This is a genomic window from Burkholderia sp. AU39826 (genome assembly GCF_020419965.1).
Taxonomy (GTDB): Bacteria; Pseudomonadota; Gammaproteobacteria; order Burkholderiales; family Burkholderiaceae; genus Burkholderia; species Burkholderia semiarida.
On sequence record NZ_JAIZQG010000031.1, the window covers coordinates 1 to 55,505 of the forward strand.

Genomic DNA, 55,505 nt, shown 5'->3' on the forward strand with positions numbered 1-55,505 from the left:
CCGCAGGGTGCGGCCCAGCCGGCGGCACGGCGCGCCGCGCCGGCGTCGCGCACGGCTGCGTCGGGCACCGAGCACGAACCGAAGCGCGCGGCCGACGCCGCGCCGCGCACGCAGAAGGACGCACCGGCTGCCCGTGGCGCCGCCGCGGCGGGCGGCTATGGCCCGCGTCTGGCGAAGACGGCCGCCCCGGCGGACAAGCCGGCCGCGAAGCCCGCGCTCGTGCGCCCGGCGCTGAGCGGCGAGAAGCCCGCGCTGGCGGCCGCCGGCGCGTCCGACGACGACTGGGAGACCTTCTAAGCCATGCAGCACGCGCGCGCGCCGTTTCGACCCGATGCACCGGATGCCTCGCCTCGCGCGGGCGAGCCGGGGCGCGACTTCGCGTTCACCGGCGCGGATTTTGCACGCATTCGCGCGCTGATCCACCAACGCGCGGGCATCTCGCTGTCCGAGCACAAGCGCGACATGGCCTACAGCCGTCTCGCGCGGCGGTTGCGGGCGCGCGGCCTCGACACGTTCCGCGACTACCTCGACCTGCTCGAACAGGAAGACGATCCGCTCGAGTGGGAAGCGTTCACCAATGCGCTGACGACCAACCTGACCGCGTTTTTCCGCGAGGCGCACCATTTCCCGATCCTGTCGGAATTCGTGAAAGGGCGGCCGGCGCCGGTCTCGGTCTGGTGCTCGGCGGCGTCGACCGGCGAGGAGCCGTACTCGATCGCGATCACGCTGATCGAGGCGCTCGGCGAAACGGCCGCGCGCGGCGCGTCGATCCTCGCGACCGATCTCGACACGCAGGTGCTCGCGAAGGCCGAAGCCGGCATCTACACGTACGACCAGGTCAAGCACTTGCCGCCGGAGCGGCTCAAGCGCTTCTTCCTGAAGGGCACGGGCGCGCAGGCCGGCCGCGTGAAGGTGCGCCCCGAGCTGCGCGCGATGATCCGCTTCGAGCAACTGAACCTGACCGATGCCGACTACGGGATCGCGAAGCCGTTCGACGCGATCTTCTGCCGCAACGTGATGATCTATTTCGACAAGCCGACGCAGGGGCAGGTGCTGTCGCGCTTCGAGCCGCTCGTGAAGCCGGGCGGGCTGCTGTTCGCCGGCCATTCGGAGAACTTCACGTACGTGACGCAGGCGTTCCGGCTGCGCGGGCAGACGGTGTACGAACTCACGCGCGACGCCGCACAGGGCGCGCGCTCGCGCGGTGCGCCGGCGAGCGCGGCGGCCGAGCTGCCGTCGCCCGTGCGCGCACGGGCCGCGGGCGGCGCGCCGGCCCTGGGAGAGCGCGGATGAGCGCACTGCCGATCGCGACCAATCGCTACTTCGACAACCACTTCGAACGCCCCGGCGTGAAGCTGTTGCCGAACGAGTTCTACACGACGGCCGATGACATGGTGCTGATGACCGTGCTCGGCTCGTGCGTCGCCGCGTGCCTGCACGACCCGTACGCGGGCATCGGCGGGATGAATCATTTCATGCTGCCGGACGACGGCGCCGATCCGGGCGCGGCCGCGTCGGAATCGATGCGCTACGGCGCGTATGCGATGGAAGTGCTGATCAACGAGCTGATCAAGGCCGGCGGGCGCCGCGAGCGCTTCGAGGCGAAGGTGTTCGGCGGCGCGGCCGTGCTGGCCGGGATGACGACGATCAACATCGGCGATCGCAACGCCGATTTCGTGCGCCGCTACCTCGCGCTCGAGCGCATCCGCATCACCGCGGAAGACTTGCAGGGCGTGCATCCGCGCAAGGTCGCGTTCATGCCGCACAGCGGGCGCGCGATGGTGAAGAAGCTGCGGCTGCAGGTGCCGGGCGTGACCGAGCGCGAAGCCGCGCTCGCGCGCGAGGCCGAGCGCGCCCGTGCCGCACGGACGCGCGCGCAGATCGAGCTGTTCGCCGCGAAGCGGCCCGCGGCGCCGCAACCGGCGCGCCCGCGCATCGAGCTGTTCGGCGGGCGCGGCGCGGCGCCGTCCGCCGGGAGCCCGCACGCGGCAAACCTATCAAGAAAGCAGGAGGCATGACCGCAGTGCAGAAGATCAAAGTATTGTGCGTCGACGATTCGGCGTTGATCCGCAGCCTGATGACCGAGATCATCAACAGCCAGCCCGACATGACGGTGTGCGCGACCGCGCCCGATCCGCTCGTCGCGCGCGAGCTCATCAAGCAGCACAACCCCGACGTGCTCACGCTCGACGTCGAAATGCCGCGCATGGACGGGCTCGACTTCCTCGAGAAGCTGATGCGCCTGCGGCCGATGCCGGTCGTGATGGTGTCGTCGCTGACCGAGCGCGGCTCGGAAATCACGCTGCGCGCGCTCGAACTCGGCGCGGTGGATTTCGTCACGAAGCCGCGCGTCGGGATTCGCGACGGGATGCTCGACTACGCGGAAAAGCTCGCCGACAAGATCCGCGCGGCGTCGCGTGCGCGCGTGCGCCAGGCGCCGCAGCCGCAGGCCGCCGCGCGCGCGGCGGACAGCGCCGCGGCCGCGCCGATGATCAACAACCCGCTCGTCAGTACCGAGAAGCTGATCATCATCGGCGCGTCGACGGGCGGCACCGAGGCGATCCGCGAAGTGCTGACGCCGCTGCCGCCGGATGCGCCGGCCGTGCTGATCGCGCAGCACATGCCGCCGGGCTTCACGAAGTCGTTCGCGCAGCGGCTGAACGGGCTGTGTCGGATCGCGGTGAAGGAAGCCGAGCACGGCGAACGCGTGCTGCCCGGCCATGCGTACATCGCGCCGGGGCACGCACACCTGTTGCTCGCGAGAAGCGGCGCGAACTATATTGCGCAACTGTCGGACGAGCCGCCGGTGAACCGGCACCGCCCGTCGGTCGACGTGCTGTTCCGCTCGGCGGCGACGCACGCGGGCAAGAACGCGATCGGCGTGATCCTCACCGGGATGGGCCGCGACGGCGCGGCCGGCCTGCTGGAAATGAAACGCGCGGGCGCTCACACGTTCGCGCAGGACGAAGCGAGCTGCATCGTGTTCGGGATGCCGCGCGAGGCGATCGCGCTCGGCGGCGCGGACGAGGTCGCGCCGCTCGCCGACATGAGCCGCCGCGTGATGGCGCGCCTGGCGACGATGGGCGACCGCGTGCAGCGCGTGTGAATGGAATGTCACGGGGCGCGTGCCACGATGCGCGTCCCGACGGAAACGAATCTGGAAAGGAACGACGATGGACAAGAGCATGAAAATCCTGGTGGTGGACGATTTCCCGACGATGCGCCGGATCGTCCGCAACCTGCTCAAGGAACTGGGCTACACGAACGTCGACGAGGCGGAAGACGGCGCGGCCGGCCTCGCGCGGCTGCGCGGCGGCGGCTTCGACTTCGTGATCTCCGACTGGAACATGCCGAACCTCGACGGCCTCGCGATGCTGAAGGAAATCCGCGCGGACGCGACGCTCACGCACCTGCCGGTGCTGATGGTCACGGCCGAGTCGAAGAAGGAGAACATCATCGCGGCCGCCCAGGCCGGCGCGAGCGGCTACGTCGTGAAACCGTTCACGGCCGCGACGCTCGACGAGAAGCTGAACAAGATCATCGACAAGATGGCCAAGACCGGGAGCTGAACGTGAACGAGCCGATCCATGCGGCGCTCGCCGGCGCGGCGGTCAACGCCGACGGCCATGCCGAAGGCGCCGATTACGCGAGCGACCGGATCCTCGCGCGCATCGGCCACGTCACGCGCACGCTGCGCGATTCGATGCGCGAGCTCGGGCTCGACAAGCATGTCGAGCGCGCGGCCGAAGCCGTGCCCGATGCGCGCGACCGCCTGCGCTACGTCGCGACGATGACCGAGCAGGCCGCGGTGCGCGTGCTGAATGCGATCGAGATCGCGAAGCCGATGCAGGAGCGCGTCCAGAACGAGGCCGAGGCGCTTGACGCACGCTGGGCGCAGTGGTACGCGGCGCCGATCGAGCACGCGGAAGTGCGCGAGCTGATGGACGATACGCGCGCGTTCCTGCGCACGCTGCCCGAATCGACGGCGGCGACCCGCGCGCAACTGCTCGAAATCATGCTCGCGCAGGATTTCCAGGATCTGACCGGGCAGGTGATCAAGAAGATCATGGACATGGTCTACCTGATCGAGCAACAGCTCCTCACCGTGCTCGTCGAGAACATCGCGCCCGAGCGGCGCGAGCAGTTCGCGGCCACCGCCGCCGCGCTCGCGGCCGAACAGATCAGCGCGACCGGCAGCCCCGAGTCGCTGCTGAACGGCCCGCAGATCGCGCCGGAAGGCAAATCCGACGTGGTTCAGGACCAGGGGCAGGTCGACGACCTGCTCGCGAGCCTCGGTTTCTGACCTGCCGCGGCGCAGCCGCGCGCCCCTTCGCCGGGCGCCCCTTCGCCGGGCGCCCCTTTGCCGGGCGCCCCTTTGCCGGGCGCCCCTTTGCCGGGCGCCCCTTTGCCGGGCGCCCCGTTCCGCGGGGTCGCCGATGCGCGCATTCCCCGTTTCCTGCGTCGTTTCCCCAAGCCCGCCACCGCGGCGCGGCGCGGCGTGATCCTGCGTCGAATTGACAATTGGACACACTCCGCAGGCATACTACGCGTCAGCAGCAACGCAGGGTCATTCGTACGATTCATCGGTGGACAGGCGGCGCGGGCCGATGGCGGCGCCGTCGGCAACGCAGCCAGTCCCTTGGGGGGGAACGTGAAGCTGAAACGCTTGGGCTGGACCGTCGCGCACGCGACGGCTGCAATGGGTGTGCTGTGGGCGGTCCACGCACACGCGGAACTGGGCGGCGCGCCGATGTCGCCGCCGGCGGACGATCAGGCCGCCACAGTGCGCGCGCTGCAGCGCGCGATGCGCTCGGCGGACGGCGTGCAGACGAGCGCGGCCGCCTATACCGTGCGCGAGATCACGCTCGGGTCGGGCACCGTCATCCACGAATACACGTCGGCCGCCGGCAGCGTGTTCGGCCTCGCCTGGCGCGGGCCGACGATGCCGGATCTCGCGTCGCTGCTCGGCAGCTATTTCCCGCAGTACACGGCCGGCGTCCAGGCGGCGCACCGGGCGCGCGGCTGGCGCGCGCCGGTGGCCGTCGAGACGAGCGGCCTCGTGATCCGGACGGGCGGCCACATGGGCGCCTTCGCCGGCCAGGCATGGCTGCCGTCGGCGCTGCCTGCCGGCGTGGCCGGCACCGATATCCAGTGACAGCGGGAGAGCGATCTTGAGCATTCCTCGTACATTCAAGCGCTGGCTCGGCGTGCTGGGCCTCCTGGCCGCGACGGCCGTGCTCGTGACGGCATGCGGCGGCGGCGATGGCGGCGGCGGCAGTGCGGGCAACAACGGCAATACCGGCAACAACGGGTCCGACGGCAACAGCGGCAACACGGCCGTCATCACGGTCGCCGCCGGCGCCGCGAACGTGATCAACATCCCGACCGTCAGCGTGAAGGTCTGCGTGCCGGGCACGTCGAACTGCCAGATCGTCAACAACGTGCTCGTCGATACCGCGTCCTACGGGCTGCGGCTCGTCGGCAGCGCGGTGTCGGGCGTGCTCGGCAGCCTGCCGCATGTGACGAGCGGCGGCGCGCCGGTCGCCGAATGCGGCAAGTTCGTGTCGAGCTACACGTGGGGGTCGGTGCGCACGGTCGACCTGTCGATCGGCTCCGAGCAGGCGGCGTCGCTGCCGGTGCAGATCATCGGCGACCTCGGCACGGCGAACGTGCCGAGCTCGTGCACGAACGGCGGCGCGTCGGCCAACTCGACGGGCGCGCTCGGCGCGAACGGGATCCTCGGCATCGGGCCGGCGCCGTACGACTGCGGCACGACGTGCGCGACGTCGACGTCGACGAGCAACAACTACTACGCGTGCCCGAACGGCGACAACGCGAGTTGCACGGTCGCGCTCGTGCCGCTCGCGCAGCAGGTGGCGAACCCCGTGCATCGTTTCGCGAACAACGACGGCGTGAGCGTGCAGATGCCGACCATCTCGGACAACGGGCAGGCGAGCGCGACCGGCACGCTGACGTTCGGCCTGCCGAACCTGAGCGGCAAGACGGTGATGACGTCGACCACGACCGGTGACGTCAGCGCGACGTTCCAGGGGCGCAACGTGATGGCGTTCTTCGATACGGGCTCGAACGCGTATTTCTTCAACGATTCGGCGCAGACGGTCTGTTCGAGGAATACGGAGTTCTACTGCCCGTCGTCCACGACCACCTATTCGGCGACGCTGAGCGGCCAGAACGGCGCATCGGGCACCGTGTCGATGCCGGTCGCGAACGCGGATTCGCTGTTCTCGAATTCGTCGACGTTCGCGTTCAACGACATCGCGGGGCCGTTCGGCTCGTCCAGCTGGCTCGACATCGGCATGCCGCACTTCTACGGCAAGACGATCTACTTCGGGATGGACAAGACCGCGAGCGGCGGCGCGCAGCCGTTCGTCGCGTTCTGACGCGGCACGGCCGCGGGCAGCAAAGAGGGGGCGAGCGATCGCCCCTTTTTTTATCCGACAGCCGCGCGCGCACTACGGATCGAATCGCCGCCGTGTGCGCGCGCAGCGCCTACGATGTAAGACCGGCACCGGTGCCGGCACGACATCGAGGAGACAGCGCCATGACCCCGCGCATACAACGCATCACGCCGTTCCTATGGTTCGACCGCGACGCCGAGGCGGCGGCCGATTTCTACGTATCGGTGTTCGACAACGCGCGCATCGTGCACGTCGCGCGCTACGGCAAGGCCGGCGCGCACGCGTCCGGACAGGCCGAGGGCACGGTGATGACGGTCGCGTTCGAACTCGACGGGCAGGCGTTCGTCGCGCTGAACGGCGGCCCCGTGTTCCAGATGACGCCGGCCGTGTCGTTCGTCGTCAACTGCCGCGACCAGGACGAGATCGACCATTACTGGGCGCGCCTGTCCGAAGGCGGCGACGCGCGCGCGCAGCAATGCGGGTGGCTGCGCGACCGCTTCGGCGTGTCGTGGCAGGTCGTGCCCGTGCAGATGGCCGAACTGATGACGGGCGACCCGGCCCGCGCCGAGCGCGTGATGGCGCAGGTGATGACGATGAAGAAGCTCGATCTCGGCGCGCTGCAGCGGGCGGCAGCCGGTTAGGGGCGGCCGGCCAGGCCGCTTCGCTCGGTCTGGCCGTTCAGGCTTTTCACGCCTTTCACGCCTTTGAGGCAGTGGCCGGCCGTGCCGTATTGCCGTCGGGCGAGGCAATGCGGCCGGTATCGACAATGGCGAAGGGTGACGCGACCGCCGCGCCTGCGTATTGCCGGCTGCCCGGTTAATCGCACGCCGGATCCTCGAGTCGATTATCGGGGCGGCCGTTTCATTCGGCTGTAACCAAATGCCGGATTATCCGGGCCGTCGTTTCCGTCAGATCTTCACGATTATTAAAATGACGCGGCGTGCAAGCCCCGGCCAAGCCGAAATGCGCCATTGCAGCCATTTCCGTGTCATATGGGCGGGCGATACGCCCCTGTGCGCGTAGTGCGCCGCATGCGAAAAGAGATGGAGCGCACTGAAATTCAACCCTATAATTTCGGCGTTGTTTCCGGGGTGCCAATATAAAACAGGAGGGTAATAAGATGAATTTTTCCGAAGCCATTCGTGCCGTACTGAATAAATACGCCACGTTCGAAGGCCGTGCGCGCCGCGCCGAATACTGGTATTTCGCGCTGCTGAGCTGCGTGCTGTCGATCGTCGGCCAGATCATCGGCGCGGCCGGCCGCGACGGCGGCCTGATCACGCTGCTGCTGCTCGGCGCGATCTCCCTGGTGTCGCTCGCGCTGATCGTTCCGGGCATCGCGGTCAGCGTGCGCCGCCTGCACGATACGGGCCGCTCGGGCTGGTTCCTGCTGCTCGCGCTGATTCCGATCGTCGGCAGCATCCTGCTGCTCGTGTGGATGTGCTCGCGCGGCACCGAAGGCCCGAACCGTTTCGGCGCGGACCCGATTCCGGCCGTCTGACCGACGCTGGCCCCCACGCACGACGCCGTTGGGGGCCGTTTGCCCCGCTTCTCCCGCTTTCCCGCTGTCCTGCTGTCCCGCTGTCCCGCTGTCCCGCTGTCCCGCCCGCCGTTTCACCGTTCCCTTCGCATCGCATCGCACCGTCACCGTCCCGCCTGCGGCCGCCATTTCGCCGACGCGCCGCCCGGCCTGCTTTCGCGCCGCGCCGCGCGTCGTTCCGCCCCCGTTCCGGCCGCGTTCGCGGCCGCTCGCCCGATTCCCCGAAATACCCCCCTTTCCCGGCTTTGCTCGACCGATCGGCGTTTGACGCCTCCATGAATAATCGGTGTCACTGAAAAACGGCATTCCGCCGTACCCGACTGGAGGCCCCGTGGCAGACGAGAGCGATCTCGACAAGACCGAAGCCGCCACTCCCAGGCGCCGCGAGAAGGCGCGCGAGGAGGGGCAGGTCGCGCGTTCGCGCGAACTGGCTTCGTTCGCACTGCTCGCGGCGGGGTTCTACGGCGCATGGCTGTTCGCGGGCCCGTCGGGCGCGCATCTGCAGGCGATGCTGCGCGGCGCGTTCACGTTCGATCGCGCGACCGCGTTCGACACCGACCGGATGCTGTCGGCGGCCGGCAGCGCGAGCCTCGAAGGCTTCGCCGCGCTGCTGCCGCTCCTCGCGCTCACCGGCGTCGCCGCGCTGCTCGCGCCGATGGCGCTGGGCGGCTGGCTGATTTCGCAGAAGACGCTCGAACTGAAGTTCGACCGCCTGAACCCGATCTCGGGGCTCGGCCGGATGTTCTCGATCCAGGGGCCGATCCAGCTCGGGATGTCGATCGCGAAGACGCTGGTCGTCGGCGGAATCGGCGGCGTCGCGATCTGGCGCAGCAAGGACGAACTGCTCGGCCTCGCGACCCAGCCGCTCGGCGCCGCGCTGCCCGATGCGCTGCATCTGGTCGCCGTGTGCTGCGGCACGACGGTCGCCGGGATGCTGGTGGTCGCCGGGCTCGACGTGCCTTACCAACTCTGGCAGTACAACAAGAAGTTGCGCATGACGAAGGAAGAAGTGAAGCGCGAGCATCGCGAGAACGAGGGCGACCCGCACGTGAAGGGGCGGATCCGCCAGCAGCAGCGCGCGATCGCCCGCCGCCGGATGATGGCGGCCGTGCCGAAGGCCGACGTCGTCGTCACGAACCCGACGCACTTCGCGGTCGCGCTGCAATACACGGATGGCGAGATGCGCGCGCCGAAGGTCGTCGCGAAGGGCGTGAACCTCGTCGCCGCGCGCATCCGCGAACTCGCGGCCGAACACAACGTGCCGCTGCTCGAAGCGCCGCCGCTCGCGCGTGCGCTGTATCACAACGTCGAACTCGAGCGCGAGATCCCCGGCTCGCTGTACTCGGCGGTCGCCGAAGTGCTCGCGTGGGTCTACCAGCTCAAGCGCTTCCGTTCGGAAGGCGGCGCGTTCCCGGCGGTGCCGGTCGATCTCGACGTGCCGGCCGAACTCGACAAGGGCGCGTCGGTCGCCGCCGACGACGAACGTGAAGAAGCCGAAGACGCGCTCGGCCAGCAAGGGAACGTAGCATGAGCACCCCGACCACCGGCCTGTTCGCCAAACGCACGAACCCGTTCGCGGGCACCAACCTGCGCGCGCTCGCGGGCCCGATCCTCATCTGCATGATCCTGGGGATGATGATCCTGCCGCTGCCGCCGGTGCTGCTGGATCTGCTGTTCACGTTCAACATCGCGCTGTCCGTGATGGTGCTGCTCGTCAGCATGTACACGATGAAGCCGCTCGACTTCGCGGCGTTCCCGAGCGTGCTGCTGTTCTCGACGCTCCTGCGCCTGTCGCTGAACGTCGCGTCGACGCGCGTCGTGCTGCTCGAAGGCCACACCGGGCCGGATGCCGCCGGCCAGGTGATCGAGGCGTTCGGCCACTTCCTCGTCGGCGGCAACTTCGCGGTCGGCATCGTCGTGTTCGTGATCCTGATGATCATCAACTTCATGGTGATCACGAAGGGCGCGGGGCGGATCGCCGAAGTGTCCGCGCGCTTCACGCTCGACGCGATGCCCGGCAAGCAGATGGCGATCGACGCCGACCTGAACGCGGGCCTCATCAACGAGGAACAGGCGCGCAAGCGGCGCCTCGCCGTCTCGCAGGAAGCCGAGTTCTACGGGTCGATGGACGGCGCATCGAAGTTCGTGCGCGGCGATGCGATCGCCGGCCTGATCATCATGGCGATCAACGTGATCGGCGGGCTGATCGTCGGGATGGTCCAGCACGACATGAGCTTCGCCGCGGCCGGCACCAACTACACGCTGCTGACGATCGGCGACGGCCTCGTCGCGCAGATCCCGTCGCTCGTGATCTCGACCGCGGCCGGCGTGATCGTGTCGCGCGTCGCGACCGACGAGGACATCGGCACGCAGATCACCGGCCAGCTGTTCACGAACCCGCGCGTGCTGAACATCACCGGCGCGATCATCGTGCTGATGGGGCTGATCCCCGGGATGCCGCACTTCGCGTTCCTCGCGCTCGGCGCCGGCGCGATCTGGCTCGCGCGCACGCAGACCCGGCGCGCGGCGGCCCGCAAGGCGGCCGGCGACGTGACCGACATCGCGCCGCCCGCCGTGCTGCCGGCCGACAGCCACGAAGCGACCTGGGACGACGTGCAGCTGATCGACCCGCTCGGCCTCGAAGTCGGCTACCGGCTGATTCCGCTCGTCGACAAGAACAGCGACGGCGAGCTGCTCAAGCGCATCAAGAGCATCCGCAAGAAATTCGCGCAGGAAATCGGCTTCCTGCCGCCGGTGATCCATATCCGCGACAACCTCGAATTGCGGCCGAACGCATACCGGATCGCGCTGAAGGGCGTCGAGATCGGCTTCGGCGAAGTGTTCCCGGGCCAGTGGCTCGCGATCAACCCGGGCCAGGTGACGGCCGCGCTGCCGGGCGCCGTCACGCAGGATCCGGCGTTCGGGCTGCCGGCCGTGTGGATCGACGTCGCGATGCGCGAGCAGGCGCAGGTGTACGGCTACACGGTGGTCGATGCGAGCACGGTCGTCGCGACCCACCTGAATCATCTGGTCGTCCAGCATGCGGCCGAGTTGCTCGGCCGCCAGGAAGTGCAGGCGCTCGTCGAGCGCACCGGCAAGGACGCGCCGTCGCTCGTCGAGGACCTCGTGCCGAAGACGATCTCGCTCACCACGCTGCAGAAGGTGCTGCAGAACCTGCTCGAGGAAGGCGTGCCGATCCGCGACATGCGCACGATCCTCGAGGCCGTGTCCGAGCATGCCGGCCGCGGCGACGCGTTCGAGATCACGGCCGCGGTGCGCCTCTCGCTCGGCCGCGCGATCACGCAGCAGTGGTATCCGGGCAACGGCGAAATGCAGGTGATGGGCCTCGACGCGAATCTGGAGCGCGTGCTGTCGCAGGCGCTCGCCACCGGCGCGAACCCGGGCCTCGAGCCCGGCCTCGCGCACAACCTTCTGACCGGCACGCAGCAAGCGTTGCTGCGTCAACAGAATCTCGGGCTGCCGCCGGTGCTGCTGGTGCAGCACGCGCTGCGCGCGATGCTCGCGCGTTTCCTGCGCCGCAGCCTGCCGCAATTGAAAGTGCTGTCGTACGCCGAAGTGCCGGACACACGCACGATCAAAGTCGTTAACGTCATCGGGGGTTCCGCTTGAACATTCGCAAATTCACCGGCGCAACGAGCCGCGACGCACTTCGTCTCGTGCGCGAGGCGCTCGGCGCCGACGCGGTCGTGCTGTCGAACCGCACGCTCGATGACGGCAGCGTCGAAATCGTCGCACTCGCCGATTCGGATCTCGCCGCGGTGGCGCCGCCGGCCGCGCGGCCGCGCTTCGCTTCGCCGCGCCTACCGGAATCCGTGCCGGCCGCCGCCGTGCCGGGCATCGTGTCGCGCCCGGGCATCGCGCCGCGCCCGGCCGTCAATCCGTATGCGGCGGGCGAAGGCGGGCTGCCTGACGTGTTCTCGTCCGTGTTCGGCGCGAGCGCCGACGCGCAAGAGGCCGACGTGCATGCTTCGTCGAGCGATGCGGACGCGCCGGCAGCCGCGCCGTCGATCGCCGCGCCTGCCGCCGGAGCGCATGCCGCCGGGTCGCCGGCCGCAGGATCGCCTGCCGCCACTTCCGAACCGGCACCGTGGCTGGTCGAGCACGCGAAGCGCCTGACGCAGCAGCGCGACGCGCTGATCGCCCGTGCGCAGGCGCCGGTCGAGCCGCCGGCAAGCGCGCCGCAGCCCGCGGCCAGCGCGACGCCGCCCGACTGGGCCCGCGACATCGTGCGTGAGGCCCAACGCCGGATGCCTGCCGCCGGATCGCCTGCCGCCGGATCGCCGGCCGCCACGAAGCGCACACCCGACACGGGCGCCGCGTACGCGGCGAGGGCGGCGGACCGCACGCGCCTGCCCTCCGACGCGGCCGCCGCTGTGGCCGACGCGGTGAAGTCGCGCATCGAGCGGATCGTCAACGACACCGTGATGCACGAGCTCGGCGAGCTGCGCGGGATGATGGCGGAGCAGTTCGACAGCCTGATGTGGCACGACCGCCAGCGCCGCAGCGCCGTTCACGGCGCGCTGACGAAGCACCTGTTCGCGGCCGGTTTCTCCGCGCAGCTCGTGCGGATGCTGGTCGACAACCTGCCGGCCGGCGACGGCGCGCAGACCTTCGAGCAGGCCGCCGAATGGGCGCAGTCGGTGCTCGCGTCGAACCTGCCGGTGCTCGACAGCGAGGACGCGCTGATGGAGCGCGGCGGCGTGTTCGCGCTGATGGGGCCGACGGGCGTCGGCAAGACGACCACCACCGCGAAGCTGGCCGCGCGCTGCGTGATGCGCTTCGGCGCGAGCAAGGTCGCGCTGCTGACCACCGACAGCTACCGGATCGGCGGCCACGAACAACTGCGCATCTTCGGCAAGATCCTCGGCGTGCCGGTGCACGCGGTGAAGGATGCGGGCGATCTCGCGCTCGCGCTGTCCGAGCTGCGCAACAAGCACATCGTGCTGATCGACACGATCGGCATGAGCCAGCGCGACCGCGCGGTGTCCGACCAGATCGCGATGCTGCACGGCGCGAATGCACCGGTGCAGCGCCTGCTGCTGCTGAACGCGACGAGCCACGGCGACACGCTCAACGAAGTCGTGCAGGCGTACCGCAGCGCGGGCGAGCACCCCGACCTGGCCGGCTGCATCCTCACCAAGCTCGACGAGGCGACCCACCTCGGCGGCGTGCTCGACACGGTGATCCGCTACAAGCTGCCGGTCCACTACGTGTCGACCGGCCAGAAGGTGCCGGAGAACCTGTACGTCGCGTCGACCCGCTTCCTGCTGAAGAGCGCGTTCTGCGTGCCGCGCGACGGCTCGCCCTTCGTGCCGCAGGACGACGACATGCCGACGCTGCTCTCCGCACTGACCGCGCGTTCCACCGCCGAGCTGCACGAGGTGCGATTTGGATAAACCGATCATCGATCAGGCCGAAGGGCTGCGCCGCCTGCTGGCCGGGCGCGCGTCGCGCATCGTCGCGGTGACGGGCGGGCCGGCGGGCGTCGGCTGCACGTCGACCATCGTGAACCTCGCGGCGGCGCTCGCGTCGCTCGGCAAGGACGTGCTCGTCGTCGACGAGCGCGCCGACGTGCGCTCGGCCAGCGCGACGCTCGCCGGCGCGTGGCTGCGCGACGGCGCGCGCACGCGGGTCGCGGCCGGTTTCAGCCTGTGCGCGGCGGCGCGGCTCGCGCGTGCCGGCTACAGCGACGCGCAACTGAGCGACTTCATCGACGGCCCGGCCGACATCGTCCTTGTCGACGCGCAGCTCGGCGCCGACGGGTCGTTCTCGGCGCTCGCGCGCGAAGCGCACGACGTGCTGGTCGTCACGCGGGTCGCCGCGCAGGCGATCACCGAGGCGTATGCGTGCATGAAGCGGCTGCATTTCGCGCACGCGTTCGCGCAGTTCCGCGTGCTGACCAACCAGGTCGGCAGCCACGCGGACGCGAAGGCGGCGTTCGACAACCTCGCGGGCGTCGCGAACCGCTACCTGACCGTGTCGATCGCCGACGCGGGCTGCGTGAGCGCCGATCCGCTCGTCGAGCACGCCCGCGAACTGATGCATGCGGTGGTCGACGCGTTTCCGTCGTCGTCCGCCGCGCGCGACTACCGGCAGATTGCCGCCGACCTGTTGTACTGGCCGATGCGCCCGCGTTCGGGTGCGGGCCGCGCGGTCCACGCCGGCGGCAAGCCGTCGTACGAGGCGGGCGCGGCACACGCCGCGTGAGCGCCACCCGGAGGAGGGAGCCATGATGTACAACGCTCAAGGAAAGATGTCCCAGGCCGACGTGCTCGCGCAATACGCGCCGCTCGTGCGCCGCCTCGGATTGCAGCTCGTCGCGAAAATGCCGGCGAGCGTCGATCTCGACGACCTGATCCAGGCCGGCATGATCGGCCTGATGGACGCGGCGGGCCGCTACAAGGAAGACCAGGGCGCGCAGTTCGAGACCTACGCGACGCAGCGCATCCGCGGCGCGATGCTCGACGAGCTGCGCAGCAACGACTGGCTGCCGCGCAGCCTGCGCAAGACCTCGCGCGAGGTCGAGCACGCGGTGCACCAGGTCGAGCAGCACCTCGGCCGCTCGGCGAGCGAGACCGAGATCGCGCAGCACCTGAACATGCCGCTCGACGAATACCAGGGGATGCTGCAGGACCTGCATGGCAGCCAGCTCATCTACTACGAGGATTTCGATCGCGCGGCCGACGACGAGCCGTTCCTCGACCGCTATCGGGTCGATCACGCCGATCCGCTGTCGTCGCTGCTCGACGAACACCTGCGCGAGGCGCTCGTCGAGGCGATCGAGCGGCTGCCGGAGCGCGAGAAGCTGCTGATGTCGCTGTACTACGAACGGGGTCTGAATCTGCGCGAGATCGGCGCGGTGCTCGAGGTGAGCGAATCGCGCGTGTGCCAGTTGCACAGCCAGGCCGTCGCGCGCCTGCGCGCGCGGCTGCGCGAGCAGGCGTGGGTGGGCGCGGAGTCCTGACCCTCTGCCGACGGCGGCGGCGCGCCGGCGCCGCGCGCTCGCGCCGTATGCGGTGCTCGCGCATTTCGCGCGCCGATTTGCTACAATCCCCTCCGTTTTCCGAGGAGCGTTGCGACGGACCATCCTGCGTCCGCCAGGCTCGGAAGGCTTCACCAAGCAGCCGTGCGGCGATTTTTTTCGCGCCGGCCCCGCTTCCTGAACGGCGCTCACGTCACCAATCTAGAAACTTTTTAGAAAGGAGGGCGTGATGAACGCCATTATCGATTCCAAGGCTTCCCACGATTACGTCGTCGCCGACATGGCGCTGGCCGGCTGGGGCCGCAAGGAACTCAACATCGCCGAGACCGAAATGCCGGGCCTCGTGCAGATCCGCGACGAATACAAGGCGCAGCAGCCGCTGAAGGGCGCGCGCATTGCCGGTTCGCTGCACATGACGATCCAGACGGGCGTGCTGATCGAGACGCTGAAGGCGCTCGGCGCGGACGTGCGCTGGGCGTCGTGCAACATCTTCTCGACGCAGGACCACGCGGCCGCCGCGATCGTCGAAGCCGGCACGCCGGTGTTCGCGTTCAAGGGCGAGTCGCTCGACGAATACTGGGAGTTCTCGCACCGCATCTTCGAATGGCCGAACGGCGAATTCGCGAACATGATCCTGGACGACGGCGGCGACGCCACGCTGCTGCTGATCCTCGGCTCGAAGGCCGAGAAGGACCGTTCGGTGATCGCGAAGCCGACCAACGAGGAAGAAGTCGCGCTGTACAAGTCGATCGCCGCGCACCTCGACGTCGACGCGAACTGGTACTCGAAGCGCCTCGCGCACATCAAGGGCGTGACGGAAGAAACCACGACCGGCGTGCACCGCCTGTACCAGATGGAAAAGGACGGCCGCCTGCCGTTCCCGGCGTTCAACGTGAACGATTCGGTCACGAAGTCGAAGTTCGACAACCTGTACGGCTGCCGCGAGTCGCTCGTCGACGGCATCAAGCGCGCGACCGACGTGATGATCGCGGGCAAGGTCGCGGTCGTCGCCGGCTACGGCGACGTGGGCAAGGGTTGCGCGCAATCGCTGCGCGGCCTGGGCGCGACCGTGTGGGTCACCGAAATCGATCCGATCTGCGCGCTGCAGGCGGCGATGGAAGGCTACCGCGTCGTGACGATGGAATACGCGGCGGACAAGGCCGACATCTTCGTGACGGCCACCGGCAACTACCACGTGATCAATCACGATCACATGAAGGCGATGCGTCACAACGCGATCGTCTGCAACATCGGTCACTTCGACTCGGAAATCGACGTCGCGTCGACGCGCCAGTACCAGTGGGAAAACATCAAGCCGCAGGTCGACCACATCATCTTCCCGGACGGCAAGCGTATCATCCTGCTGGCCGAAGGCCGCCTCGTGAACCTCGGCTGCGCGACCGGCCACCCGTCGTTCGTGATGTCGAATTCGTTCGCGAACCAGACGCTCGCGCAGATCGAACTCTTCACGCGCGGCGACCAGTACGAGAACAAGGTGTACGTGCTGCCGAAGCATCTCGATGAAAAGGTCGCGCGCCTGCACCTCGCGCGCATCGGCGCGAACCTGTCGGTGCTGTCGGACGAGCAGGCCGCGTACATCGGCGTGCAGAAGGACGGCCCGTTCAAGCCGAACCACTACCGCTACTGATGCGCTGCCGCCGCCGCGCCGTGCATGCCCGTCGCGGGCCGCGCGGCGCGGCGGCGCTCACTGATCGTACCGATCGACAACCGAACCGGAGCCCTCCATGAGCGTCATTCTCACCTGGGTCATCAACGCGCTCGCGCTGCTGATCATCACGTACCTCGTGCCGTCGATCCACATCAAGAGCTTCGGCACTGCTTTGATCGTCGCGGTCGTGCTCGGGCTGATCAACACGGTGATCCGGCCGGTGCTGATCCTGCTGACGCTGCCCGTCACGATCGTCACGCTCGGGGTGTTCATCCTCGTCGTGAACGCGCTGTGCTTCTGGTTCGCGTCGTCGCTGCTGAAGGGCTTCGAGGTGTCGGGGTTCTGGTCCGCGTTCTTCGGTTCGATCCTGTACAGCATCGTGTCGTGGCTGCTGTCCGCCCTGATCTTCGGCCAGCGCGACATCGGCTGAGGGCCGGCGGGCGCAGGCCCAACCCCATCGAATCATGAAACCGATCGAACTCTCGTTTGAATTCTTCCCGCCGAAGACGGCGGACGGCGTCGAAAAGCTGCGCGCCACGCGCGCGCAGCTGCTGCCGCTGAAGCCGAAATTCGTCTCCGTGACGTTCGGCGCCGGCGGCTCGACGCAGCAGGGCACGCTCGATACCGTGCTCGACATGCAGAAGGACGGCCTCGAGGCCGCGCCGCACCTGTCGTGCATCGGCTCGTCGCGCGACAGCCTGCGCGCGATCCTCGACCAGTACCGCTCGCACGGCATCCGGCACATCGTCGCGCTGCGCGGCGACCTGCCGTCGGGGATGGGCGCGGTCGGCGAGCTGCGCTATGCGTCGGAGCTCGTCAGCTTCATCCGCGCCGAGCACGGCGACTGGTTCCACATCGAGGTCGCGGGCTACCCGGAGTACCACCCGCAATCGCGCTCGCCGAAGGCCGATCTCGAGAATTTCGCGCGCAAGGTGAAAGCCGGCGCGAATTCCGCGATCACGCAGTACTTCTTCAACGCGGATGCGTATTTCCGCTTCGTCGACGACGCGCGCAAGCTGGGCGTGGACGTGCCGATCGTGCCGGGCATCATGCCGATCACGAACTTCTCGCAGTTGATGCGCTTCTCCGAGATGTGCGGCGCCGAAGTGCCGCGCTGGGTCGCGCGCCGGCTCGAGAGCTTCGGCGACGATCGCGAGTCGATCCGCGCGTTCGGCGCGGACGTCGTCACGGGCCTGTGCCAGCGCCTGATCGACGCGGGCGTGCCGGGGCTGCACTTCTACACGCTGAACGCGGCGGTCGCGACGCGGACGATCTGCGAACGGCTCGCGGTGTAAGCGCCGTCACGCGGTTGCATGCGTGAAAGCCCCGCCGGTTTGCGCCGGCGGGGCTTTTTCATGGTTCATCGAGCAGTACGACGCGCGGCGCAAACGCGCGCGCGTCAGCGCTGCGCCTGCATCAGCGGCGGGCGGCGGTCGAACCACGGCCGGGCCTGTTCGAGCTGCCGCGCGAGCCGGAGCAGCAACGCGTCGTCGGCGTGGCGCGCGGCGAATTGCACGCCGATCGGCAGCCCGCGCGCATTCCAGTACAGCGGCACCGACATCGCCGGCTGGCCGGTCAGGTTGAACAGCTCGGTGCAGCCGGCCCACGCGAACGCCTTCTCCGACGACTTCGCGAGCATTTCCTTCAGCAGCGGCTTCACCGGCAGCGCGGCGACGAGCTTCATCTGCGCGGATTCGAACGGCGTCGGCTGCAGTTCGCCGATCTTCACCGGCGGCCCCGCGAGCGACGCGCACAGGATCGCGTCGTAGCGCGACACGAGGCCGGCGACCTGCACGGTGAGCTGGCGCTGCCATTCGAGCACGTCCGCCAGACGCGTGCGCGCGAGGCGGCGGCCGACCACGGCCATCGCCCACGTCGCGGCCTCGAATTCGCCGCGCCGCGGCGCGCGGCCCGTCAGTTCGCGCGCGCCGAGCACCATGTCCTCGGCGATCGTCGCCCACAGCGTGAGGAAGGTTTCGGCCGCGCGCGCGTAGTCGATCGGCAGCGTCGCCGGCTCGACGTGATGGCCGAGCGATTCGAGCAGCGCGGCCGCGTCGTCGAGCGCCGCGCGCGTGTCGGCCGCGAGCGCCGGCGCGAGCATCGGATCGACGACGAGGCCGATCCGCAGCGGGCCGGGCGGCGTATCGAGCGCGCCGAGGAAGGTGCCGGGCGCGCCGGGCGGCAGCGTCTGGCCGGTCGTCACGTCGAGCAGCAGCGCACTGTCGCGCACGCTGCGCGACACCGCGTGCTGGACGACGAGTTCGCCGTTCGACGGCAGGTCGACGAGCACCGGATTGCGGCTCGGCTTCAGGCCGAACAGCCCGCAGCACGACGCCGGAATGCGGATCGAGCCGCCGCCGTCGGACGCATGCGCGAGCGGCACGATGCCGGCCGCGACGGCCGCCGCCGCGCCGCCGCTCGAGCCGCCGGGCGTGTGGTCGAGGTTCCACGGGTTGCGGCACGCGCCGAACAGCGCCGGTTCCGTGTACGGCATCTGGCCGATCTCGGACGTGTTGGTCTTGCCGAATATGTTCAGGCCCGCCGCGCGGCTGCGCGCGATCACCGGCGAATCGTCGGCCGGCACGAAGTACCGGTAGTGCCGGCTGCCCATCGACAGCGGCAGCCCGGCGACCGCCGCGCCGAGATCCTTGACGAGATACGGCACGCCCGCGAACGGCGTATCGGCGCCGGGTGCGGGCGCGGCCGCCGCACGCGCGCGCGCGGCTTCGTAGTCGTGCAGCACGATCGCGTTGATCGCGCCGTTGACCGCTTCGGCCTGGCCGATCGCGGCGTCGAGCAGTTCGCGCGGGCTGGCCTGGCGGTCGCGCACGAGCGCGGCGAGGCCGATTGCGTCATGCGCGAGATAGTCCGAGTGCATCGCGGTCACCCCCGTTGTGACGCGTGGCGATGGTGCGAGCATAACGCGGGCCCGGCGTGCGGGCCCGCGGCCGTGCTCTTAAAGATGCTCGGCGAGGAACGTCAATGTGCGGCCGTGCGCGAGCGCCGCCGCGCGCTGGTTGTACGATGCGCGGTCCGTGCAGTTGAAGCCGTGCTCGGCGCCCGGGTACACATGGAACGACGCGTGGCCGCGGCCGGCGAATGCGGCCTTCACCTGATCGACGGCGTCGAGCGGAATGCCGTGGTCGTTTTCCGCGTAGTGGAACAGGATCGGCTGCGTGATCTGGCCGGCGAGGTCGAGTGCGTTCTGGATGCCGCCGCCGTAATAGGACACCGCCGCGTCGAGCTTGCCGGTCGCGGCCGCGCGATACGCGAGCTGGCCGCCGAAGCAGTAGCCGATCGCGGCGAGCTTGCCGGCCACTTCGGGACGGGCGCGCAACGCGTCGGCCGCCGCGACGATGTCCACGACCGCGAGACCCACGTCGGTTTTCTTCAGCAGCTCGATGCCCTTGTCGCGATCCGCGCCCTCGTAGGTCAGCTCGACGCGCGGCTGCGTGCGCCAGAACACGTCGGGCGCGAGCGCGACGAAGCCGTCGGCCGCATACTGGTCGGCGACCGCACGGATGTGCGCGTTCACGCCGAAGATCTCCTGGATGATGATGACGGCAGGCCCCTTGCCGCGCTTGGGCAGTGCGAGATAGCCGCCGAAGCTGTCGTTACCGGTCGGGATGTCGATCCATTGGGCAGTCACGTTCTGAACTCCTGGCGTGCGGGGTGCGGGAGGCGCCCCGGAGTGATGAGAGGCGGCCTAGTGTGCCACCAATCGCCCGCTGCTGCAGCGCACGCGGGCGCTTCTCGCGCAGCGATCGTTTCGATCTCGATTATTCATTTTTCGGCGCCGCGTCGCTTCGATAAAGTCGATGTGCCGGCCTTTACAAAGCGCTTTCGCGCACCGTCATCGAAGGATTCGCCATGTCTGCCCGCTCGTTTTCCACGCCCTTTTCCGAACGCTTCGGCCTGCGCCTGCCGCTCGTGCAGGCGCCGATGGTCGGCGCGACCACGACCGCGATGGTCGCCGCCGCATCGAATGCCGGTGCGCTCGGCAGCCTCGGCGCCGGCGCGCTCGCACCGGAGCGCATCGGGACGGAAGTCGCCGCGATCCGCGCGGCGACCGATCGCCCGTTCGCGATCAACCTGTTCGTCTTGCCCGATGAAGTCGCGCCGGACGCGGCGACCGTCTCGCGCGCACTCGCGGCGATCGACCCGCTGAACGCCGCGCTCGGCCTGCCGCCGGGCACGGCGCCTGCGCGCTATGCGCCCGATTTCCGCGCGCAGCTCGATGCGCTCGTCGCGCTGCGCGTGCCGGTCGCGAGCTTCACGTTCGGCGTGCTCGACGCGGCCGACGTCGCCCGCCTGAAAGCCGCCGGCACCTATGTGATCGGCACCGCGACGCACGTCGCCGAAGGGCTCGCGTGGCGGGCGGCCGGCGCCGACGCGCTGTCCGCGCAGGGCGCCGAGGCGGGCGGCCATCGCGGCACCTTCATCGGTTCGGCCGCCGACGCGCTGATCGGCACGCTCGCGCTCGTTCCGCAGCTCGTCGACGCGACGGGCCTGCCGGTGCTCGCCGCGGGCGGCATCATGGACGGCCGCGGCATCGCGGCCGCGCTCGCGCTCGGCGCGCAGGGCGCCCAGCTCGGCACCGCGTTTCTCACGTGCGCGGAAAGCGCGATCGCGGCGGACTGGAAGGCGCGCCTGCTCGCGAGCGCCGATACGTCGACGCAGGTCACGCGCGCGATCACCGGCCGTCATGCACGCGGGCTGCGCAACACGCTGATGGCGCGGCTCGGCGAGCACGAGGCCGACGCCGCGCCGTATCCGGTGCAGAACGCGCTGACCCAGCCGCTGCGCCAGGCCGCCGCGCGCGCGAACGACGGCGACTATCTGTCGCTGTGGGCCGGCCAGGGCGCGCCGCTCGCGCGGCGGCGCGGCGATGCGCTGACGACGGCGCAACTGGTCGCCGCGCTCGACGCCGAATGGCGCGCATCGGCTGCCTGAACACCGCTTCGGCCGCTTGAACCATTCATGTCATCGGGCGACGAAACGCGCGTGGTGTCACGCGCGTTTCATTCAATGATCCAGGTCACAAAATACCGAATCGAAATGCCTCCGGGAATGGGCTGAAACGACCTTTCGACGGATCGCCGTGAATTAGCGGAAACCCTTATCCGGCGGGGCCTGCAGCGATATTCGAGTCATTTCTCCAAAGCGCCGATATCGGTAGTGTTACCACTACCCCAAAAAAGTCCCACAAATTAATTTGATCACCTACACTTGCGCGCAAGTACGGGCGGGCGGCTGCTAAAAGCGGCTGTTTTCACGTGCTTGAGGCCAAGTGCATGAAGGATGCAACCGGCGAATCGTCCAGTGATTGCAAACACAGGGATGGCAGCGGGGCACCGGGCGATGGCGTTTATTGGGACCGAACTGGAGACTTACATGAATATCAAGATGCAAAAGCTGTTGCCGATCACCGCAGCGGCGATGCTGTGTGCTGCAGCTGCAAGCAACGCGTCCGCCGATCAAGTCGTCAAGATCGGCCACGTCGCGCCGTTGACGGGCGGCATTGCACACCTGGGCAAGGACAACGAAAACGGCGCGCGTCTCGCCGTCGAGGAACTCAACGCGAAGGGTCTCACGATCGGCGGCCAGAAGATCACGCTGCAACTCGACCCGCAGGACGACGCCGCCGACCCGCGGCAGGCGACGCAGGTTGCGCAGAAGCTCGTCGACGACAAGGTCGTCGCGGTGGTCGGCCACCTGAACTCCGGCACGTCGATCCCGGCCTCGAAGATCTACAGCGACGCGGGCATCGTGCAGATCTCGCCGTCGGCGACCAACCCGGCGTACACGCAGCAGGGCTTCAAGACCACGTACCGCGTGGTCGCGACCGATGCGCAGCAGGGCCCGGCGCTGGCGAACTACGCGCACTCGAAGGGCATCAAGAGCGTGGCGGTGGTCGACGATTCGACCGCGTACGGCCAGGGTCTCGCGAACGAGTTCGAGAAGAAGGCGAAGGCGCTCGGCCTGAAGGTGATGTCGCATGACGCGACCAACGACAAGGCGGTCGACTTCCGCGCGATTCTGACCAAGATCAAGGGCGAAAACCCGGACGCGATCATGTACGGCGGCATGGACGCCACCGGCGGCCCGTTCGCGAAACAGGCGAAGCAGCTCGGCCTGCGCGCGAAGATCTTCGCGGGCGACGGCGTGTGCACGGAGAAGCTGGCCGACCTGGCCGGCGACGCGACCGACAACATCGTGTGCTCGGAAGCCGGTGCCTCGCTCGAGAAGATGCCGGGCGGCGCGGCGTTCAAGGCGAAGTACGAGAAGCGTTTCGGCCAGCCGATCCAGATCTACGCACCGTTCACGTATGACGCCGTGTACATCATCGCCGACGCGATGAAGCGCGCGAACTCGACGGACCCGGCGAAGATCCTCGCGGCGATGCCGGCGACGAAGTACACGGGCGTGATCGGCACGACGACGTTCGACTCGAAGGGCGACCTGCAGCACGGCGTGATCTCGCTGTACAACTACAAGAGCGGCAAGAAGTCGCTGCTCGACGAAGTGAAGATGTAACGCGGCAAGCGGCCGACAGAAGGGGTGAAAACGCGCATGCGGCAACGCATGCGCGTTTTCTTTTGGGGCCGGCGGGGGCCGGCGGGCCGTCAGATCTTCAGGTGCGCGAGCACCCTCGGCGCGACGAGTGCGACGAGCGCCGCGCACAGCGCGACGACCGACAGGCCGACCGTCAGGTTCGCGGCCTGCGCGACCGCGCCGATCACGACCGGACCGAACAGCAGACCGAAATACGCGAGCCCGGCCACGTGCGCGAGCCCTTCGGCCGCGTGGATGCCCTTCACGCGCGCGGCGGCCGCGAACAGCACGGGCATCATGTTGGCCAGCCCGAGGCCCATCAGCGTGAAGCCGGTGAGCACCGCGGCCGGGTACGGCAGCAGCAGCGCGCCGATCATCCCCGCGCAGGCGAGCGACGCGCTCGCGAACACGAGCTGCGGCGCGCCGAAACGGGCGCGCACGGCGTCGCCCGCGAAGCGCGCGATGGCCATCCCGCCCGAGAACGCCGCGTACGCGGCGCTCGCGAGCGCCGGGCTCGCCGCGACGACGTCGCGCATGTAGACCGTCGCCCAGTCGTACATCGCGCCTTCGGCGATCAGCGCGATCAGCGCGATGCCGCCGAGCATCCACAACGCAGGCGAGCGCCAGCGGTTGCCGCCGCCGTGTGCGTGCTCGTGATGCGGCACGTGCGGCAGCACGGCCGGGCTCGCGGCCACGAGCACCGCGGCGCTCACCGCCGCCGCGAGCGCGAGATGCGCGACGGGCGCCATGCCGGCCGACAGCAGCGCGCCGCCGGCCGCCGCGCCGGCCATCCCGCCGATGCTGAACATCCCGTGCAGCGACGACATGATCGGCTTGCCGAGCGCGATTTCGACCGCGCTGGCCTCGGCATTCATCGCGACGTCGAGCGTCGCCATCGAGAAGCCGAACAGCGCGAGCACCGCGATCAGCATCCAGTAGTCGGGCACGACGAGGATCAGCGCCGCGCACGCGGCCATCACGAGCCCGCCGGCGAGGCACGCGGTGCGCGAACCGACGCGCGCGATCCAGCGCGCGATGGTCAGCATCGCGGCGATCGACCCGCCGGCGACCGCGAACAGCGCGATCGACAGCAGCCCGGGGCTCAGCGCGAACTTGTCGCGCACGGTCGGCACGTGCACGCCCCACGACGCGTACATCATGCCGGCGACGAAGAACAGCGCCATCGACGCCGTGCGCGCGCGCTGGCGGGCCGGCAAGGGCAGCACGCGGTGCGCGTCGGGCGGCGCGGCGAACGGAGACGACGATTCGGGGGAGGAGGATTCGGACACGGGAAGGCTCGTCAGGGAAATGCGCGGGCGCGGGCGGCGCCGGTCGGATTTGTCCGATTCTATCGAACCGCTTACGATCCTGCCGGGCGCTGGCCGTTCGGCCGAGGCGCGGGCGACCGGGCCATCCCACGGCGGCGCTCCGGTGGCACATTGGCCATCCGGCCGATGCGCGGCGCGCGGCGCCCGCGGGTAACATCGAAACCATGCCCGACGCCGCTTTTTCACCGCAGGAGTCCCCTTGAACATCGATCCCGCCCTCGCCTTGCATCTGCTGCACCGTTGCGCGTTCGGCACGCTCGCTACTCATACGCGCGAACCGCAGGGCTTCCCGTATCCGACGGTCGTCCCGTTTGCGCCCGATGCAAGCCATCGGCCCGTGATTCTGGTGAGCGGCCTGGCCGAGCACACGCGCAATCTGGCCGCCGATCCGCGTGCGGGTTTTCTCGTCGTCGATGCAGGCGGCGACGATGTCCTGGGCGCCGAGCGCGCGACGTTGCTGGGCCGGTTCGTGCCGCTCGGCGACGATCCGCACGTCACCGCGCGCTACCGGCGCTACGAGCCGGACGCCGAGCGCTATCTGGCGCTCGGCGATTTCGCGTTCTGGGCGCTCGAGATCGAGCGGCTGCGCCATATCGTCGGGTTCGGGCGAATGGGTTGGGTCGACGGTACGCGTCTCGATACGCTGCCGCCGCTCGCGTTCGACGACGAACAGGCGCTGTGGCACGCCTACGACACGAGCGACGCGCGCCGCGACGGGCTCGACCTGCTCGGCGTCGATCGCCATGGCGCGGACTGGCGATGCGACGGCCGCCGCGTGCGTACGCCGTTCGACGCGCCGTTGGCCGATACCGCGGCGTTGCGCGATCGGCTGATCGCCTGCGCCCGGGACGTGACGTGACGTCGCGGGTCAGGATTTGTCCGTTTAGCGAACGGCGTCATGTAGTTTTCGCAAAACTGTCGTCTGATGAAAGCTTTGATTTTTTCGAATGCGGGTAATTGCGTATGTTGATAGACCGAATAGCCAATCGCTAATGTCCTAATCTCTGTACGGGAGCGTGAAAATTTGAGAAAAGGCCGCGGCCGGTCAAAATGACATGTGCGAATTACAATGCGTCTCAGGATTTTCATGAATCTCGCTTCTATCAAATCTTTTTTGTGCTAATCTCTGCCTTCGAAAATCCGAGGCACATATATTTCATGAATGGTGAGCTGGCTGCAGACCGGCGCCATTGGTCAGATAGAAAGGGAAACTATGTCTTCTTACAAGGACCTGCTGGCCCAGCGGGAGAAGCTGGAGAAGCAAATCGAAGAAGCGAAGTCGCGTGAATACGCTGAAGTACTGAATGACGTGAAGCAGAAAATTGCCGACTACGGCTTTTCGCTCGCCGAACTCGGTCTCAGCCGCGCGAAGGCCGGCAAGGTCGGCCGTCCGCGCGCTGGCGTGGCGGCAAAGTACCGCGATCCGGAAACGGGCGCGACGTGGTCGGGCCGTGGCAAGCCGCCGCGCTGGATCGCCGGCAAGAACCGCGAACAGTTCACGATTTAAACGTTCGTTCAGGTTGCCCGCTCTTCGAAAGAGCCGCGTATCCGTCGAGGAGCGCGGCTTTTTTGTTTTCGGGCTGCTGGCGGCCCGTGTCGGCCTTGTCACGAAAATGTAAGAATCCGGTGTGAATGAAAATGCGACACGTTCGCATAAGCGATTGATTTAAATGGGAAATTTGTGGGTATTGGAAGGGCGTGCGGGGCGTCTTTGATAGAATTGCGTATCGCACACCGATGCGCACACCGATATCTCATATTTCATGTCCACGTTTTCCGGCGACGCGCAGAGCGCAGATAAGCACGCCGTTGCGCGCAAGAGCACGCTCGTCAGTATTGTGCTGAATGTCGTACTTGCGACATTTCAGATCGTCGTCGGCGTGATTGCGCATTCGCAGGCATTGATTGCTGACGGCGTGCATTCGATTTCCGATTTGATCTCGGATTTTGTCGTGCTGGTTGCGAATCGGCACAGCGGCGCGTCGCCCGATGCCGACCACAATTACGGCCATAGCCGCTACGAGACGGTCGCGTCGCTGTTTCTCGGCGCGATCCTGATTGCGGTCGGTATCGGCATGCTCTGGCGCGCCGGCGACCGCCTCGTTAATCTCGAAAATATTCCGGCCGTGCATTTTTCCGCGCTGATCGTGGCGCTGACGGTGCTCGTGTCGAAGGAAGCGCTGTTTCGCTACATGCTGCGCGAAGCGCGGCGCGTGCGCTCGGCGATGCTGGTCGCGAACGCATGGCATGCGCGTTCGGATGCCGCGTCGTCGCTCGTCGTCGCGATCGGCATCGTCGGCAGTCTGGCCGGCGTGCGGCTGCTCGACCCCATCGCGGCGGCGATCGTCGGCTTCATGGTCGCGCGCATGGGCTGGACGTTCGGCTATGACGCGTTGCAGGACCTCTCCGACCGCGCGCTCGATACGGCCGACACGGCCGAGATTCGCGCGCTGCTCGTCGCGACGCCCGGCGTGCGCGACGTGCACGACCTGCGCACGCGGAAGATGGGCGATGCCGCGCTAGTCGATGCGCACATCCTCGTCGATCCGAAGATCTCCGTCTCCGAAGGGCATTACATCGCCGAGACCGCGCGTGCGCGCGTGCTGTCCGACCCGCGCGTGCTCGATGCGCTGATCCATGTCGACCCGGAGAACGACGCGGCGCGGCGCCCGGCGCTCGCGCTGCCGCCGCGCGGGGAGCTCGCGGCGCGGCTCGAGGCCGCGCTCGCGCAGCGCGGGCTGCGTGCGGCGGCGATCAACCTGCATTACCTGAGTACGGGGCTCGAGGTCGACGTGACACTCGACAGCGACCCGCGCGACACCGACGCGGCGCTGGCCGGCCGGCTCGACGTCGAGACGCTGAAGCGCGAGTTCGGCGCGCGCCGGATCAGCTTCACGCGCACGTTGCCCGCGCCGACGTGACCGGCGGCCCGCGACCGCGGACGCGGCCCGCCGCGGCAGGGCCGCGCGTTACAGCGGCAATTGCGTGTCGAACTTGATTTCGCGCAGCACGACGCTCGTGCGCACCTGCGACACGGCCGGGATCTTGAAGATGCGCTCGTGGAGGAACACGTCGTAGGCCTTGATGTCCGGCGCGACGATCTTGAGGATGTAATCGGCTTCGCCGGTCGTGCTGTAGCACTCGGTGACTTCCGGGCAGGTCGCGATCTCGCGCTCGAACTGCTCGACGCCGCCCTCGTTGTGGCGCGTCAGGTGCACGTGCGCGAGCGCGCAGACGTGCAGGCCGAGCTTCTCGCGATCGAGCAGCGCCGTGTAGCGCTGGATCACGCCCGACTGTTCCATGTCCTTGATGCGGCGCCAGCACGGCGTGCTCGACAGCCCGACCTGGTCGGAGATTTCCTGAACGGAGCGGCGCGCGTCGAGCTGCAACAGGCGAAGGATTTTTTGCGAAAAGGAATCGAGCGTCACCTGCGCCTCCATGCGGCAGCTACAACACGCTGAATGTTAGAGGGCCGGGAAAGGAAAGGCAATCTGGCGACGCGTCGCTGAGCGAGATTCGCTAATTTGCTCGCGGATCCGTGGGATTTTGTCCCGCCCCCGCGCTTTCCGACCGGTCGGTATCCGACACCGCGAGGCCCGCCAGCGCGGCCTGCTGCCGGCGCAGGTCGGCGAGCATGTTGCAGAACAGCGCGCCTTGCTCGATCGCGTCGTCGAGCGCGACGTGCGTGTGCGGATGGTCGTCGAACCAGTGCTTCGGAAAGCGCGGCTTGATCGCCTTGCGGTACGGCAGGCCCGTCATCGCGAACGCGAGCGTCTTGATGTCGAGCGCCGACCACGAGAACGGGCAGCGCCCCGCGAAGCGCATCATGTACCAGAACATGAACGTGAAGTCGAAGCCGGCCGGCATCGCGACGAACACCGGCTTGCCGGGCAGCGCCTCGACCCATTCGACGTAGGCGACCAGCGCCGCCTCGGGCGTCTGCAGATCGCGCCGGCACGCGGCCCAGGCTTCCGGCTCGGTCTTCCACCACGCTTCCTGCACCGGGTGCGCGTGCGCGCCGGGCAGCGTCTCGAGGTTCGCCGAGAACGTCGCGATCAGCTGCTTGTCCTCGGTATAGGCGGCCGACGCGAAGCTCAGCATCGAGTGCGGGCCGGGAATCGGGCCGTCGGCCTCGACGTCGGTGCTGACGTAAATTTCCGGGATGGCGGTCTGGTTCATCCGAATACCTTGTCGGACACGAACGGGTTCGTGCGGCGCTCGTCGCCGAACGTCGACACGGGGCCGTGGCCGGGCACGAACGTGACGTCGTCGCCGAGCGGCCACAGCTTTTCCTTGATCGAACGGACGAGATCCTCGTGATTGCCGCGCGGGAAATCGGTCCGGCCGATCGAGCCCGCGAACAGCACGTCGCCGACGATCGCGACGCGATGCGCGCGGCTGAAGAACACCACGTGGCCGGGCGTGTGGCCCGGGCAGTGATAGACCTCGAGCGTTTCGTCGCCGAACTGCACGGTGTCGCCGTCGTTCAGCCACCGGTCGGGTTCGAAGCTGTCGGCGGCCGGAAAGCCGAAGCGCTCGCTCTGCGTCGGCAGCTTCTCGATCCAGAAGCGCTCTTCTTCCTGCGGCCCCTCGATCGGCACGCCGTAGCGCGTCGCGAGCGTCCTGGCGCCCGCGCAGTGATCGATGTGCCCGTGCGTGAGCAGCACCTTGTCGACCTGCACGTTCTGCCGCGCGATTTCCTGTTCGATCCGGTCGAGATCGCCGCCCGGATCGACGACGGCGGCGCGGCCCGTCTGCTCGCAGACGAGCAGCGAGCAATTCTGCTGGAACGGCGTGACCGGAATGAGCGTGACTTTCATGGAGGCACCGGCGGCTAAAAGGAGCGATTGTACCGGTCGCGCGCGCGGCCTGCCGTGCGTGCGACGCGCCCCGCGGTGCGCGCATCAGGGCATTCCCGGAGCATGCCGATTGTTACAGCCATAGCGAGAATCAATGGTCCGCCGGGGACCCTTTCCGAGACAAGGTTTTGATTTATGTATAATGCGCCCCATTGCGCGTGAATTTCACGCCATTCGCTGGTGTTTCGGCCCCGTTAAACGAGGCATCCGATTCACCGTCAAGCATCGGCCGCCGGGGAGTCCGGCGGTGTATCCAGCACCGAACATTCGGTGCTCACGTCTTGTCCGGCCGGGCGCTGCGCGCCCGCCTGCGGCCTTGCTGCCGCGCCGCCGGATGAGGCCTGTGCCGCCGTTCCTGTGCGTTGGTCGTATCGACGCGCGCGAACGTGGAGCCATGTTCGATGGCGGCATGTGGGGTCTGGTCAGGCTGTTGGGGACAGGTTGCGCCAGACGTGAAAACTAATCAGGACGGTTGCGGCCCAGACGAACGCCGCGCCCATGCTAGCCGCCTGCTCGCATTCGAGCGGGGCGTGCACGCATTTGCCGTCCGGGCCGCATCGCGTTGTGAAGCAGCGTTGTATCGATGCGGCCCGAACTAGAAGGCGACACGTCGATGAATTTACGTTTTCCGAGCCGATTCGGAACCATTGCATTGTTTTTTGCGCTGACGGGCTGTGCGGTGCCACCCAGCCAGACCACCGGCAGCGTGAACCCGAAGCGGGCGGTCGACAAGACGGCCGCTGCCGCGAAGGCGGACGACGACAAGCAGCCGCTCAATTTCGATTCCGCGCTGGCATCGATGCCGGCCGCCGACAGCAAGGACGCGAAGAAGTCGTCGCTGGCCGACGCCGAGCCGATCGACGGCAAGGATGTATCCGATTTCCGCCAGAGCGGCCGCGCATCGTGGTACGGGCGCGATTTCCACGGCCGCCGCACCGCGAACGGCGAGCGCTTCAACATGAACGCGTTCACCGCCGCGCACCGCACGCTGCCGCTGTCGTCGTACATCAAGGTGACCAACGCATCGACCGGCAAGTGGGTCGTCGTGAAGGTCAACGATCGCGGGCCGTTCAAGCGCGGCCGCGTGCTCGACCTGTCGTATGCGGCGGCCAAGGTGATCGGCCTCGTGCACGCCGGCACGGGCCGCGTGAAGATCGAGGGGCTGTCGCCGCAAGAAGCGCGCGAGGCGCGCGACGAAATGTTCGCGTCGATCTCGGCGAAGTAACGCGACGATCCCGTCCGGAGAATCCACCGCTCATGCACAAAGGGCTGCCTTCCGGCAGCCCTTTGTACTTTTCGCGCGGCGGCGGCGCGCGTCAGTCTTCCCTGCCTTCCTTCAGCACCAGCGCACGCGCATACAGCGTGTTGCGCGATGCGCCCGTCAGCGCGGCCGCGAGCCGGGCCGCGCTCTTCACCGGCACCTCGTCCAGCAGCAGCCTGAGCAGCGCGTCGTGCGCGGCGTCGTCCGCTTCGCCGCTTGCCGCCGGCGCGCCTTCGACGACCAGCACGAACTCGCCGCGCTGCCGGTTCGCATCGCCGGCGAGCCAGCTCTGTCCTTCGGCCAGGGTGCCCTGAAACAACTGCTCGTGTAGCTTGGTGAGCTCGCGCGCGATCAGCAGCCGGCGCGCGGGGCCGAACGCGTCGGCGAGCGCGGCGACGGTTTCGGCGATCCGGTGCGGCGCTTCATAGAACACCAGCGCGTACGGGTGCGACGCCAGCGCCTGCAGCGCGGTCGCGCGCTGTTTGGCCTTCGGCGGCAGGAAGCCCGCGAACGTGAACGCGCCGGCCCAGTCGCCGGCCACGCTCAGCGCGGTCACGGCCGCGCTCGCGCCGGGCAGCGGAACCACGGCGAAGCCGGCCGCGCGCACGGCGTCGACGAGCCGCGCGCCGGGGTCGGAGATGCCCGGCGTACCGGCGTCCGACACATAGGCCACGCGTTCGCCGCCACGCAGCAGTTCGATCACGCGCTGCGCGGCTTCGCGTTCGTTGTGCTCGTGCACGGCCACGAGCGGTTTCGAGATCCCGTAGCGGGCGAGCAACTGGCCCGTGTTGCGGGTGTCTTCGGCCGCGATGCGGTCGGCGAGGCCGAGCACGTGCAGCGCGCGCAGCGTGATGTCGGCCGTATTGCCGATCGGCGTGGCGACCACGTAGAGCGCGGCGTCCGGGTAGTGCTGCGTATGCGCGAGTTCGAGGAGGGCAGTCATGGCAGGCAATGCACGCAATCGCGGCACGAACGGAACAAGGACGGCATTGTGCCACGCGGCGCCGGCCCGGCCGGATGGCGCGCGCGGCCGGCCGCGTTCGGGCGACAACTTTTCCGGCGCGGCGCGATCCAAACCGGTCGGCGCGGCGTTCGAGCAGCGCGCGCGGCAGTTTCTCGAGCGTCATGGTCTCGCGTTCGTCGCCGCCAATGTGACGATGCGCGGCGGCGAGCTCGATCTCGTGATGCGCGAGCCCGACGGCATGCTCGTGTTCGTCGAGGTGCGCGCGCGGCGCAGCACCCGGCATGGCGGCGCGGCCGCGAGCGTCGGCTGGCGCAAGCGGCGGCGCCTGGTCGCGGCCGCGCTGCAGTTCTGGTCGCGGCACGGCGCCGGCGCCGCGTGCCGTTTCGACGTCGTCGCGTTCGAGGCCGGCCGGCTTGCGTGGCTGCGCGATGCATTTCGTACCGACGATGCGTAGCCGCGAGCTGTGACGAGATGTAAAGAGTTCTTGCCGGACCGCCGGAGAGGGCGCCGGAGTACGGTAAACTCGCCGCACCCACGATGTCGCGCGAGTTGTGCCGCGCGCCCAGTTCACCAGGAATCGATGTCAGTCGAACGTATTCAGCAACAATTTCGCGACAGCGCCGCGCTTCACGCCGAAGCGGCCGACGCGCTGTCGCTGCCGATCGCAGCCGCGGTCGATGCGATGTTCGCCGCACTGGCGAACGGCAACAAGATCGTCGCGTGCGGCGACGGCCCGTCGGCCGCCGCCGCGCAGTACCTCGCCGCGTCGCTCGTCGGCGGTTTCGAGCGCGAGCGTCCGGGCCTGCCCGCGATCGCGCTGGCCACCGACGCGTCGCAGGCCGGCCTCGCGGGCGTGGCGGCCGCCGAGCAGTTGTTCGCGCAGCAGGTGCGCGTGCTGGGCCAGACGGGCGACGTCCTGCTGGTGCTCGATGCGGGCGGCGCATCGCCGCGCGTGCTCGCGGCGATCGGCGAGGCGCACGAGCGCGAGATGACCGTCGTCGCGTTGACGGGCGGCAACGACCACACGGTGGCGGCCGCGCTGTCCGACACCGATATTCCGATCAGCGTGCCCGCCGTTCGCGCGGCGCGCATCCACGAAGTCCATCTGCTGACCATCCACTGCCTGTGCGACGGCATCGACGCGATGCTGCTGGGTGAGGATTGAACGAAGGAGAGCCGTCGATGAATCAAAGCCGCGTCAAACAGACGCTCGTCAGAACCACGCTGCTCGCCGCGCTGACGGCGGGCCTCGCCGTGTCGCTGCAGGGCTGTGTGCTCGGGGTCGTGGGCGCAGCGGCCGGCGGCGGCGCGCTGATCGCGACCGATCGCCGTACGCTCGGCGCGCAGACGGAGGATCGCGAGATCCAGGTCAAGTCGCTCTCGCAGATCAACAACGGGCTGCCGGACCAGTCGCACGTGAACGTGACGGTGTTCAACCGCCGCGTGCTGCTGACGGGCGAGGTGCCGAACGATGCGTCGAAGCAGCGCGCCGAGGAAATCGTGCGCGGCATCAACAACGTGAACGGCATCGTCAACGAACTGTCGGTCGGGCCCGCGTCGTCGCTGTCGTCGCGCGCGAACGACTCGTACCTCGAAGGGCGCGTGAAGTCCGAGCTGATCGCGACGAAGGGCATCTCGGCGAACTACTACAAGGTCGTTGCCGAACGCGGCAATCTTTACCTGATGGGGCTCGTGACGGTGGACGAAGGCAATCGCGGCGCGGAAGCCGCGAGCCAGGTGCCGGGCGTCGAGAAGGTCGTGAAGGTGTTCCAGTACGTGAAGCCGCAGGACGCGCAGGCGCTGCAGGACGCGTCGCCCGCGAGCGGCGCATCCGGCGCGCAGGCGGCTGCCGCACCGGCGGACAGCGCGACGGTCGGCGCGGTGCCCGACGCGTCGGTGCAGTCCACGCCGCTGCAGCCGCCCGCGCCGATCTCGAATTCGTCGAGCGTGCATCCCGGCAATCCGAAGGCGAAGGCGCAATGACGGGCATGCAGATGAAGCAGATGAAACGCTGGATGGTGCACGGTGGCGCGGCCATGGCGCTCGTGGCCGGCACGCTGGGCGCGGCGCACGCGGACGTCGGCGACGGCCTGAAAGTGGCGCGCGGCAACGCGTGCATGGGCTGCCACGCGGTCGACCGCAAGCTCGTCGGCCCGTCGTTCAAGGACATCGCCGCTCGCTACAAGTCCGATCCGCAGGCCGTCGCGAAGCTGTCGAAGAAGGTGAAGGACGGCGGCTCGGGCGTGTGGGGCGCGATTCCGATGCCCGCGCATCCGCGCATGAGCGACGCCGACGTCCGGTCGGTGGTCGAATGGGTGCTGGCCGGCGCGCCGTCAAAGTAACGCGTCGCGCGTGACGTAACCCCTATTGCCAAGCGTGGAAATGCGTGTGTATGATGGTCGACTGTTGGGGCGGTAGCTCAGCTGGGAGAGCGTCGCGTTCGCAATGCGAAGGTCGGGAGTTCGATCCTCCTCCGCTCCACCAACGGAATTTGAAAGGCCCGATCGCAAGATCGGGCCTTTTTGTTTTCCGCAAGCCATGGGCGCGACGCGCTAGGTCGCCAACTGGCAGGCCAACCTGAACGCAGGCACCGACAGCGCGGCGAACCCCACCGTCATGGCCGCGAGCACCGCGGTTCTTTTCCGCAGCAGCACGCACAGGGCGATCGACAGCCCGTAGACCGCGCAGGTCAAAATGATGCTCCACACGAGCGCCGCGTAACCCGCACCGCCTTCGAAATTCGATACGTGCCGCGTGATCAGGGTCGCGACATAGCCGGCGACCGTCACGCTCGCGGGCAGGCACAGCGCCGAATACAGCACGAAGACGATGATCTGCCGCGGTGTCGGACCGGATGACGTCATGAAAAGCGTTTTTTGCGAATGGACGAGGAGCGCCCGACCGTCCGCCGCACGGGCCGATCCAGGCAGCCGGCAGGATGCGGCCGTTTCCCGTATTTGGCAACCGCCCCGTCAGCACACCGCCCTGTCACCCGCGTCCGAAACTCGGCCGCTTCGGATCATACGTCCACCCCGGCACCAGATATCGCATCGCCACCGCATCATCGCGCGCCGTACCGCCCACCGCGTTGTACAGCGCATGCGCGGCCTCGACCTGCGCCATGTCGATCTCGATGCCGAGCCCCGGCCGCTCCGGCACGGCCACCTTGCCGCCGACGATCGCGAGCGGCTCGCGCGTGAGCCGCGCGTCGCCTTCCTGCCAGATCCAGTGCGTGTCGATCGCGGTGATCGTGCCGGGCGCGGCCGCCGCCGCATGCGTGAACATCGCGAGCGACACGTCGAAGTGGTTGTTCGAGTGCGAGCCCCACGTGAGCCCCCAGTCGCGGCATAGCTGCGCGAGCCGCACCGAGCCCTGCATCGTCCAGAAATGCGGATCGGCGAGCGGGATGTCGACCGCCTGCAGCCGCACCGCGTGATCCATCTGCCGCCAGTCGGTCGCGATCATGTTGGTCGCGGTCGGGATCCCCGTCGCGCGGCGGAATTCGGCCATCACCTCGCGGCCCGAATAGCCGCCTTCCGGCCCGCACGGATCTTCCGCGTACGCGAGCAGGTGGCCTTGCCCGCGGCACAGCGCGACGGCCTCGTCGAGCGACCACGCGCCGTTCGGATCGAGCGTCGTGCGGGCGTCGGGAAAGCGCGCCTTGATCGCCGCGATCGCTTCCATCTCGTCCGCGCCGGCCATCACCCCGCCCTTCAGCTTGAAATCGGCGAAACCGTAACGCTCGACCGCCGCTTCGGCCTGCCGCGCGATCGCGGCCGGTGTGAGCGCCGCTTCGTTGCGCAGCCGGAACCATGGGTCCGCCGCATGCGCCTCGTCGCGATACGGCAGATCGGTGCGGCGCCGGTCGCCAATGTAGAACAGGTACGCGAGCATCGGCACCGCGTCGCGCTGCTGGCCTTCGCCGAGCAGCGCCGCGACCGGCACGTCGAGATGCTGGCCGAGCAGGTCGAGCAGCGCGGTCTCGATCGCGGTGATCACGTTGTCGAGCCGCAGGTTGATCTCGTGCGGCTGGCGCAGCACGGCCGCCTCGCCGGCCGACGTCACTTCGTGGCGGATCGTGCGCCCGGCGCCGGCACCGGCGCCGGACAGCGCCGCGCGCACCGCGTTGAGCGTCGCCTGGTAGCGCCCGATCGGCTGCCCGACCACGCGATCCGTCATGCGCTCGAGCGCGTGGCGGATGCCTTCGCCGCCCGGCACTTCGCCGACGCCCGTATGCCCGCTGCTGTCGTCGAGGATCACGAGGTTGCGCGTGAAGTATGGCGCGTGCGCGCCGCACAGGTTGAGCAGCATGCTATCGCGGCCGGCGACGGGAATCACCTGCATGCGCGTGACGCGCGGGGTGCCGGCACGGCTGGGTTCGGACATCGGTTCGCTCCTGGTTCCGGTGGCGCGTGGGCCGACGGACGCGCCGGCTCGGCCCGCGCGGTTCATTGAAGCTCGACGCGGCGGATCTCGCCGACGACGAACAGGTAGCAGATCACGGCGACGAGCGCGTGCGCGACGACATAGACGAGCGCGCCGTTGAACGAGCCGCTGCGGTCGACGATATAGCCGATCGCGATCGGCGTCGTGATGCTGGAAAGGTTGCCGCAGGTGTTGAGCAGCGCGCCGCTCAGCCCGGCGATCTGGCGCGGCGCGGTGTCGGCGTTGACGGCCCAGCCGAGCGCGCCGAGCCCCTTGCCGAAGAACGACAGCGCCATGAACAGCACGACGAGCACGTGCGAATCGGTGTAGTTGCAGACGATCATCGACATCGACAGCAGCATGCCGATCACGATCGGCACCTTGCGCGCGACCGACAGCGAGCGGCCCTGCCTGAGCAGCGCATCGGACACGACGCCGCCGAGAATCCCGCCAAGGAAGCCGCACACGGCGGGAATCGACGCGACGAGCCCCGCGTTGAGGATCGACATCCCGCGCGCCTGCACCAGATAGACGGGAAACCACGTGATGAAGAAGTAGGTGAGCGCGTTGATGCAGTACTGCGCGACGTACACGCCGACCAGCATCCGGTTGCGCAGCAGCGCCTTCACGTGGCGCATAGACGGGCCGCCGTCGCGCCCGCCCGTCGCCTGGTCGATGTTGACGAGCGCACCGCCTTCGGCGAGGTAGTCGAGTTCCGCGCGGTTGATGCTCGGGTGGGCCTTCGGGTCGTACATCGTGCGGTTCCACACCAGCACGAACGCGAAGCCGAGCACGCCCATCACCGCGAACACCGCCTGCCAGCCGAACGCGTGCACGAGCCAGCCCATCAGCGGCGCGAACACGACGGTCGCCGCGTACTGCGCGGCGTTGAAGATCGCCGACGCGGTGCCGCGTTCGGCGGCCGGGAACCACGCGGACACGATCCGGCTGTTGGCGGGGAACGACGGCGCCTCGGCCGCGCCGACCAGGAACCGCAGCCCGAACAGCAGCGCGAACGCGGCCGCGCCGCCGAAGAAGCCGATGCCGCCCTGCAGCAGCGTGAACAGCGACCAGAAGAAGATGCTGAATGCGTAGACGATGCGCGATCCGTAGCGGTCGAGCAGCCAGCCGCCCGGCAGTTGCGCGACCACGTACGACCAGCCGAACGCGGAAAAGATGAAGCCCATCTGCACGTGGCTCAGGTGCAGCGCGCGGGCGAGGCTCGGGCCCGCGATCGCGATGGCCGCACGATCCGCGTAGTTGATCGTCGTGACCGCGAACAGGACGGCGAGCACCAGCCAGCGCACGCGGGTGCGCCGGGCCGTTGCCGACGCGGACGCCGGCAGCGCGTGAAGCGGATTCATGACTTGTCTCCTCCGAAGGGCGGAAGGTGCCGTCGTGCGGCAGGCGCGTCGGTGCGCGCGTGATGTGGGTGGATGCCGCCGGCGGGAGGCCGGGCACCGGACGCCGATGCGAGGGCGTCCGGGCCATTCTGTCATGTCGAAACTTGCGTTTTCATGCCAATTGCTGACTTGATCGATTCAGCATTTGAATCGATCGGGCGAGGTTCCCCGCGGTCGGCCCCGCAGGATGGGAACCCGATGAGGGCGATGTTTTTACCCGGATAATATTGACATCCAATTAATACCCGGATAAAAATAGCGTCATTCCGATTTCAGCCTGCGGGCGACCACGATGACCTCCTCCACGCTCCTTCCTTCGTACACGGCCTTCGACGGCCACCGGCGGCTCGCGTCGGGCCCGCTCGCGACGGTCGCGCTCGCTGCCCGGCAGGCGGCCGGCGACGCGACGTCCGGCACGATCCTGATCTTCGACGACGCGACGGGCCGCTCGATCGACCTCGACCTGCGCGGCACCGCGGACGACATCCGCGCGCGCTATGCGGTGCCGTCGGGCGGCGCATCTGGAGCGTCCGGCGGCGCCGGCGAGCCTGCAGGCGCGGGCGCCGGCGAACAGCGCGGCCGCGGCCGGCCGAAGCTCGGCGTGGTGTCGCGCGAGGTCACGCTGCTGCCGCGTCACTGGGAATGGCTCGGCGCGCAGCCGGGCGGCGCGTCGGTGGCGCTGCGCAAGCTCGTCGAGGACGCGCGGCGCACGCATGCGGCGGCCGATCGGCGCCGCGACGCGCAGGCGCGCGCGTACCACTTCATGTCGGCGATGGCGGGCGACCTGCCCGGTTTCGAGGAGGCCGCGCGGGCGCTGTATGCGAACGACCCGGCGCGGCTGGCCGAGCTGATCGCCGGCTGGCCGGACGACGTGCGCGACCATGCGCTCGCGCTGGCGCGCGGCGATCTGCCGCCGGCCGCCGAAGACTGCTGACGGAGCGCCGATGCGATGACCGTATTCGACCTGAACCGCGGCGCGATCGCGCCGGTCGCCGACGAAGTCGACTTCTTCGACCTGCGCGTGACGGGCACCCTTCCGCGCGAACTCGACGGCACGTTGCTGCGCAACGGCCCGAACCCGCCGGGCGGCCGCTTCGAAGGCAACGACGTGCTGTCGTGGTGGCCGGAGGCCGCGATGCTGCACGCGATCGCGTTCGACGACGGCCGCGCGGCCGGCTACCGGAACCGCTGGGCGCGCACGCGGCGCTGGGCCGCCGTGCACGCGCCCGCGCAGGCGCCGCATCTGCCCGACACCAATCCGAACGTGAACGTGCTGCAGCATGCGGGCGAACTGCTCGCGCTGGCCGAGGGCGGCGCGCCGCTCGCAATCACCGCCGCGCTCGATTCGCTCGGCATGCCGGCGCGGCACGCGGGCTTCGGCGGCGGGATGACCGCGCATCCGAAGGTCGACCCGGCAACGGACGAGCTGATCCTGTTCCGCGCGGACTGGCGTGCGCCCTGGCTGCGCTACGGCGTGATCGACGCGACGGGCGTGAAGCGCGTCGATCTCGAGATCGAGCTGGGCGCGCCGTCGATGATGCACGACCTCGCGATCACCGAAACCCGCAGCCTGCTGCTCGACCTGAACGTCGGCTACGACTTCTCGCTGCTGAAGCAGGGCCACCGGATGCCGCTGCGCTGGCACGACGACCGGCCCGCGCGCATCGGCGTGCTGCCGCGCCATGGCGGCGACGTGCGCTGGTTCGACGTCGAGCCGTGTTTCATCCAGCACGTCGTCAACGCGTACGACTGCGACGCATCGTGCATCGTGCTCGACGCGGTGCGCTATCCGTCGTTTCTGCGGCTCGACGCGCGCACGGGCCGCTTCGCCGACAACCCGGTCGGCGAGCTGTGGCGCTATGTGATCGATACCGCGAACGGGCTGATCGACGAAGGGCCGCTCGCCGACGGCGGCATCGAGCTGCCGCGCATCAACGAAACCCGCACCGGCCGCCGCTATCGCTACCTGTACGCGGCCGAGCAGCCGAACAACGCGGAAATGCGCGGCGTGATGCGCTTCGACCACGCGCGCGGCACGACGATGCACTATGCGGTGCCGGCCGGCGACCAGAACGGCGAGCCGGTGTTCGTGCCGCGCCCGGGCGGCGCTGACGAGGACGACGGCTGGCTGCTGGTGATGGTGTACCGCGCGGCGACGGATACGAGCGACGTCGTGATCCTCGATGCGCGCGCGATCGACGCGGGGCCGGTCGCGACCGTGCATCTGCCGCGCCGCGTGCCGGCCGGGTTCCACGGCGCGTGGGTGCCGCGCGAACGTTGAACGTGAGCGGCAGCCGGCGTCACTGCGCGCGCAGCGCGTCGACGATCTTCAGCCGCGCGGCGCGCATCGCCGGCAGGAACCCGCCGACGAGCCCCATCACGAGCGAGAACACGAGCGTCTTCACGACGATCGCGGGCGTCAGCACGAAGCGGAACGACAGGTCCGAGAAGGTCTGGAAATTGGTCGTCGAGAACGACGCGAACTGCATCAGCGACGCGCACGCGAGGCCCGCGACGCCGCCGACGAAGCCGAGCAGCAGCGCCTCCAGCAGAAACGCGGCGAGCACGTTGGTGCGCTTGAAGCCGAGCGCGCGCAGCGTGCCGATCTCGGCCACGCGGTTCGCGACCGACGCATACATCGTGATCATCGCGCCGATCATCGCGGCGATCGAGAAGATGGTCGACAGCGTGATGCCGAGGATGTTGATGAACGTCGACAGCGCCTTCGACTGGTCGCCATAGAAGGTTTGCTCGCGCTTCGCCTCGTCGGTCAGCCGCGGGTCGACGTCGATGTCGGCCTTGAAGCGCGCGAAGCCGTCGGCGCTCGGAATGCGCAGCACCATCGACGAATAGCTGGTGCGCCGGAATGACTGCATCAGCTGGTCGACGTCGCCCCAGATCTCCGAATCGAAGCCGCTGCCGCCCGCGTCGAACACGCCGACGATGGTCCAGTCGCGCTGCGCGAAATGCAGGCGGTCGCCGAGCTGCGTGCCGCTGAAGCCTTTCGCGATCGCGCTGCCGACGACGATCTCCGACGAGCCGGGCGCGAAGGTCCGGCCGGCCGCGAGCTTCACGTGCGGACGCAGCGCGAGGCCGCCCGGCGACACGCCGCGGATCACGACGTTCGACGGCTTGCCGCTCGACGTCTTCACGAGCGAGATCAGCACCACGGCTTCCTTCGACACGAGCGGTCGGCCGTCGGGGCCGAGCGCGACGGCCGGGTGCATCTCGAGCGCGTTGGCCTGCTGATGGTCGATCGAACTCTGGATCTCCGTTTCGGCGCCCTTGCGGATCACCACCGCGTTGTCGGGTTCGCCGGTCGACACGAGCGTTTTCGTGAGGCCCGCATCGAGCATCTGCACCGTCGCGAACACGAAGATCACGAGCGCCATCCCGCCCGCGGTGAGCGCGGTGGTCAGCCGCCGGGTCCACAGGTTGCGCGCGATGTAGGTGAGCGGGATCGCCATGTGCGTCGCTATCCGATCGCCCGCAGGCCTTCGACCACGCGCACGCGCGCGGCCTGCCACGCCGGCACGAGCGCGGCCGCGAAGCCGACCGCGACCGAGCACGCAGCCTGCAGCACGACCGTCCCGGTCGACACCTTGAACACCGGAAAGATGCCGCCTGCCGCCTGCTTGAACAGGCTCGCGGCGGGCGGCGTCGCGAGGATCCCGAGCGCGCCGCCGACCACCGCGATCACGACCGATTCGCCGAACACGATCAGCGCGAGAAACCCGGGGCCGAAGCCGAGCGCCTTCAACGTCGCGTATTCCGCCGTGCGCTCGCGCGCGCTCATCGCCATCGCGTTGGCCATCACCGCCATGATGATCAGGATCACCACGTACGACACCAGGCGGATCGCCGCGATGATCTGGTTCGACATCGCGACGAAGCCGAGCTGGAACGCCTGCTCGGTCTCGGTCAGCGTCTCGGCGAGCGAGTTCTTGAACACCGCGTCGACGTTGCGCGCGATCGCGGCGCCGTCGTCGGGGTTCGCGACGCCGAGCACGAACACGCCGACCTGATCGGCCTGCTTCGGCGTGCGCTTGCGCACCGTCTCGTTCAGGTAATCCCAGTGGAACACCAGTTGACGCGTGATCGTCGAATCGTCGCGGCCGTCGAGAATCCCGCGCACGACGAAATCCCACGTGCCCGGGTAGATCGTGCCCTTCAGCGGGATCACGTCGCCGACCTTGAAGCCGAACTGCGTCGCGAGCTGCCGGCCGACGAGGCAGCCGCGGCGGTCGCGGTCGTAGTCGGCGCGCTGCTGCGCCGGCAGGATGAATTCCGGATACAGGTCGAGGTAGTTCTCCGACACCGCGAAGCTCGCGAAGAAGTTTTTCGGGTCGCGGTAGATGCCGCCGAACCAGTTCGAGCGGACCACGGCCGTCACGCCGTCGACACCGCGGATCCGGTTCTCGTAGCTGACCGGCAGCGGAAACACCAGCGAGATCGCGTTGCGCGTGACGAGCCGGCCGCTGGAGGCGGCCGCCGCGCCCGCGTACCACGCGTCGACCACCGTATGCAGCAGCCCGAACGCGAGCACCGCGATGGTCAGCCCGAGCACGGTCAGCAGCGTGCGCAGCCGGTGCCGCAGCGCGTTGCGCGCGATCAGCTTCAGCACGTACATGGCGCGCGCTCCCGTCGCCGGTCAGCCGGCGTGCCCATCGATCAGCTCCCCTTTTTCCAGATGGACGAGCGAGCGCGCGGCGCTGGCCGCGTGCGCATCGTGCGTCACCATGATGATCGTCTTGCCGAGCTCGGCGTTCATCCGCTGCAGCATCGCGAGCACGTCGGTGGCCGATGCGCGGTCGAGGTCGCCGGTCGGCTCGTCGGCGACGATCAGCACCGGATCGGTGATCAATGCGCGCGCGATCGCGACGCGCTGCTGCTGGCCGCCCGACAGCTCGGACGGGTAATGGCTCGTGCGGTCGCCGAGATTCACCATGTCGAGCACGAGCTCGACGCGCTCGCGCCGCTCGCGGCGTGACAGGTGCGTGAGCATCAGCGGCAGCTCGACGTTCTCGAACGCGGTGAGCACGGGCATCAGGTTGTAGAACTGGAAGATGAAGCCGACGTTCGCCGCGCGCCATTCGGCCAGTTGCGCCTCGGCGAGTTGCGAGATGTCGAGGCCGCCGACGCGCAACTCGCCGCTGTCGGGCCGGTCGATGCCGGCCACGAGGTTCAGCAGCGTGCTCTTGCCGGAGCCCGACGGCCCCATCAGCGCGACGAAGTCGCCTTCGCCGATGTCGAGCGTGATGTCGGTCAGCACGGGCACGATCTGGTTGCCGCGCCGGTACGACTTCGCGACGTGGCTGAGCTCGACGAGGGGCGGCCGGGCGACGTTCACGCGCGCTACTTCTTCGCGACGGTCACTTTCGCGCCGTCCTTCAGCTTCGCGCCCGGGGCGAGCACGACCGTGTCGCCGGGTGTCACGCCGCGCACCGCGACGAGCTCGCCGATCCGCGCGCCCTTCGTCACGGCCACCGCATGCACGGCGTCGTCCTTCACGACGAACACGACCGACCGGCCGTCGCGCTCGACCACCGCGCTCGCCTGCACGGCCGTCACCGGCTGCCGGTCCTGCGGCGACGCGGGCTTCGACAGGAACGCGATCTTCGCGCTCATGTCGGGCAGCACGCGCTCGTCGCGGTCGACGAAGCGCACCTTCACGAGCACGGTGGCCTTCGAGCGGTCGACGGTCGGCACGATGCGCGACACGCGCCCCGCGAAGCGCATGTCGGGCAGCGCGTCGAGCTGGATCTCGCACGGCTGCTCGGCGCGGATCTTCGCGATGTTCGATTCGGCGACGTCGGCCTCGACTTCGAGCGTTTCCATGTCGGCGATCGTCACGACCGCGCCCTTGCTGTCCGACGCGGACGAGAACGGCGTGATGTTGTCGCCGACGTTCGCGTGCTTCGCGAGCACGATGCCGTCGAACGGCGCGCGGATCACCGTCTGGTCGACCGCCACCTGCGCGGCTTGCGCGTTTGCTTCGGCCGACGCGATCGCGGCCTGGTCGCTGGCGAGCGTCGCGCGCGCCTTGTTCACGCGGGCCGTGTCGGTGTCGAGCTGCGCGGCCGGCACGGCCCCGCGCGGCGCGAGTGCGGCCGTGCGGCGCAACGCGATCTCCGCATCCTTGAGCTCGGCCTGCGCGACGCCGAGGTTCGCGCGGGAGACCTGCACCTGCGCGCGGGCCTGCCCGAGCGACGCCTGCACGTCGCTGCTTTCGAGGCGCGCGATGATCTCGTTCTGCTTCACGCGCGTGCCTTCGAGCACGCCGAGCCACTCGACGCGCCCCTGGCCCTTCGACGCGACCGCGGCCTTGCGCTGCGGCACGACGTAGCCGGTCGCATTGAGCTGCGTGTCGTTCTGGTACGGGTAGGCGGACGTGACGGACGTGGTGTCGACGCTTGGCCGGCCGGTGAGCGCGAGGCCGGCGCCGATCGCGACGACGACGAGCGCGGCGGCGAACGCATAGCGCGCCCACCGGCGCCGGCGCGGCGCCGGTGCGAGCGGACGCCGGTCGATTTTCAGTTTGTCCAGATTGTGATCGGGCAATTTGAGCGCCTCGAGACGGCGGCGGTCGTGCGACCGGCCGCGATCCGGTTTCCGGGGAAAGGGACGGATGGACGCCAGTATAAGCGTCGCCCCGGCGCCGCGCGAGCCGGTTTGCGGCGCGGTGCGACGGCGGCTTGCCCGGCTTGCCGGTACCCGGTGACGCGGCGGCCCCCGGGAAAACCCGAGGACGCAGGCAACGTGTCAACTTGCCGCGAACGCGGTGCGTTATGGAACCAGTGCGTCAGGTTTCGTCGCGACGGAACGGCGAAAGCCGGCCTCGCGGCCTGGGGCTCCGGTGCGAATGCCTCGCATCTTTAATTACCGGTACGTTTGATTTTTTCTCCGCTAAAGGAAAAACAATGAAGAAGACGCTCGCTTCGATCATCGCCGCGGCATTCGCGCTCGCATCGGTTTCGGCATTCGCACAGGCGTCCGCGCCGGCAGCCGACACGCCGGCTGCCGCATCGGCACCGGCCAAGAAGGATCACAGCAAGCCGAAGCACCAGCTGAAGCACCACGGTTCGAAGAAGGGCCAGGCGAAGGCCGCAGCCGCATCGGCCGCCGGCACGAACGACGCAGGCACGCAGAACTAAGCGGTTCGCCGCCACGGCCGGCCAGCCCCGCATGCTCCGGCATGCGGGGTTTTGTTTTTCAGGCGCCGAATTCGCCTGGTTCGTCGGATTCGCCCGGTTCGTCGAGCCGAACGGGCGGCGGCGCGCGCATCGCGTCGACCACCGTGCGCATGCGCCGCCAGTGCGAGCCTTCCCAGAACACGCGCCGGCACACGTCGCACGCGACGAAGCGCCGCTGCCGCTGCCGGACGCCCGCCGGCACGCGCGGCGCGGCGGCGGCCGCGTCGAGCGGATGCAGCGGCGCGTTGCAGCGCAGGCACAGCCGGAACGGCCGCATGTGCGGGGCGAGATCGAGCCGCTCGAACAGTTCGCGCAACTGGTCGGCCGGCTGCCGCGCATGGAGATAGCAGCCGCGCACGACCGCGCGCCGCTTGAGCAGTTCGCGGTCGCGGGTCAGCACGATCCGGTGCTCGCGCTCGGCCAGCGCCGCGAGTTCGTCGTCGCGGTAGTGGTTGTCGTAGCAGGTGTCGAAGCCGGCGAGGCGCAGCAGTTGCGCGAGGCCGCCGAGATGCGCGTCGGCGACGAAGCGCCATGACGCCGGCGGCAGTCCGGTGGCACCGTTGGCCGCCGGCCGCGCGCGCTCGGGAAAGACGTCGACGCGGTCGCCGTCGTCGAGCGGGCGGTCGAGCGCGGCCGGCGCGTCGTTCACGCACAGCCGGCCGATTTCGGTATGCGGGACGCCGAGCGCCTCGATCGCGTGCTTCACCGTCGCATCGCGCGCGCACGCGTGGGCGAACGCCCGATCGCGCCGCGGGCGCGCGAGAAAGGCGTTCAGTTCGCCGTGAAAGCGGAAGGTCGCGGTCGCCATTCGTGCAGTATCGCACCGCGCCGGCCGGTCGGCGGCAGGCGGCAGGCGCTGCAGACCGTCGGCATCTGTGTTTAACTCGCGGCTTCACGGAGCGAAGGAGCGGGTGATGGATCTCGGGTTTATCGGGCTGGGCGAAATGGGGCAGGCGATCGCGACGAACCTGCTGAAGGCGGGCCACACGGTGCGGGTCTGGAACCGCTCGCGCGAGCGGGCCGAGCCGCTCGCGGCGTTCGGCGCGCGGATCGTCGACACGCCGGCCGACGCGTTCCGCGGCGACGCCGTGTTCTCGATGCTCGGCGACGATGCGGCCGCGCGCGCGGTGTTCGACGACGCGCTGCTGGCCCAGGCGCCGCGCGGGCTGATCCACGTGAACATGGCGACGGTATCGGTCGCGCTCGCCGAGTCGCTCGCGCACGCGCATGCGTCGCGCGGCATCGACTATGTCGCCGCGCCGGTGATGGGGCGGCCCGACGTCGCGGCCGCCGCGCGCCTGACGATCATGGCCGGCGGCCCGGCCGAGGCGATCGACCGCGTGCAGCCGCTGTTCGACGCGATCGGCCAGAAGACCTGGCGGTTCGGCTCGCTGCCGCAGCACGCGAACGTCGCGAAGATCGCCGCGAACTTCACGCTCGCGTCGGCGATCGAGACGCTCGGCGAGGCATCCGCGCTGCTGGGCGCGCACGGCGTCGCGATGCGCGATTTCCTTGACGTGATCACCAGCAGCGTGTTTCCGGGGCCCGTCTACGAGGGCTACGGCGCGATGATCGCCGAGCGGCGCTACGAGCCCGCGCGCTTCAAGGCGCGGCTCGGGCTGAAGGACGTCCGGCTCGCGCTGGAGGCCGGCGACGCGACGTCGGTGCCGCTGCCGGTGGCGAGCGTCGTGCGCGACAGCCTGCTCGACGCGCTCGCGCACGGCGGCGGCGACCAGGATTTCGCGGTGCTCGGCGAAGTGGCGCTGCGCCGCGCGGGCCGCTGACACGCGACAGAAGCGCGGTGCGCACGGCATAATCGGCAGTTCGTTTTCCGTCCATTTCAGGTAGAGGCAGTCATGAACTTGCATACGTGGTGGCTTTTCGTGGCGACGGTATTCGTCGTGTCGGCGATTCCGGGCCCGAACATGCTGCTCGTGATGACGCACGGCGCGCGGCACGGGCTGCGGCGTTCGTCCGCGACGATGGCCGGTTGCCTGAGCGCGCTGGTGCTGATGCTCGCGGTCTCCGCGGCGGGGCTTGGCGCGGTGCTCGAAGCATGGCCGGCGATGTTCAATGCGTTGCGCTTCGCGGGCGCGGCCTACCTGATCTATCTCGGCGTGAAGGCGTGGCGCGCACGCGTGGACGACGCGCCGGCGGCTGACGTCGACGCCGTGTCGCAACAGGCATCGGCATCGCGCGCGGCGCTGTTCCGCAACGGCTTCCTGGTCGCGGGCAGCAACCCGAAGGCGATCCTGTTCGCGGCCGCGCTGTTGCCGCAGTTCATCAACGCGGCCGAGCCGACGCTGCCGCAGTTCGGCATCCTCGTCGTCACGTTCGCGGTGATCGAGGTGAGCTGGTATCTCGTCTACGCGGCGTTCGGCACGCGCATCGGCGCCACGCTGAAGAGCCAGAGCGTCGCGAAGGTGTTCAACCGGCTGACGGGCGGGCTGTTCGTCGGCTTCGGCGCGATGATGGCGCTGGTCCGTCACTGATTCCCGGCCCGCGCCGGCGTACCGAACGCCCCGTCCCTCGCGAGAGGGCGGGGCGTTCGGCTTTCGAGCGCCGCTTCACCGCTGCCCGCTTATGCGCGCGGGCGATCGAGCGCCGCGGCGCCCGCCGCGCGCCCGGCCACCAGCCCGAACCCGGCCGCCGCGCCGGCGAACGCGAACCCGACGCCGCACACCGCGCTCCAGCCGCCCCATGCCCATGCGCTGCCCGCGAGCGCCGCGCCGAGCGCGCCGCCGATGAAGAACAGCCCGACGAACAGCCCGTTCAGGCGTCCGCGCGCGGCCGGGTTCAGCAGGTTGATCGCGCGGCGGCCGATCGTCTGGTCGACGATCACGCCTGCGTCGAGCAGCGCCGCGCCGCCGGCCAGCAGCGCGAGCGCGAGGCCGCGATGCGCATGCATATCGAAGCCGAACCAGCCCGCGCCGGCGATCCCGAGCACGGTCAGGGCCGCGAGCATCGTGCCGTGCGCGAGCCGCTGCGCGGCCGGGCCGTGGCCGCGGTCGCCCGCGCGGCCGGCGAGCGGCGTGACGATCGCGCCGCTGGCGCCGGCAAACGCGAACAGCGCAATGCCATGCAGGTCGAGCGCGAACGGCGGCTGCGCGAGCCGCAGTCCGACGGCGGTCCAGAATGCGCTGAACGCGGCCATCGCGAGCGCGGCCGACAGCGCATGCCGGCGCAGCACCGGCTCGTCGGCGAGCAGGCGTCCCATCGACGCGAGCAACGCGCGGTAGCTCGCCGTGATCGACGGCGTGCGCGCCGGCAGGCGCAGCGCGAGCACGACGGCGATCGCCGCGTTCGCGAGCGCGGCCAGCAGATAGAACGTGCGCCAGCCGGCCGAGCCCGCGATCAGGCTCGCGAGCGGCCGCGACAGCAGGATCCCGAGCATCAGCCCGCTCATCACGTTGCCGACCGCGCGGCCGCGCTGAGCTTCGGGCGACATCGACGCGGCCATCGGCACCAGCATCTGGATCACGCTCGACGCGGCGCCGGCCGCGAGCGTCGCGAGCAGGAACACGGTGCCCGAGCGCGTGAAGGCGGGCAGCACGAGCGCGGCCGCGCAGACGCCGAGCGTCGCGACGATCAGACGGCGGTTCTCGAGCAGGTCGACCAGCGGCACGAGCAACGCGAGCCCGGCCGCGTAGCCGAGCTGCGGCAGCATCGCGACGAGGCCGGCAAGGCCGGGCGGCAGGTGCAGGTCCGCGCTGATCGGGCCGGTCAGCGGTTGCGCGGCGAACAGGTTCATCACGATCACGCCGACCGTCGCGGCGAAGAACAGCGTCATGCCGGTGCTCAGCGCGGGCGGCGCGGCGACGGACGGGGAAACGGGGGCAGGGCAGCGGCTGGCAGGGCAGTTCATCGGGAGGCCGGGTGGTAGGTCGAAGGAATTCCCATCCTAGGTGCCTGATGTTTATGCGACAATTGAAATATGTCTAACATGATTATGCGAGTTTGTTTTGAATACGCGTGATCTCCAGGCGTTCGTCGCGGTCGTCGACAGCGGGTCGATGGTGGCCGCGGCCGCGAAACTCCACCTGACGCAGCCGGGCCTGACGCGGCGTGTGCAGAACCTCGAGACGCTGCTCGGCGTGCCGCTGCTCGAACGGCAGAGCAAGCCGCTGAAGCCGACCGCCGCCGGGCGCGACGTCTACGCGCTCGCGCGCAACGTGCTCGGCGCGGTCGACGAGCTGATGGCGGCGGGCGCGCCGAACGGCGAGCCGTCAGGCGAGTTGCGCATCGGCGTGCCGCCGTTCCTGTCCGAGCTCGCGCTCGAGCGGCCGATCGACCGGCTACGCGAGGCGTTCCCGCGCCTCACGCTGCGCGTGACGGCCGGCTGGTCGCCCGCGCTGGTGCAGGGCATCGAGCGCGGCGCGCTCGACGTCGCGACCGTGATGGTGCCGGCGAGCGCGGCGCTGCCCGACGCGTTGACGGCGACGCTGCTCGCCACGCAGCCGACGGTGCTCGTTGCCGCGCGCGATTTCCCGCTGCCGGACGGCCCGCTGTCGCTCGACACGCTGTCCGGTTTTCCGTGGGTGCTGAGCCAGGACGGCTGCGGGATGCGCTCGGCGCTGAGCCGCGCGCTCGGCGCGGCCGGGCTGCCGTTCGACGTCGCGGTGGAAGCGTTCGGCTCGGAGCTGCAGTTGTCGCTCGTCGCGCGCGGCGCCGGCATCGGCATCGCCGCGCCGAACGCGCTGGCGCGCAGCGCGCATCGCGACGCGCTGAGGGTGGTGGAAACGGCGGGGCTGGAAACGCGAATCAACGTGTGGATCGTGCACGGCACGTTGCCGGGTCGTCTCACGCGGCCTGTCGCGCTGCTGCGCGACGCATTGGGCGAGGTGCTCGAACGGGAGAACGAAAAGGGGTCAGGCGCCGTCACGGCGAACTAGAGGCCGCATTCGAGGGAAAATCCTTATTTTCTCTACGGAAATGTTGCATTGCGGAAACCGATTCGCTATAGTGACACCTGTCTCCTCCATGTCTCCTCTGATATGGATTCAGCCCGCCACTTAGGCGGGCTTTTTTTTGCCTGCGATTGTGTCGCGGCCATCCATTCGCGCCGACAGTCGCCGCGCTCAGAACTTGTACGTCATCCCGACGTAGCTGATGATCGGGTCCGCCTTCAGGTCCGATTTCGACTCGGCGAGCACCGAGCCGTCGGCTGCCTTGATCGTCACCGTCGACGTCGTCTTCAGCGGGATGTAGGTCACCGACGCCACCAGCCCGAAGTGTTCCGTCACGTTGTACTGCAGGCCTGCGTTGAACACCGGCTGCCACGACGACGACGCCTTCGCCTCCACCGAGGTCGTTCCCGGCTTGCCCGCGCCCGCCGCGAGGATCGCGCCGAGGTTGTCCTGCGTCTGCTTGATGAAGTTCGTGTTGAGCTGCAGGTCGCTGAACCAGTTGTACGACACGCCGAGGCCGAGGAACGGCCGGAATTTCGCGGTCGCCTGCCCGAAGTAGTACTGCAGGATCACCGCGGGGCTCCACTGCCGCACGCTCTTCACGATCGGGTTGACCGACCCGAGCCCGATGTTCTGCGTGCCGAGCGCGCCCGCCGGGCCCGGCGGCTTGATCGTGCCCTGGCCCGACACCTTGAACACCGGCGGCACGCCGGCCACCGACGTGACCGCGATGTGGTCGGTCAGGAAGTGGCTGACCGTCAGGCCGACCGTGTCGGCGCCGCTCGTGTGCAGCCCGGTGCCCGCCGACGTGAACGACGGCGGCAGCCGCAGCGGCGTGTTGATCGGCGTCGGCGCGACGTTGGTCGTCATCGGCGTGCTGCTCTGCTGCGGCATGATGTGGAACCAGCCCAGCGTGACGACGTTGCTGCCGGCGCTCTGCGCGTGCGCGGCGAGCGGCGCCACGGCGGCGGCGCCGGCCGCCGCGCAGAGAAGGGTTTTCTTCATCACGGCTTTCCCCTCCGCTTACTGGACGAATGCGCCGATCGTGAAATACGGCGTCGATCCCGCGTTGTCGAGGAAACCGAACACGCCACCCGAGAAGATGAACTTGCCGGTCGGCGACGTGCTGCCCGAACCCGTGTGGATCGTCGTGACCGTGCCCGGCACCTTCTGCGTGTAGTCGAGGTCGAGCACTCGCGTGAGCGACGCCTGCGACGGCTGGAACGGATCGAGCAGCGTGGCCTGCTTGTCGATCAGCGCGGTGGTGCGGTAATCGAACTGGCTGTCGACGCCGATGTACTCGCCGTTCTGCGAACCGGCCGCGACGGCCGTCTGCGGCGCGAGGATCGAGATGCTCGATTCGTCGTCGGCGGTCAGGCCCGGCACGCCGTTGCTGTCCGGCGTCGGGTTCGGGTTCGCGACCCCCGTGCGCACGAGGATCGGCACGAGCTGGTTGCGCAGCTTGCCGACGATCATGAAGCCCTTGCCCTGCGGCGTGGCCGACAGCGTCGGCTTCATCTGGCTCGCGTAGTTGTTCGACTGGAACGCGCCGCTGCCGTCGGCCGACTGCACGAAGTTCGTGCCCTGCTGCGTGCACGCGCCGCCGGCGAACTGGCCGGTCGTGTCGCACTTGGTCCACGTGCCGTCCGCGTTGATCGTCACCTTCGCGTCGATCGACGCCGGCGCGAATTTCTGCGACGGCACTTCGCCGAAGCCGATGTGGCTGTACGTGCCCGCGACCTTCGTGATGTCCGTTTCGATCGACGAGAAGCCGATGAACGGGTAGTACGGGAATTTCGTGTCGGGCACCGCGGCCTGGCCGAGCACGCCGTCGAACTGGATCTCCTTGCCGGGAATCGTGCCGCCCGCCACGCCGAAGCCGACGAAGATGCGCGCCGGACGCGACGCATCGAGGCTCCCGCCGTTCAGGCGGAACGCGCACTGGTTCAGCTTGTTGGTCGGCAGCAGCGTTTCCTGCGTGAGCGTGCCGCTGTCGACCGTGCCCGCGCGGGTCGGCACGACGGTGCCGGTCTTTTGCGGCACCGGCGATTCGACATAGGTGACCTGCCAGGTCATCTTGGTCGTGTCGAGCTGGACTTTCGCGAGTTCGCCGCTGCCCGCGCCGCCCGTGAACACGGTGTTGTAGTCGAGCGTCGCGGGGCAAAGCCGCTCCTCGACGAGCGGCGGCGGATTGTCGCTGCCGCCGCCGCAAGCGGAAAGAAGGGGGGCGGCGGCAGCGGCCGCCAGAATGAGGTTGCGCTTCATGTTGCTCCTCCAGATTTGTCTTGTGTGGCGGCCAGCTCCCTGTCGGCCGCTTCTGTTGGTCGTGCTCGTCCTGCCCGCGCCGTGCCGGGCGCCTTCGTGCCTTCCCTGCAACGCGCGGCGGCAGGCCGGCCGCCGCGTCCTCGATCGCTACTTGCTGATCTGCGCGCCCACGCCGAAGTACGGGGTCGACGACGTCGTCGAATTCGCCGACGTCGCCGTGACGCCGCCGTTCACCGTGCCCTGGATCAACGCCGCGTACAGCCCGCCCGTCGCGATCACCACGCCCGATGCCGACGGGTAGCTCGCGCCGCTCGGCGGGGCGGTCTTCGCGTTCAGCAGGCCCGGCGTCGTCTGGCCGTAGTCGAGCGTGAAGCCGTCTTCCTCGGCCTGCGTGGACGGGTTGATGAACGACGCATTGCCGCCGCGGATCAGCGCGGCCGTGTACTTGAAGTTCGAGTCCGCGCCCGCGTAGCCGCCGTCGATCGCGCCCGACGTGATCGCCGTCGCCGCGCCGAGCACCGCGATGCCCGATTCGTCGTCGACCTGCGCATCGAGGTGCAGCGGCGGCGTGCCGAGGTTCACGTTGCCCGTGCGCACGATCACCGGCACCGTCGCGCCGTTGAGCTGGCCGATCACCATGTGCGCGGTCGCCGACTTGCCGGTCGCGCCGACGATCGGCAGTTGCGTCTGCGGCAGTGTCTGCGGCGCCTTGGCGCTGTCGAAGTAGCCGCCGTTCGCGCTTGCCTTCCACGGATCGCCGGTCGTCTGGCAGCCGCCCGCCCCGCTCGACGTGCACGCGCCGTTCGCATCGAACGTCTCGCTCGAGTTCGAGCCCTTGGTCGCGTAGTTGCCCGACGGCACGAGGTGGTAGAGCAGCGCGTTGTACGTGCCCGGCAGCTTCGAGAGGTCGGTCGTCGTGTTCGCGAAGCCGAGGAACGGATAGAAGTCGAAGTGACGGTTCGGCACCTGGCCGACGTTCTGCACGACGCCTGGGATGATCGTCAGCCCGTCGTACTGGATCGTCGCGCCGGGAATGCCGCCGCCCGCCACACCCATGCCGACCAGCAGCATCGGCGGGTTCGCCTGGTTGAAGTCGGCGGCCGTCGAATACGTCGAGCCGTCCGGCGCGGGGCCCGTGCCCGGCGTGAGGACGAACGCGCAGCGCGTCTGCTCGGCGGTCGGCAGCGTGCCGGTCGGCGGATGAACGACCTTGCCGGTGATGGTCGTGCCGACGCGGCTCGGCGTGACGGTGCCCGTCTTCAGCGGAATCGGCGATTCGAGCCACTTGAGCGTGTAGGTCATCGCGACCGCGTCGATGTTGACGCTGACGATCTCGCCGCTACCGGCGCCGCCGAGATACGTGCTCTTCACGATGTCCGCGTTGGCCGGGCACAATGCGCCGTTGATCGGCTGCGAAGGCGGCTGCCCTTGCGGGCCGCAGCTCGAGCCGGAACATTGGGGCGCATCGATCGGCGCGAGCGCGCCGCCGGAGTCCCCCCCGCCACATGCAACCAGGAAAGGGGCAATGGCAAAGGCCGTTGCCACCCCCTTCGATAAGGTGTGCGACATGCCGCTGTCTCCAATCGTTTAATTGTGCGAGCTAATGTCGCTGCCTGTGTTTTTGCTGTCAATTGATGAACCCGTCTAAAAAAAGGCGATTGAAACGGGATCTGCCAATTGAATCCTTTCCTGATAAGGCAATTGGTAAGAATTTAAACGCGAGACAGGCTGTCGAAAGCTGCCGGAGTGGGGCGTGCGCGACGCCCGGCAGGCTCTCGCAACGCCTTCCCGCGTATAACGGCAGCGTTTGAATTGACGGGTATCCGGTTTATCCCTATTCGGGATTGACTGGATAAGGAGGGGCTGGATTAATTCGCGGATAATCGCGCAATGGAAAGCTTGTAAATATTTGTAAATGCGCGATCCGGAGTTTTATATATTGCCTGATACGGGTAAATAAAAAGCCGGCCAGTGGCCGGCTTTGCATGGCATGCGAGGCTGAATCAGCGTTTGAGGCCTGCGTCCTCGGCCGCGCCGATGTTGAGGTTCATGCACTGGATCGCGGCGCCCGACGCGCCCTTGCCGAGGTTGTCGAGGCGCGCGACGGTGACGAAGCGCTCCGCGTTGCCGAACACGAACAGGTCGACGCGGTTCGTGTCGTTGTTCGCCTGCACGTCGAAGAAGCCGCCGTCGAGGTTCGCGTCCGCGTCGAACGGTGCGACGCGCACGAACGCCTCGTCCGCGTAGTACTCGACGAACACGCGCTGCACGTCCTGCGGCGTCGCGCGCTTCGCGAGCTGCTCGGGCGTGAAGTAGGTCGTCACCGCGAGGCCCTTCAGGAACGGGCCGACGATCGGCGTGAAGATCGGTGCGTTCGCGAGGCCCGTGTGCGCGGCCATTTCCGGCAGGTGCTTGTGCGCGAGGCCGAGCGCGTACGGGCGCGGGCTCGCGAGCTTGCCGCCCGGCGCGGCGTTTTCGTATTCGGCGATCATCGACTTGCCGCCGCCGCTGTAGCCGGTGATCGAGTAGCTGTGCGCGGCGAACGTCGGCGCGACGATGCCCGCGTCGACGAGCGGACGCATCGCGAGCACGAACGCCGATGCGTGGCAGCCGGGCACCGCGATGCGCTTCGACGTGCGAATCTTCTCGCGCTGCGCGCGGGTCAGTTCCGGCAGGCCGTACGCCCAGTCGGCATGCGTGCGGAACGCGGTGCTCGCGTCGATCAGCGTGGTGTTCGGGTTCTCGACGAGCGACGCGGATTCGCGCGACGCGACGTCCGGCAGGCACAGGAACGTGACGTCCGACGCGTTGATCAGGCGGCGGCGCTCGTCGACGTCCTTGCGCTTCGCTTCCTCGATGCGCAGGATCTCGATGTCGCTGCGTGCCGACAGGTATTCGAAGATCTTGAGGCCGGTCGTACCTTCCTGGCCGTCGACAAAAACTTTGGTGCTCATTTCGCTCTCACTGGATGAAACGGGAGCCGCGGCGCCCTGAAACCGCCATTTTAAGACGTCATCCGGCGGCGCTGTGCCGCGCGGGACGAAAAAAGACGGCCGGCGGCCGTCTTCGTGTCCCTTTGACGCCCGCGCCGATACGCGCGCGGGCCGGGGGAGGGCGTGCTCAGCGGGCGCCGGCGTCCCAGCGGGCGGTCGCTTCGGCGACGCGCCGGCCGAATGCCTTGCCGGTTTCGAGGTCGCCCGGCAGCGGGCCCTCGTCGGGCGTCGCATCGGCCGGCGACTGCGCGAGCAGGCCCGTGGAGCCGCCGAGATAGTTGATGTCGTTGCGCGTGGCCGCCTTCGAGTTCGCCGGCATCAGGCTCGTGCCGACCCACACCATCCCATGCTGCATCGCCAGCGTGACGAAATATTGAATCGTCGAGAACTTGTCGCCGTTCATCGTCGCCGAGTTCGTGAAGCCCGCGGCGATCTTGTCCTTCCACTTCTGCGTGAACCACGCTTTCGACGTGGCATCGGCGAATTGCTTGAACTGCGCCGACGGGCCGCCCATGTAGGTCGGCGCGCCGAAGACGATCGCGTCGGCCGCGTCGAGCGCGGCCCAGCCCGCGTCGTCGAGGTCGCCGACGGCGATCAGGCGCACGTTCGCGCCGGCATCCTGCGCGCCCGCATGCACGGCCTCGGCCAGTTTCTGCGTGTGACCATAGCCGCTGTGATAGACGATGACGATGTTCGACATGAAGCGTTCTCCGGAAAGGGA

At 68.8% G+C, this 55,505-nt stretch carries 54 protein-coding genes, 1 tRNA gene, 1 pseudogene and 1 riboswitch; of the genes and pseudogenes, 35 read left to right on the plus strand and 21 right to left on the minus strand.

Annotated features, from left to right (window positions below; genetic code table 11):
• From LGM42_RS30980 to metF, 18 genes and pseudogenes are all read left to right on the plus strand, one after another.
• Positions 1 to 297 (plus strand): annotated as a pseudogene (locus tag LGM42_RS30980) (methyl-accepting chemotaxis protein); the annotation flags it as partial.
• 3 nt (positions 298 to 300) lie between these two features.
• Positions 301 to 1,293: a CheR family methyltransferase gene (locus LGM42_RS30985; RefSeq protein ID WP_226234235.1), complete on the plus strand. Its 993-nt coding sequence runs from the start codon at positions 301 to 303 to the stop codon at positions 1,291 to 1,293.
• Positions 1,290 to 2,018 carry a chemoreceptor glutamine deamidase CheD gene (gene cheD, locus LGM42_RS30990; protein WP_099315949.1) on the plus strand — a complete coding sequence of 243 codons (729 nt, stop codon included), beginning with the start codon at positions 1,290 to 1,292 and terminating at the stop codon, positions 2,016 to 2,018. Before LGM42_RS30985 ends, cheD begins: the two co-directional genes overlap by 4 nt.
• Positions 2,015 to 3,106, plus strand: a complete 1,092-nt coding sequence (locus LGM42_RS30995; protein ID WP_059578107.1) for a protein-glutamate methylesterase/protein-glutamine glutaminase — start codon at positions 2,015 to 2,017, stop codon at positions 3,104 to 3,106. The genes cheD and LGM42_RS30995 overlap by 4 nt, the downstream gene beginning before the upstream one ends.
• A gap of 67 nt (positions 3,107 to 3,173) precedes the next feature.
• Positions 3,174 to 3,569 (plus strand): chemotaxis response regulator CheY, encoded by a 396-nt coding sequence (gene cheY, locus LGM42_RS31000; protein ID WP_026045350.1) that lies wholly within the window; start codon positions 3,174 to 3,176, stop codon positions 3,567 to 3,569.
• 2 nt (positions 3,570 to 3,571) lie between these two features.
• Positions 3,572 to 4,303 carry a protein phosphatase CheZ gene (cheZ, locus tag LGM42_RS31005; protein WP_059578110.1) on the plus strand — a complete coding sequence of 244 codons (732 nt, stop codon included), beginning with the start codon at positions 3,572 to 3,574 and terminating at the stop codon, positions 4,301 to 4,303.
• Positions 4,304 to 4,651: 348 nt separating this feature from the next.
• The gene (locus LGM42_RS31010; RefSeq protein ID WP_226234236.1) at positions 4,652 to 5,155 is read left to right on the plus strand and encodes a DUF2844 domain-containing protein; all 504 of its coding nucleotides are present in this window, start codon (positions 4,652 to 4,654) and stop codon (positions 5,153 to 5,155) included.
• A gap of 16 nt (positions 5,156 to 5,171) precedes the next feature.
• On the plus strand, positions 5,172 to 6,401 hold the full coding sequence (locus tag LGM42_RS31015; protein WP_226234237.1) for a DUF3443 family protein: 1,230 nt from the start codon (positions 5,172 to 5,174) through the stop codon (positions 6,399 to 6,401).
• Positions 6,402 to 6,562: 161 nt separating this feature from the next.
• Positions 6,563 to 7,060, plus strand: coding sequence for a VOC family protein (locus tag LGM42_RS31020; protein WP_060310194.1), 498 nt, complete (start codon positions 6,563 to 6,565; stop codon positions 7,058 to 7,060).
• Positions 7,061 to 7,539: 479 nt separating this feature from the next.
• On the plus strand, positions 7,540 to 7,920 hold the full coding sequence (locus LGM42_RS31025; protein WP_059578122.1) for a DUF805 domain-containing protein: 381 nt from the start codon (positions 7,540 to 7,542) through the stop codon (positions 7,918 to 7,920).
• A 370-nt stretch (positions 7,921 to 8,290) separates the two neighbouring features.
• Positions 8,291 to 9,490, plus strand: a complete 1,200-nt coding sequence (flhB, locus tag LGM42_RS31030; protein WP_226234238.1) for a flagellar biosynthesis protein FlhB — start codon at positions 8,291 to 8,293, stop codon at positions 9,488 to 9,490.
• Positions 9,487 to 11,589, plus strand: a complete 2,103-nt coding sequence (gene flhA / locus LGM42_RS31035; protein WP_059578127.1) for a flagellar biosynthesis protein FlhA — start codon at positions 9,487 to 9,489, stop codon at positions 11,587 to 11,589. Before flhB ends, flhA begins: the two co-directional genes overlap by 4 nt.
• Positions 11,586 to 13,376 (plus strand): flagellar biosynthesis protein FlhF, encoded by a 1,791-nt coding sequence (gene flhF / locus LGM42_RS31040; protein ID WP_226234239.1) that lies wholly within the window; start codon positions 11,586 to 11,588, stop codon positions 13,374 to 13,376. The genes flhA and flhF overlap by 4 nt, the downstream gene beginning before the upstream one ends.
• Positions 13,369 to 14,187 carry a MinD/ParA family protein gene (locus LGM42_RS31045; protein WP_226234240.1) on the plus strand — a complete coding sequence of 273 codons (819 nt, stop codon included), beginning with the start codon at positions 13,369 to 13,371 and terminating at the stop codon, positions 14,185 to 14,187. Before flhF ends, LGM42_RS31045 begins: the two co-directional genes overlap by 8 nt.
• A gap of 22 nt (positions 14,188 to 14,209) precedes the next feature.
• Positions 14,210 to 14,944 (plus strand): RNA polymerase sigma factor FliA, encoded by a 735-nt coding sequence (locus LGM42_RS31050; protein WP_085041358.1) that lies wholly within the window; start codon positions 14,210 to 14,212, stop codon positions 14,942 to 14,944.
• Positions 14,945 to 15,039: 95 nt separating this feature from the next.
• Positions 15,040 to 15,159: riboswitch (S-adenosyl-L-homocysteine riboswitch) on the plus strand.
• A 32-nt stretch (positions 15,160 to 15,191) separates the two neighbouring features.
• Entirely contained in the window at positions 15,192 to 16,610 is a 1,419-nt protein-coding gene (gene ahcY / locus LGM42_RS31055; protein ID WP_059503304.1) for an adenosylhomocysteinase, read from the plus strand.
• A gap of 97 nt (positions 16,611 to 16,707) precedes the next feature.
• Entirely contained in the window at positions 16,708 to 17,061 is a 354-nt protein-coding gene (locus LGM42_RS31060) for a phage holin family protein (RefSeq protein WP_011882923.1), read from the plus strand.
• Between the two features lie 34 nt (positions 17,062 to 17,095).
• Positions 17,096 to 17,926, plus strand: a complete 831-nt coding sequence (gene metF, locus LGM42_RS31065) for a methylenetetrahydrofolate reductase [NAD(P)H] (protein WP_059578135.1) — start codon at positions 17,096 to 17,098, stop codon at positions 17,924 to 17,926.
• Positions 17,927 to 18,030: 104 nt separating this feature from the next.
• On the opposite strand, the gene LGM42_RS31070 is transcribed toward metF, so the two are convergent.
• Both LGM42_RS31070 and LGM42_RS31075 read right to left on the minus strand, forming a co-directional pair.
• A complete protein-coding gene (locus LGM42_RS31070) occupies positions 18,031 to 19,509 on the minus strand; it encodes an amidase (protein ID WP_226234241.1) in 1,479 nt (492 codons plus the stop codon).
• 78 nt (positions 19,510 to 19,587) lie between these two features.
• Positions 19,588 to 20,280 (minus strand): dienelactone hydrolase family protein, encoded by a 693-nt coding sequence (locus LGM42_RS31075; RefSeq protein WP_226234242.1) that lies wholly within the window; start codon positions 20,278 to 20,280, stop codon positions 19,588 to 19,590.
• Between the two features lie 221 nt (positions 20,281 to 20,501).
• Here LGM42_RS31075 and LGM42_RS31080 point away from each other — a divergent pair, with 221 nt between their 5' ends.
• Both LGM42_RS31080 and LGM42_RS31085 read left to right on the plus strand, forming a co-directional pair.
• Positions 20,502 to 21,584 (plus strand): NAD(P)H-dependent flavin oxidoreductase, encoded by a 1,083-nt coding sequence (locus tag LGM42_RS31080; protein WP_059638365.1) that lies wholly within the window; start codon positions 20,502 to 20,504, stop codon positions 21,582 to 21,584.
• A gap of 441 nt (positions 21,585 to 22,025) precedes the next feature.
• Positions 22,026 to 23,168: a branched-chain amino acid ABC transporter substrate-binding protein gene (locus tag LGM42_RS31085; RefSeq protein WP_059578145.1), complete on the plus strand. Its 1,143-nt coding sequence runs from the start codon at positions 22,026 to 22,028 to the stop codon at positions 23,166 to 23,168.
• Between the two features lie 89 nt (positions 23,169 to 23,257).
• On the opposite strand, the gene LGM42_RS31090 is transcribed toward LGM42_RS31085, so the two are convergent.
• Complete coding sequence (locus LGM42_RS31090; protein WP_059578148.1) at positions 23,258 to 24,475, minus strand: MFS transporter; 1,218 nt, start codon at positions 24,473 to 24,475, stop codon at positions 23,258 to 23,260.
• Positions 24,476 to 24,713: 238 nt separating this feature from the next.
• On the opposite strand from LGM42_RS31090, the gene LGM42_RS31095 reads away from it, so the two are divergent.
• From LGM42_RS31095 to LGM42_RS31105, 3 genes are all read left to right on the plus strand, one after another.
• Positions 24,714 to 25,373, plus strand: coding sequence for a HugZ family protein (locus LGM42_RS31095; RefSeq protein WP_099315955.1), 660 nt, complete (start codon positions 24,714 to 24,716; stop codon positions 25,371 to 25,373).
• 354 nt (positions 25,374 to 25,727) lie between these two features.
• On the plus strand, positions 25,728 to 26,021 hold the full coding sequence (locus LGM42_RS31100) for an H-NS family nucleoid-associated regulatory protein (protein ID WP_060008799.1): 294 nt from the start codon (positions 25,728 to 25,730) through the stop codon (positions 26,019 to 26,021).
• A gap of 256 nt (positions 26,022 to 26,277) precedes the next feature.
• Positions 26,278 to 27,435: a cation diffusion facilitator family transporter gene (locus tag LGM42_RS31105; RefSeq protein ID WP_060310190.1), complete on the plus strand. Its 1,158-nt coding sequence runs from the start codon at positions 26,278 to 26,280 to the stop codon at positions 27,433 to 27,435.
• 48 nt (positions 27,436 to 27,483) lie between these two features.
• Here LGM42_RS31105 and LGM42_RS31110 read toward each other — a convergent pair whose 3' ends face one another.
• From LGM42_RS31110 to LGM42_RS31120, 3 genes are all read right to left on the minus strand, one after another.
• On the minus strand, positions 27,484 to 27,954 hold the full coding sequence (locus LGM42_RS31110; protein WP_006477376.1) for an Lrp/AsnC family transcriptional regulator: 471 nt from the start codon (positions 27,952 to 27,954) through the stop codon (positions 27,484 to 27,486).
• 79 nt (positions 27,955 to 28,033) lie between these two features.
• Positions 28,034 to 28,693 (minus strand): exonuclease, encoded by a 660-nt coding sequence (locus LGM42_RS31115; RefSeq protein ID WP_006483674.1) that lies wholly within the window; start codon positions 28,691 to 28,693, stop codon positions 28,034 to 28,036.
• Positions 28,690 to 29,334 carry an MBL fold metallo-hydrolase gene (locus LGM42_RS31120; protein ID WP_226234243.1) on the minus strand — a complete coding sequence of 215 codons (645 nt, stop codon included), beginning with the start codon at positions 29,332 to 29,334 and terminating at the stop codon, positions 28,690 to 28,692. The genes LGM42_RS31115 and LGM42_RS31120 overlap by 4 nt, the downstream gene beginning before the upstream one ends.
• A gap of 652 nt (positions 29,335 to 29,986) precedes the next feature.
• Between LGM42_RS31120 and LGM42_RS31125 the strand changes: the two genes are divergently transcribed.
• The gene (locus tag LGM42_RS31125; RefSeq protein ID WP_059578260.1) at positions 29,987 to 30,598 is read left to right on the plus strand and encodes a septal ring lytic transglycosylase RlpA family protein; all 612 of its coding nucleotides are present in this window, start codon (positions 29,987 to 29,989) and stop codon (positions 30,596 to 30,598) included.
• A gap of 91 nt (positions 30,599 to 30,689) precedes the next feature.
• Here the strand turns inward: LGM42_RS31125 and rsmI are convergent, their stop codons facing one another.
• Positions 30,690 to 31,577, minus strand: a complete 888-nt coding sequence (rsmI, locus tag LGM42_RS31130; protein WP_060966394.1) for a 16S rRNA (cytidine(1402)-2'-O)-methyltransferase — start codon at positions 31,575 to 31,577, stop codon at positions 30,690 to 30,692.
• A gap of 46 nt (positions 31,578 to 31,623) precedes the next feature.
• Here rsmI and LGM42_RS31135 point away from each other — a divergent pair, with 46 nt between their 5' ends.
• The 5 genes from LGM42_RS31135 (at position 31,624) to LGM42_RS31155 (ending at position 34,082) form a co-directional block, all read left to right on the plus strand.
• On the plus strand, positions 31,624 to 32,052 hold the full coding sequence (locus tag LGM42_RS31135) for a YraN family protein (protein WP_226234258.1): 429 nt from the start codon (positions 31,624 to 31,626) through the stop codon (positions 32,050 to 32,052).
• A gap of 126 nt (positions 32,053 to 32,178) precedes the next feature.
• Positions 32,179 to 32,763: an SIS domain-containing protein gene (locus LGM42_RS31140; protein WP_059638352.1), complete on the plus strand. Its 585-nt coding sequence runs from the start codon at positions 32,179 to 32,181 to the stop codon at positions 32,761 to 32,763.
• A gap of 17 nt (positions 32,764 to 32,780) precedes the next feature.
• Complete coding sequence (locus tag LGM42_RS31145; protein WP_059578262.1) at positions 32,781 to 33,581, plus strand: BON domain-containing protein; 801 nt, start codon at positions 32,781 to 32,783, stop codon at positions 33,579 to 33,581.
• A complete protein-coding gene (locus tag LGM42_RS31150; protein WP_059578167.1) occupies positions 33,578 to 33,940 on the plus strand; it encodes a c-type cytochrome in 363 nt (120 codons plus the stop codon). Before LGM42_RS31145 ends, LGM42_RS31150 begins: the two co-directional genes overlap by 4 nt.
• 66 nt (positions 33,941 to 34,006) lie before the next feature.
• A tRNA-Ala gene (locus LGM42_RS31155) sits at positions 34,007 to 34,082 on the plus strand.
• A 68-nt stretch (positions 34,083 to 34,150) separates the two neighbouring features.
• Here the strand turns inward: LGM42_RS31155 and LGM42_RS31160 are convergent.
• The 3 genes from LGM42_RS31160 to LGM42_RS31170 form a co-directional block, all read right to left on the minus strand.
• Positions 34,151 to 34,462: a hypothetical protein gene (locus tag LGM42_RS31160; RefSeq protein WP_060310186.1), complete on the minus strand. Its 312-nt coding sequence runs from the start codon at positions 34,460 to 34,462 to the stop codon at positions 34,151 to 34,153.
• Positions 34,463 to 34,586: 124 nt separating this feature from the next.
• Positions 34,587 to 35,984 carry an enolase C-terminal domain-like protein gene (locus LGM42_RS31165; protein WP_060310271.1) on the minus strand — a complete coding sequence of 466 codons (1,398 nt, stop codon included), beginning with the start codon at positions 35,982 to 35,984 and terminating at the stop codon, positions 34,587 to 34,589.
• Between the two features lie 62 nt (positions 35,985 to 36,046).
• Complete coding sequence (locus tag LGM42_RS31170) at positions 36,047 to 37,387, minus strand: MFS transporter (protein WP_060310185.1); 1,341 nt, start codon at positions 37,385 to 37,387, stop codon at positions 36,047 to 36,049.
• 331 nt (positions 37,388 to 37,718) lie between these two features.
• Here LGM42_RS31170 and LGM42_RS31175 point away from each other — a divergent pair, with 331 nt between their 5' ends.
• Both LGM42_RS31175 and LGM42_RS31180 read left to right on the plus strand, forming a co-directional pair.
• Complete coding sequence (locus tag LGM42_RS31175) at positions 37,719 to 38,360, plus strand: DUF2239 family protein (RefSeq protein ID WP_226234244.1); 642 nt, start codon at positions 37,719 to 37,721, stop codon at positions 38,358 to 38,360.
• A gap of 15 nt (positions 38,361 to 38,375) precedes the next feature.
• Positions 38,376 to 39,707, plus strand: coding sequence for a carotenoid oxygenase family protein (locus tag LGM42_RS31180; protein WP_226234245.1), 1,332 nt, complete (start codon positions 38,376 to 38,378; stop codon positions 39,705 to 39,707).
• 19 nt (positions 39,708 to 39,726) lie between these two features.
• Here LGM42_RS31180 and LGM42_RS31185 read toward each other — a convergent pair whose 3' ends face one another.
• Genes LGM42_RS31185 through LGM42_RS31200 form a run of 4 tightly spaced genes read right to left on the minus strand, consistent with a single transcriptional unit; the run spans position 39,727 to position 43,987 of the window.
• The gene (locus LGM42_RS31185; RefSeq protein WP_226234246.1) at positions 39,727 to 40,893 is read right to left on the minus strand and encodes an ABC transporter permease; all 1,167 of its coding nucleotides are present in this window, start codon (positions 40,891 to 40,893) and stop codon (positions 39,727 to 39,729) included.
• A gap of 8 nt (positions 40,894 to 40,901) precedes the next feature.
• Positions 40,902 to 42,056, minus strand: a complete 1,155-nt coding sequence (locus LGM42_RS31190; RefSeq protein WP_226234247.1) for an ABC transporter permease — start codon at positions 42,054 to 42,056, stop codon at positions 40,902 to 40,904.
• A 21-nt stretch (positions 42,057 to 42,077) separates the two neighbouring features.
• The gene (locus tag LGM42_RS31195) at positions 42,078 to 42,776 is read right to left on the minus strand and encodes an ABC transporter ATP-binding protein (protein ID WP_226234248.1); all 699 of its coding nucleotides are present in this window, start codon (positions 42,774 to 42,776) and stop codon (positions 42,078 to 42,080) included.
• Between the two features lie 5 nt (positions 42,777 to 42,781).
• Positions 42,782 to 43,987, minus strand: coding sequence for an efflux RND transporter periplasmic adaptor subunit (locus LGM42_RS31200; protein WP_226234249.1), 1,206 nt, complete (start codon positions 43,985 to 43,987; stop codon positions 42,782 to 42,784).
• A 359-nt stretch (positions 43,988 to 44,346) separates the two neighbouring features.
• On the opposite strand from LGM42_RS31200, the gene LGM42_RS31205 reads away from it, so the two are divergent.
• A complete protein-coding gene (locus LGM42_RS31205; protein WP_023477920.1) occupies positions 44,347 to 44,580 on the plus strand; it encodes a hypothetical protein in 234 nt (77 codons plus the stop codon).
• A 58-nt stretch (positions 44,581 to 44,638) separates the two neighbouring features.
• On the opposite strand, the gene LGM42_RS31210 is transcribed toward LGM42_RS31205, so the two are convergent.
• Positions 44,639 to 45,427 carry a Mut7-C ubiquitin/RNAse domain-containing protein gene (locus LGM42_RS31210; RefSeq protein ID WP_226234250.1) on the minus strand — a complete coding sequence of 263 codons (789 nt, stop codon included), beginning with the start codon at positions 45,425 to 45,427 and terminating at the stop codon, positions 44,639 to 44,641.
• A gap of 67 nt (positions 45,428 to 45,494) precedes the next feature.
• Here LGM42_RS31210 and LGM42_RS31215 point away from each other — a divergent pair, with 67 nt between their 5' ends.
• Complete coding sequence (locus LGM42_RS31215) at positions 45,495 to 46,403, plus strand: NAD(P)-dependent oxidoreductase (RefSeq protein WP_226234251.1); 909 nt, start codon at positions 45,495 to 45,497, stop codon at positions 46,401 to 46,403.
• 72 nt (positions 46,404 to 46,475) lie between these two features.
• Positions 46,476 to 47,111, plus strand: coding sequence for a LysE family translocator (locus tag LGM42_RS31220; RefSeq protein WP_059643694.1), 636 nt, complete (start codon positions 46,476 to 46,478; stop codon positions 47,109 to 47,111).
• Between the two features lie 89 nt (positions 47,112 to 47,200).
• On the opposite strand, the gene LGM42_RS31225 is transcribed toward LGM42_RS31220, so the two are convergent.
• Positions 47,201 to 48,484 (minus strand): MFS transporter, encoded by a 1,284-nt coding sequence (locus LGM42_RS31225; protein ID WP_226234252.1) that lies wholly within the window; start codon positions 48,482 to 48,484, stop codon positions 47,201 to 47,203.
• Positions 48,485 to 48,581: 97 nt separating this feature from the next.
• On the opposite strand from LGM42_RS31225, the gene LGM42_RS31230 reads away from it, so the two are divergent.
• Positions 48,582 to 49,511, plus strand: a complete 930-nt coding sequence (locus tag LGM42_RS31230; protein ID WP_104011778.1) for a LysR family transcriptional regulator — start codon at positions 48,582 to 48,584, stop codon at positions 49,509 to 49,511.
• A gap of 186 nt (positions 49,512 to 49,697) precedes the next feature.
• Here the strand turns inward: LGM42_RS31230 and LGM42_RS31235 are convergent, their stop codons facing one another.
• From LGM42_RS31235 to LGM42_RS31255, 5 genes are all read right to left on the minus strand, one after another.
• Complete coding sequence (locus LGM42_RS31235) at positions 49,698 to 50,531, minus strand: OmpW/AlkL family protein (RefSeq protein WP_059578203.1); 834 nt, start codon at positions 50,529 to 50,531, stop codon at positions 49,698 to 49,700.
• Positions 50,532 to 50,549: 18 nt separating this feature from the next.
• On the minus strand, positions 50,550 to 51,791 hold the full coding sequence (locus tag LGM42_RS31240; protein WP_059578205.1) for a DUF2957 domain-containing protein: 1,242 nt from the start codon (positions 51,789 to 51,791) through the stop codon (positions 50,550 to 50,552).
• Positions 51,792 to 51,938: 147 nt separating this feature from the next.
• Positions 51,939 to 53,360: a DUF2957 domain-containing protein gene (locus LGM42_RS31245; protein WP_059578207.1), complete on the minus strand. Its 1,422-nt coding sequence runs from the start codon at positions 53,358 to 53,360 to the stop codon at positions 51,939 to 51,941.
• Positions 53,361 to 53,794: 434 nt separating this feature from the next.
• Positions 53,795 to 54,745, minus strand: a complete 951-nt coding sequence (argC, locus tag LGM42_RS31250) for an N-acetyl-gamma-glutamyl-phosphate reductase (RefSeq protein WP_226234253.1) — start codon at positions 54,743 to 54,745, stop codon at positions 53,795 to 53,797.
• Positions 54,746 to 54,911: 166 nt separating this feature from the next.
• Complete coding sequence (locus tag LGM42_RS31255) at positions 54,912 to 55,484, minus strand: flavodoxin family protein (protein WP_011546661.1); 573 nt, start codon at positions 55,482 to 55,484, stop codon at positions 54,912 to 54,914.
• Positions 55,485 to 55,505: the final 21 nt, after the last annotated feature.

What these genes read in the sequence shown, in the direction of transcription:
- LGM42_RS31125 (WP_059578260.1), top strand. Translation starts at nt 29,987, where the DNA reads ATGAATTTACGTTTTCCGAGCCGATTCGGAACCATTGCATTGTTTTTT.
- LGM42_RS31105 (WP_060310190.1), top strand. Translation starts at nt 26,278, where the DNA reads ATGTCCACGTTTTCCGGCGACGCGCAGAGCGCAGATAAGCACGCCGTT.
- LGM42_RS31140 (WP_059638352.1), top strand. Translation starts at nt 32,179, where the DNA reads ATGTCAGTCGAACGTATTCAGCAACAATTTCGCGACAGCGCCGCGCTT.
- LGM42_RS31050 (WP_085041358.1), top strand. Translation starts at nt 14,210, where the DNA reads ATGATGTACAACGCTCAAGGAAAGATGTCCCAGGCCGACGTGCTCGCG.
- LGM42_RS31160 (WP_060310186.1), bottom strand. Translation starts at nt 34,462, where the DNA reads ATGACGTCATCCGGTCCGACACCGCGGCAGATCATCGTCTTCGTGCTG.
- LGM42_RS31205 (WP_023477920.1), top strand. Translation starts at nt 44,347, where the DNA reads ATGAAGAAGACGCTCGCTTCGATCATCGCCGCGGCATTCGCGCTCGCA.
- LGM42_RS31190 (WP_226234247.1), bottom strand. Translation starts at nt 42,056, where the DNA reads ATGTACGTGCTGAAGCTGATCGCGCGCAACGCGCTGCGGCACCGGCTG.
- LGM42_RS31100 (WP_060008799.1), top strand. Translation starts at nt 25,728, where the DNA reads ATGTCTTCTTACAAGGACCTGCTGGCCCAGCGGGAGAAGCTGGAGAAG.
- LGM42_RS31170 (WP_060310185.1), bottom strand. Translation starts at nt 37,387, where the DNA reads ATGAATCCGCTTCACGCGCTGCCGGCGTCCGCGTCGGCAACGGCCCGG.
- LGM42_RS31020 (WP_060310194.1), top strand. Translation starts at nt 6,563, where the DNA reads ATGACCCCGCGCATACAACGCATCACGCCGTTCCTATGGTTCGACCGC.
- LGM42_RS31120 (WP_226234243.1), bottom strand. Translation starts at nt 29,334, where the DNA reads ATGAAAGTCACGCTCATTCCGGTCACGCCGTTCCAGCAGAATTGCTCG.
- LGM42_RS31225 (WP_226234252.1), bottom strand. Translation starts at nt 48,484, where the DNA reads ATGAACTGCCCTGCCAGCCGCTGCCCTGCCCCCGTTTCCCCGTCCGTC.
- LGM42_RS31180 (WP_226234245.1), top strand. Translation starts at nt 38,376, where the DNA reads ATGACCGTATTCGACCTGAACCGCGGCGCGATCGCGCCGGTCGCCGAC.
- cheD (WP_099315949.1), top strand. Translation starts at nt 1,290, where the DNA reads ATGAGCGCACTGCCGATCGCGACCAATCGCTACTTCGACAACCACTTC.
- LGM42_RS31115 (WP_006483674.1), bottom strand. Translation starts at nt 28,693, where the DNA reads ATGAACCAGACCGCCATCCCGGAAATTTACGTCAGCACCGACGTCGAG.
- LGM42_RS31085 (WP_059578145.1), top strand. Translation starts at nt 22,026, where the DNA reads ATGAATATCAAGATGCAAAAGCTGTTGCCGATCACCGCAGCGGCGATG.
- LGM42_RS31150 (WP_059578167.1), top strand. Translation starts at nt 33,578, where the DNA reads ATGACGGGCATGCAGATGAAGCAGATGAAACGCTGGATGGTGCACGGT.
- metF (WP_059578135.1), top strand. Translation starts at nt 17,096, where the DNA reads ATGAAACCGATCGAACTCTCGTTTGAATTCTTCCCGCCGAAGACGGCG.
- LGM42_RS31240 (WP_059578205.1), bottom strand. Translation starts at nt 51,791, where the DNA reads ATGAAGCGCAACCTCATTCTGGCGGCCGCTGCCGCCGCCCCCCTTCTT.
- argC (WP_226234253.1), bottom strand. Translation starts at nt 54,745, where the DNA reads ATGAGCACCAAAGTTTTTGTCGACGGCCAGGAAGGTACGACCGGCCTC.
- LGM42_RS31080 (WP_059638365.1), top strand. Translation starts at nt 20,502, where the DNA reads ATGTCTGCCCGCTCGTTTTCCACGCCCTTTTCCGAACGCTTCGGCCTG.
- LGM42_RS31060 (WP_011882923.1), top strand. Translation starts at nt 16,708, where the DNA reads ATGAGCGTCATTCTCACCTGGGTCATCAACGCGCTCGCGCTGCTGATC.
- LGM42_RS31220 (WP_059643694.1), top strand. Translation starts at nt 46,476, where the DNA reads ATGAACTTGCATACGTGGTGGCTTTTCGTGGCGACGGTATTCGTCGTG.
- rsmI (WP_060966394.1), bottom strand. Translation starts at nt 31,577, where the DNA reads ATGACTGCCCTCCTCGAACTCGCGCATACGCAGCACTACCCGGACGCC.
- cheY (WP_026045350.1), top strand. Translation starts at nt 3,174, where the DNA reads ATGGACAAGAGCATGAAAATCCTGGTGGTGGACGATTTCCCGACGATG.
- LGM42_RS31175 (WP_226234244.1), top strand. Translation starts at nt 37,719, where the DNA reads ATGACCTCCTCCACGCTCCTTCCTTCGTACACGGCCTTCGACGGCCAC.
- LGM42_RS31235 (WP_059578203.1), bottom strand. Translation starts at nt 50,531, where the DNA reads ATGAAGAAAACCCTTCTCTGCGCGGCGGCCGGCGCCGCCGCCGTGGCG.
- LGM42_RS31245 (WP_059578207.1), bottom strand. Translation starts at nt 53,360, where the DNA reads ATGTCGCACACCTTATCGAAGGGGGTGGCAACGGCCTTTGCCATTGCC.
- LGM42_RS31025 (WP_059578122.1), top strand. Translation starts at nt 7,540, where the DNA reads ATGAATTTTTCCGAAGCCATTCGTGCCGTACTGAATAAATACGCCACG.
- LGM42_RS31070 (WP_226234241.1), bottom strand. Translation starts at nt 19,509, where the DNA reads ATGCACTCGGACTATCTCGCGCATGACGCAATCGGCCTCGCCGCGCTC.
- LGM42_RS31185 (WP_226234246.1), bottom strand. Translation starts at nt 40,893, where the DNA reads ATGGCGATCCCGCTCACCTACATCGCGCGCAACCTGTGGACCCGGCGG.
- LGM42_RS30995 (WP_059578107.1), top strand. Translation starts at nt 2,015, where the DNA reads ATGACCGCAGTGCAGAAGATCAAAGTATTGTGCGTCGACGATTCGGCG.
- ahcY (WP_059503304.1), top strand. Translation starts at nt 15,192, where the DNA reads ATGAACGCCATTATCGATTCCAAGGCTTCCCACGATTACGTCGTCGCC.
- LGM42_RS31145 (WP_059578262.1), top strand. Translation starts at nt 32,781, where the DNA reads ATGAATCAAAGCCGCGTCAAACAGACGCTCGTCAGAACCACGCTGCTC.
- LGM42_RS31210 (WP_226234250.1), bottom strand. Translation starts at nt 45,427, where the DNA reads ATGGCGACCGCGACCTTCCGCTTTCACGGCGAACTGAACGCCTTTCTC.
- LGM42_RS31255 (WP_011546661.1), bottom strand. Translation starts at nt 55,484, where the DNA reads ATGTCGAACATCGTCATCGTCTATCACAGCGGCTATGGTCACACGCAG.
- LGM42_RS31110 (WP_006477376.1), bottom strand. Translation starts at nt 27,954, where the DNA reads ATGGAGGCGCAGGTGACGCTCGATTCCTTTTCGCAAAAAATCCTTCGC.
- flhA (WP_059578127.1), top strand. Translation starts at nt 9,487, where the DNA reads ATGAGCACCCCGACCACCGGCCTGTTCGCCAAACGCACGAACCCGTTC.
- LGM42_RS31165 (WP_060310271.1), bottom strand. Translation starts at nt 35,984, where the DNA reads ATGTCCGAACCCAGCCGTGCCGGCACCCCGCGCGTCACGCGCATGCAG.
- LGM42_RS30985 (WP_226234235.1), top strand. Translation starts at nt 301, where the DNA reads ATGCAGCACGCGCGCGCGCCGTTTCGACCCGATGCACCGGATGCCTCG.